32 protein-coding genes and 2 pseudogenes (1 of these 34 running past the window's edge) are annotated in these 57,671 nt (G+C 70.9%); 21 read left to right on the forward strand and 13 right to left on the reverse strand.

What is annotated here, in order from left to right; genetic code table 11:
• Positions 1 to 438: transposase (locus tag ACFV1W_RS24775; RefSeq protein WP_380419423.1), on the forward strand; the 438-nt coding region annotated here is incomplete at its 5' end.
• 242 nt (positions 439 to 680) lie between these two features.
• On the opposite strand, the gene ACFV1W_RS24780 is transcribed toward ACFV1W_RS24775, so the two are convergent.
• The 11 genes and pseudogenes from ACFV1W_RS24780 to ACFV1W_RS24830 form a co-directional block, all read right to left on the reverse strand.
• Positions 681 to 3,362: a condensation domain-containing protein gene (locus ACFV1W_RS24780; protein ID WP_380419424.1), complete on the reverse strand. Its 2,682-nt coding sequence runs from the start codon at positions 3,360 to 3,362 to the stop codon at positions 681 to 683.
• A complete protein-coding gene (locus tag ACFV1W_RS24785) occupies positions 3,359 to 4,570 on the reverse strand; it encodes a hypothetical protein (protein WP_380419425.1) in 1,212 nt (403 codons plus the stop codon). The genes ACFV1W_RS24780 and ACFV1W_RS24785 overlap by 4 nt, the downstream gene beginning before the upstream one ends.
• 82 nt (positions 4,571 to 4,652) lie before the next feature.
• Positions 4,653 to 4,904: an acyl carrier protein gene (locus ACFV1W_RS24790; RefSeq protein ID WP_380419426.1), complete on the reverse strand. Its 252-nt coding sequence runs from the start codon at positions 4,902 to 4,904 to the stop codon at positions 4,653 to 4,655.
• Positions 4,905 to 4,933: 29 nt separating this feature from the next.
• The gene (locus ACFV1W_RS24795) at positions 4,934 to 5,785 is read right to left on the reverse strand and encodes a 3-hydroxyacyl-CoA dehydrogenase family protein (RefSeq protein WP_380419427.1); all 852 of its coding nucleotides are present in this window, start codon (positions 5,783 to 5,785) and stop codon (positions 4,934 to 4,936) included.
• A 39-nt stretch (positions 5,786 to 5,824) separates the two neighbouring features.
• A complete protein-coding gene (locus ACFV1W_RS24800) occupies positions 5,825 to 11,224 on the reverse strand; it encodes an SDR family NAD(P)-dependent oxidoreductase (protein WP_380419428.1) in 5,400 nt (1,799 codons plus the stop codon).
• Entirely contained in the window at positions 11,224 to 15,771 is a 4,548-nt protein-coding gene (locus tag ACFV1W_RS24805) for an SDR family NAD(P)-dependent oxidoreductase (protein ID WP_380419429.1), read from the reverse strand. The genes ACFV1W_RS24800 and ACFV1W_RS24805 overlap by 1 nt, the downstream gene beginning before the upstream one ends.
• Positions 15,771 to 20,399, reverse strand: a complete 4,629-nt coding sequence (locus ACFV1W_RS24810) for an SDR family NAD(P)-dependent oxidoreductase (RefSeq protein ID WP_380419430.1) — start codon at positions 20,397 to 20,399, stop codon at positions 15,771 to 15,773. Before ACFV1W_RS24810 ends, ACFV1W_RS24805 begins: the two co-directional genes overlap by 1 nt.
• A complete protein-coding gene (locus ACFV1W_RS24815) occupies positions 20,392 to 22,932 on the reverse strand; it encodes an amino acid adenylation domain-containing protein (protein ID WP_380419431.1) in 2,541 nt (846 codons plus the stop codon). Before ACFV1W_RS24815 ends, ACFV1W_RS24810 begins: the two co-directional genes overlap by 8 nt.
• Positions 22,933 to 22,996: 64 nt before the next feature.
• Positions 22,997 to 23,398: pseudogene (locus tag ACFV1W_RS24820) on the reverse strand (class I SAM-dependent methyltransferase); the annotation flags it as partial.
• Between the two features lie 295 nt (positions 23,399 to 23,693).
• Complete coding sequence (locus ACFV1W_RS24825; protein ID WP_380419432.1) at positions 23,694 to 25,685, reverse strand: carbamoyltransferase C-terminal domain-containing protein; 1,992 nt, start codon at positions 25,683 to 25,685, stop codon at positions 23,694 to 23,696.
• Between the two features lie 326 nt (positions 25,686 to 26,011).
• Positions 26,012 to 26,251 (reverse strand): acyl carrier protein, encoded by a 240-nt coding sequence (locus ACFV1W_RS24830; protein ID WP_380419433.1) that lies wholly within the window; start codon positions 26,249 to 26,251, stop codon positions 26,012 to 26,014.
• Positions 26,252 to 26,535: 284 nt separating this feature from the next.
• Here ACFV1W_RS24830 and ACFV1W_RS24835 point away from each other — a divergent pair, with 284 nt between their 5' ends.
• From ACFV1W_RS24835 to ACFV1W_RS24920, 18 genes and pseudogenes are all read left to right on the forward strand, one after another.
• A complete protein-coding gene (locus tag ACFV1W_RS24835; protein WP_380419434.1) occupies positions 26,536 to 27,459 on the forward strand; it encodes a TauD/TfdA dioxygenase family protein in 924 nt (307 codons plus the stop codon).
• 240 nt (positions 27,460 to 27,699) lie between these two features.
• A complete protein-coding gene (locus ACFV1W_RS24840; RefSeq protein ID WP_380419435.1) occupies positions 27,700 to 28,773 on the forward strand; it encodes a pyridoxal-phosphate dependent enzyme in 1,074 nt (357 codons plus the stop codon).
• A 76-nt stretch (positions 28,774 to 28,849) separates the two neighbouring features.
• Positions 28,850 to 29,992, forward strand: coding sequence for an acyl-CoA dehydrogenase family protein (locus ACFV1W_RS24845; RefSeq protein ID WP_380419436.1), 1,143 nt, complete (start codon positions 28,850 to 28,852; stop codon positions 29,990 to 29,992).
• 20 nt (positions 29,993 to 30,012) lie between these two features.
• Entirely contained in the window at positions 30,013 to 31,278 is a 1,266-nt protein-coding gene (locus ACFV1W_RS24850; RefSeq protein ID WP_380419437.1) for a condensation domain-containing protein, read from the forward strand.
• Between the two features lie 210 nt (positions 31,279 to 31,488).
• Positions 31,489 to 33,225, forward strand: coding sequence for an ABC transporter transmembrane domain-containing protein (locus ACFV1W_RS24855; protein ID WP_380419438.1), 1,737 nt, complete (start codon positions 31,489 to 31,491; stop codon positions 33,223 to 33,225).
• The gene (locus ACFV1W_RS24860; RefSeq protein WP_380419439.1) at positions 33,222 to 34,979 is read left to right on the forward strand and encodes an ABC transporter ATP-binding protein; all 1,758 of its coding nucleotides are present in this window, start codon (positions 33,222 to 33,224) and stop codon (positions 34,977 to 34,979) included. Before ACFV1W_RS24855 ends, ACFV1W_RS24860 begins: the two co-directional genes overlap by 4 nt.
• A gap of 48 nt (positions 34,980 to 35,027) precedes the next feature.
• Complete coding sequence (locus ACFV1W_RS24865; protein WP_380419440.1) at positions 35,028 to 35,801, forward strand: thioesterase II family protein; 774 nt, start codon at positions 35,028 to 35,030, stop codon at positions 35,799 to 35,801.
• Between the two features lie 32 nt (positions 35,802 to 35,833).
• Positions 35,834 to 37,498, forward strand: coding sequence for a non-ribosomal peptide synthetase (locus ACFV1W_RS24870; protein WP_380419441.1), 1,665 nt, complete (start codon positions 35,834 to 35,836; stop codon positions 37,496 to 37,498).
• Positions 37,495 to 38,190 carry a thioesterase II family protein gene (locus ACFV1W_RS24875; RefSeq protein WP_380419442.1) on the forward strand — a complete coding sequence of 232 codons (696 nt, stop codon included), beginning with the start codon at positions 37,495 to 37,497 and terminating at the stop codon, positions 38,188 to 38,190. The genes ACFV1W_RS24870 and ACFV1W_RS24875 overlap by 4 nt, the downstream gene beginning before the upstream one ends.
• Positions 38,191 to 38,239: 49 nt before the next feature.
• The gene (locus tag ACFV1W_RS24880; protein WP_380419443.1) at positions 38,240 to 39,430 is read left to right on the forward strand and encodes a cytochrome P450; all 1,191 of its coding nucleotides are present in this window, start codon (positions 38,240 to 38,242) and stop codon (positions 39,428 to 39,430) included.
• A 34-nt stretch (positions 39,431 to 39,464) separates the two neighbouring features.
• The gene (locus ACFV1W_RS24885; protein WP_380419444.1) at positions 39,465 to 39,647 is read left to right on the forward strand and encodes a hypothetical protein; all 183 of its coding nucleotides are present in this window, start codon (positions 39,465 to 39,467) and stop codon (positions 39,645 to 39,647) included.
• On the forward strand, positions 39,647 to 41,353 hold the full coding sequence (locus tag ACFV1W_RS24890) for a non-ribosomal peptide synthetase (protein WP_380419445.1): 1,707 nt from the start codon (positions 39,647 to 39,649) through the stop codon (positions 41,351 to 41,353). The genes ACFV1W_RS24885 and ACFV1W_RS24890 overlap by 1 nt, the downstream gene beginning before the upstream one ends.
• A complete protein-coding gene (locus ACFV1W_RS24895; protein ID WP_380419446.1) occupies positions 41,353 to 42,141 on the forward strand; it encodes a hypothetical protein in 789 nt (262 codons plus the stop codon). The genes ACFV1W_RS24890 and ACFV1W_RS24895 overlap by 1 nt, the downstream gene beginning before the upstream one ends.
• A 58-nt stretch (positions 42,142 to 42,199) precedes the next feature.
• On the forward strand, positions 42,200 to 43,588 hold the full coding sequence (locus ACFV1W_RS24900) for a condensation domain-containing protein (protein WP_380419447.1): 1,389 nt from the start codon (positions 42,200 to 42,202) through the stop codon (positions 43,586 to 43,588).
• 36 nt (positions 43,589 to 43,624) lie between these two features.
• On the forward strand, positions 43,625 to 43,840 hold the full coding sequence (locus ACFV1W_RS24905) for an MbtH family NRPS accessory protein (protein ID WP_053690741.1): 216 nt from the start codon (positions 43,625 to 43,627) through the stop codon (positions 43,838 to 43,840).
• On the forward strand, positions 43,837 to 44,589 hold the full coding sequence (locus tag ACFV1W_RS24910) for a thioesterase II family protein (RefSeq protein WP_380419448.1): 753 nt from the start codon (positions 43,837 to 43,839) through the stop codon (positions 44,587 to 44,589). Before ACFV1W_RS24905 ends, ACFV1W_RS24910 begins: the two co-directional genes overlap by 4 nt.
• A 55-nt stretch (positions 44,590 to 44,644) precedes the next feature.
• On the forward strand, positions 44,645 to 48,085 hold the full coding sequence (locus ACFV1W_RS24915) for an amino acid adenylation domain-containing protein (protein WP_380419449.1): 3,441 nt from the start codon (positions 44,645 to 44,647) through the stop codon (positions 48,083 to 48,085).
• Between the two features lie 64 nt (positions 48,086 to 48,149).
• A pseudogene (locus tag ACFV1W_RS24920) lies at positions 48,150 to 50,810 on the forward strand (amino acid adenylation domain-containing protein); the annotation flags it as partial.
• A 214-nt stretch (positions 50,811 to 51,024) separates the two neighbouring features.
• On the opposite strand, the gene ACFV1W_RS24925 reads toward ACFV1W_RS24920, so the two are convergent.
• Positions 51,025 to 52,317 carry a condensation domain-containing protein gene (locus tag ACFV1W_RS24925; RefSeq protein ID WP_380419450.1) on the reverse strand — a complete coding sequence of 431 codons (1,293 nt, stop codon included), beginning with the start codon at positions 52,315 to 52,317 and terminating at the stop codon, positions 51,025 to 51,027.
• Positions 52,314 to 53,519, reverse strand: coding sequence for a MalY/PatB family protein (locus tag ACFV1W_RS24930; RefSeq protein WP_380419451.1), 1,206 nt, complete (start codon positions 53,517 to 53,519; stop codon positions 52,314 to 52,316). Before ACFV1W_RS24930 ends, ACFV1W_RS24925 begins: the two co-directional genes overlap by 4 nt.
• A 387-nt stretch (positions 53,520 to 53,906) precedes the next feature.
• Here ACFV1W_RS24930 and ACFV1W_RS24935 point away from each other — a divergent pair, with 387 nt between their 5' ends.
• Together ACFV1W_RS24935 and ACFV1W_RS24940 are read left to right on the forward strand one after the other, a co-directional pair.
• Positions 53,907 to 56,447 carry an amino acid adenylation domain-containing protein gene (locus tag ACFV1W_RS24935; protein ID WP_380419452.1) on the forward strand — a complete coding sequence of 847 codons (2,541 nt, stop codon included), beginning with the start codon at positions 53,907 to 53,909 and terminating at the stop codon, positions 56,445 to 56,447.
• A gap of 546 nt (positions 56,448 to 56,993) precedes the next feature.
• Positions 56,994 to 57,671, forward strand: partial view of a B12-binding domain-containing radical SAM protein gene (locus tag ACFV1W_RS24940; protein ID WP_380419453.1) — the start only. The gene runs 1,332 nt beyond the window's last position; the window shows 678 of its 2,010 coding nt (coding positions 1–678); it begins with the start codon at positions 56,994 to 56,996; its stop codon lies beyond the right edge, outside the window.

The raw sequence follows: 57,671 nt of genomic DNA on the forward strand, positions 1-57,671 counted from the left end.
TGCATCGACCTGGCCACCCGCGAGGTGGTCGGCTACGCGATGGCCGACCACCACCGCGCCGAACTGCCGGTGGCCGCGCTGCGGATGGCCGCCGGTCGAGGCGGTCTGGAGCGCGGCTGTGTCTTTCATACGGACCGCGGTAGCGAATATGCGTCGAGTGAATTCCGCACCGAGATAGGCAAGTTGGACATGCGGCAGTCGATGGGGAGGGTGGGCTCCTGCAACGATAACGCCGCTGCCGAGAGCTTCTTCGCCGTACTGAAGGAGGAGATCGGCACCCGGCTCTGGCCCGACCGTGCCACCGCCCGGGCGGAGGTCTTCTCTTTCATCGAGACCTTCTACAACCGCAGGCGCCTACGCGAACACCCCGAGTGGGGCTACCTCACGCCACTCGAGACCCGCCAGCGGCACCGGCAAGGTCACACCCTCGCAGCGTAGACGGAGAGTGTCCAACCGCAGGGTGGAACTTCATCGGCGCCGACGACTATTCGGCGGACTACTTAACGAGTACCATGCCGCGCCGATCTCGCCCTCTCTCCCACCGCGAGAAACGTCCAGATCAGCGGAGTGATCGGATTTTTGACACCCTTCAAGGGATCGTGTCGTTGAGGAATGCCTCTCGGACCGTGCACACCACGAGTACTTCTTGAGGGTTGTGGAGTGGGCGCGGCTCATCGGATCTACGCCGACCGAGTCTGCCGGCCCGGGAAGTCCACCTTCAGGCCGAGCTGTTCGAGGGCGTTGAGTACCTCGATGAGGCCCGCCCGGTCGTCCTCGCCACGGCGCATGGTGGCGAGGACGGTCGCGGCGGCGCCGGACTCCTCGACACTCTGCCACAAGGCCGGGGCGAGCACCGGGTGAGCGCTGATCTCGACCAGCACGTCATGGTCCGACAGCAGCTTGGCGGTCGCGTCGGCCAGGAGGACGGGCTGGCGCAGGTTCCGGGCGAAGTACCCCGCGGTGGCCTGCCGCCAGTCGAGCGCTTGCCCCGTCACCGAGGAAATCATCGGGATGCGGCCGGGCTGCGGGGTGAGTTCACCGATGGCCTGTTCGAGGTCCGCCAGGATCGGATCGATCGCCGGGCTGTGGGCCGGCAGGTCCACCCGAACCATCGCACAGAGCACGTCCGCGGCCTGGAGCTCGGCGACGATGGCCTCCAATTCGGACCGGTCACCGGCCAGCACGGTGGTCCGCGGCCCGTTCCGCGCGGCGACGGACACGCTCCCCCCGAGGCCGCGCAGGTGTTCCGAGAGGTCGGCGGCCGAGAGCTCCACCACGGCCATGCCGCAGTTCGGGCCGGCCACCCGACGTTGCTGATCGCTGTAGTGGTGGACGAGCCGGACCGCGTCCGGCAGGTCGAGGATGCCCGCGATGACGGCGGCGGCGATCTCGCCGACGCTGTGGCCCGTGACGGCGCCAGGTCGGACGCCCGCCTCCTCCAGCCAGCGGGCGATGCCCACTTGGATGGCGAAGACGATGGGTTGCATGACGCCGACGTCACCCGTCCTGGCTTCGGGTTCGTCGAGGAAGAGCTCGTGGACGAGGGACCAGCCGGTGTGCCGGGCCAGCTCGCTGTCGCACTCCTCCAGGGCCGAGCGGAAGGCGGGTTCGGTGCGGAACAGCGTCCGCCCCATGCCGACCCACTGCTGGCCGTAGGGGGAGCAGACGAAGGCGATCCGGGGGCCGCCCGCGGCGGCGGGCTCCGGTCCGGCGGAAGGGCTGCTGGTCAGCACGTGGACGGGTGCCCGTCCGAGTTCGCTCAGCCGCAGACCCGGAGCGGCGGCCACGGCGTCGAGCAGCTCGGTGAACTCCCGGACCAGCCGTTCGGCCTCCGCGGGGACGAACAGGTCGAGGGCGTAGGTGAGGCTGCCGTCGATGCCGTCCGGTGCCCGGTGGTCGGTGAAGCCCTCGAACAGCTCGAAGCGGAGGTCGAAGCGGGTGATCCGCTCCGCCACCGGTTCGGACCGGACCTCCAGGCCGGGGAGGCGCAGTTCGGCGCTCGCGTTGTTCTGGAACGCGAGCATCACCTGGATGAGCGGGTGCCACGCGGGGGAGCGCGGCGGGTTGAGGGCCTGGACCACGTGGTCGAACGGCACCTCCTGGTGGGCGAAGGCTGCCAGGTCCGTGCTGCGCACCCGGACCAGCAGCTCCCGGAAGGTCGGGTCGCTGTCGGTCCTGGTGCGCAGCACCAGCGTGTTGACGAAGAATCCGATCAGGTCGTCGAGGTCCTCGTCGGTGCGCCCGGCGGTGGGAATGCCGATGGCGATGTCGGTGCCGGCTCCGCGCCTGGTGAGCAGGGCCGCGAGGGCGGCCTGCACGACCATGAAGACGCTGGTGCCGGTCTCCCGCGCCAGCTGGTGCAGTGCCCGGTGGGTCGCCGGCGTGACGTGGAAGGGGACTCGACCGCCCCGGTGTGAGGGGGTGTCCGGGCGCGGGGCCGCCACGTCGATTCGCAGGCGGTCCGGCATTCCCGCCAACACCCCTCGCCAGAAGGAGAGCTGACGGTTAGATAGGCTGTTCGGATCCTCCGGGTCGCCCAGCAGCTCGTCCTGCCAGAGCGTGTAGTCGACGTACTGGGCCGGGAGTTCGGGCCGGTCCGGTTCCTGCCCGAGGCGGCGTGCGGCGTACGCGAGCGCGAGATCACGGTTCAGGGGGAGCAGTGACCAGCCGTCGCAGGCTATGTGATGGACGGTCAGCAGCAGGACGTGTTCGTCCGCGGCCAGCCGGAACAGCTGGGCCCGCAATGGCGTCTCGGCGGTGAGGTCGAAGGCGTAACCGGCTGCGGCGCTCAGCGCCTCGGGCAGGCCGGCCTCGGTGACGTCGTCGACCGGCAGCTCGACCGGAGCCTCGTCCGGGTCCAGGACGATCTGCTGGGGCCGGCCGTCCCAGTCGGGGTAGGCGGTGCGCAGGCTCTCGTGCCGGGTGACCAGGTCGTGGAGGGCGAGCCGCAGGGCGGGCAGGTCGAGGTCACCGCGCAGCCGGTAGGCCATCGGCATGTTGTAGTGCCCGGCCGTGCCGTGCAGGCGGTTCAGGAACCAGAGGCGACGCTGGGTTTGCGAGAGCGGGATCTCTTCGGGACGGTCCAGGTGGCGCAGTGGTGGGCGTCGACAGTCGGAGCCCTGTTCCAGGTGCTCGGCGAGCTGGGAGACGGTCGGGGCCTCGAAGACCGTCCGGACCGGGACCTCCACGTCCAGGGCGGCCCGGATGCGCCCGGTGAGCCGGGTGGCCAGCAGGGAGTGGCCGCCCAGCTCGAAGAAGGAGTCGTCGATGGTGACCCGGTCGAGCCCGAGCACCTGGGCGAACACCGCGCAGAGGATCTCCTCCTGTTGGCCCCGCGGGGCGCGGCCCTTCTTCGCGCTCATGGTCGGCTCCCGCTGACGGCGGTGCGGACCTGGGTGGGCCACGCTGCGGTGTCGAGGCCGTACTGGCAGAGGAAGGCGTAGACGAGCCGCTCCAGGCCGAAGCCGACGCAGCCGCTCCGGGTCGGGCCGTCCGTGCCGTGGTCGATGCCGAAGACCTTGCCGAAGAGGTCGTCGTGGAAGTTGAAGGAGCCGACGGCGATCGTCCGCCCGGGCGCGACGTGGAGCCGCAGCTCGTACTTGAGCTCCATCAGCCGCTGGGACCAGATCCGCTCGGAGGTGTCCGTGCCGCAGAAGAACGGGTCGTTGCCCACCTCGCAGAAGCCGCTCAGGCCGAGCTCCTCGACGAAGGCGAAGACCTTCCGCATGAAGCGTTCCCGGGAGTCCAGCACGTCCTCCCGGGAGCCCATGAAGACCATCTCCCGGATGGTGAAGTCCCAGAGCCGCTCCAGGCTGGTGGCGTACGCCGCCTCGAAGCGGAACGACTTGCCGCGCGAGGTGACCACGTGGAGCCGGCCCGCCTCCAGCGTGCGATTGCTGTACTGGTTGAAGGTGTGGTAGCACATCGTGGGCGGCAGGCAGTAGTCCACGTTGCCGCAGGAGTCCAGCACCGTGGAGTCGATGCCGGTGACGGCCTGTTGCTTCTGGAAGGTGCGGTAGACGTCCAGGTCGTTGCGCAGCCGGGTGACGAACATCAGGTGCTGCGGGAAGGACTTGAAGTAGCCCGCCGTCTCCAGTGCCTTCGTCCTGATCAGGGTCGGGTACTGGTACTCCCGGACCTCGTGGTCCTCGGCCAGCAGGTCGCAGACGGCCCGGTCGAAGTAGGTGAAGAGGGAGAGCAGTGGCTCGGCGAGGGCGACCTGGCCCTCGCCGACCTCGGTCACCGCGCCGGTCCTGGCGAGGAGTTCGAAGAGGTCCTGGTGCGGGGTGCGCTGATGCGGCGAGGTCCAGACGGCCTTGGCCGGCGTCACCCACTGCTTCCGGACGTCGTTGTCCACCATGGAGTTGACCTTCTCGGTCAGGGCGTCGTGCGGGAGCGGCTGCTCGGAGCGCAGTGTCACGGAGCGCACCTCTCCGCCGTCCGCGGTCACCTCGAAGCCGGTGATCTCGGGCGACACGAAGAAGAGTCGGCGCTCGATCTCGGCGGTCAGTGCCTCGGGGATCGGGCTGTGCAGGTCGATCCGGGTGAGGACCTCGTTGGGGTGCGTCATGGTGGTTCTTTCCTCGCCGATGGGAGAACGGTCGAACGTGCCGGCGCGCGGCGGCGTGGCCGCCGCACGCCCGCAGGTGGGACTAGGCCGCGGTCGCCGTCCGCGACGTGATCAGGCGGACGAGGCCGTCGACCGTGCGGAAGTTGTCGAAGTCCATGTCCGCCGGGCCGAGGGTCAGGGCGAACTCCTTCTCCACGAAGAGCGCGAGCTGCATCGCGAAGAGGGAGTTGACGTAGCCGAGGGCGAAGAAGTCGTCATTGTCGGCAAGCGGCTGGCCCGCCAGCTGCGGGGCGAGGAACTCACGGACCCGGGCGCGCGCGTCGTCGTTCGTCATGTCAGTTTGCTCCTTGGGTGGTTCGGGGGTCAGTAGGTGTAGAAGCCCTGGCCGGTCTTGCGGCCCAGGAGTCGTGCGTCGACCATCTTCTGGAGCAGCGGAGCCGGGCGGTACTTGCTGTCCTTGTAGCTCTCGTACATGACCGTGATCGAGTTCAGGATCGTGTCGAGGCCGATCAGGTCGCCGGTCTCCAGGGGCCCCATCTTGTGGCCGAAGCAGCCGCGGAACATCTTGTCGACGTCCTCGGCCGAGGCGATCTGGTCCTGGACGCAGAAGATGGCCTCGTTGATGGTCACCATGAGGACCCGGTTGGTGATGAAGCCGGGGGCGTCCTGGACGACGATGCCCTCCTTGCCCATCTCCGACAGCAGGCCGAGCGCGGTGTTCAGCGTCTCCTCGCTGGTGAAGTGGCCGCTGACCACCTCGACGGTGTCCATCATCGGGACGGGGTTCATGAAGTGCAGTCCGAGGATCTCGGCCGGGCGCCCGGTGACCGAGCCCACCCGGGTGATCGGCACGGCCGAGGTGTTCACGCCGAAGATCACGCCGGGGCGGCAGATGGCGTCGATCTGCTCGTAGACCGCGCGCTTGACGTCCCAGTTCTCGGTGACGTTCTCGACCACGAAGTCGGCGTCGGCCAGCGCGGTGAGCTCGGTGCCGGTGGTGATCCGGGCGAGGACGGTCTTGGCGTCCTGCTTCAGCGGCTTGCCGAGCAGCATCGGCTGGACCAGCAAGTCGCGGCCGATCTGGGCCACCGCGCTGTCGAGTTGGGCCTGCGAGATGTCCACGAGGATCACCTCGAACCCGGACTCCGCGAAGGACTGGGCGACGCCACGGCCGATCGTGCCAGCGCCGATCACGCCTACGGTTCGGATACTCATGGGGGTTCCACCTTTGTGGGATAGAAGGGGGGTGCCTGGTCAGCCTTGAGCGTCCCTGGTGTCCAGGTGATCGGCGAGATCCGCGATCGTGACGTAGCGGAACAGGTCGACCATGGAGACCCGGATGTCCATGATCTTCTGGATGCTCTGGGCGATCCGGAGTGCGGCCAGCGAGTCCACCCCGAGCGCGAACGAGGTGTCATGCACGTTGAGTTCGGTCAGGCCCAGCTCACGGGCCCAGATCCGGGCGAGCACGCGCTCGGTGGCGCTGAACTCGCCGCTCTCCTTGCCGAAGAGCTTCGGCTCGCCGTCGGACGGCGTGTCATCCGACGTCGCGGCGGATCCGTTGGCGCTGCTGCGGGCGGCGGCGATGGCCTGTTGGATCGGGGCGGCCAGCACCAGCGGTGCGCGGCGCAATAGCTCCGTGAGCCCGCTGGAGGCGCCCAGCCTCGGGTAGTTGATCTCGCCGACGATCACCGGGGTGCAGGCCGAGGCGAGGATCTCCTCGAAGCTGTTGAGACCGTCCTCGACCGACACCGACCGGAAGAAGCCCTGGTCCTGCTGGACTCCGTGGTCGAAGGCCATGCCGGTTTCCAGCCAGTCGCTCCAGTCGACCGACACCGTCCACCGGCCGCGTGCGGAGCGCTGCTCGGCGAAGTGGTCCAGGTAGCTGTTGGCGGCGGTGTAGTCGCCCTGCCCGGCCGCACCGAAGACCGCCACCGTGGAACCGAAGTTGACCATGCACTCCGGCGGATCGTCCTGGGTGACGAGGTCCAGCACGGTGGCGCCGAGCACCTTGGGGTTCAGGGTACGACGGAAGGTCTCCGCGTCCTTACGGAAGAGGAAGCCGTCCCCGGCGACACCGGCCGCGTGGACGATGCAGCCGATCGCGCCCAGCTCGGCGCGGACCTCGGCGACGACGCCCGCCATGGCCGCCGGGTCGGTGACGTCACCGGGGTAGCTGCGCACCTCGGCGCCGTTCCCCGCTAGCTCGCGCAGTGCGTCGATCTGCCGGCGCAGCTTGGCGTCGGTGACCTCGTCCCAGCGCTCGCGCGGCGGCAGCTCGGTGCGGTTGACTAGGGCGAGCCGCGCACCCGGCACCGACCGGCTCAGCTGGCGGGCGACCGCCAGCCCGAGCCCGCCCAGGCCGCCGGTGATGAGGTACACCCCGTCCGGGCGCACCGGCACGGACCTCGGCTGCTCCCGCAGCTGCACCGGCGCGAGCTCCGCGACGTAGCGGAGCCCGTCGCGCAACGCGACGGTGGTGGGTGTCCGGGCTCCGAGCAGTTCGGCGCAGACGGCCTCGGCGCCGGTGTCGCCGGCGATGTCGAGGCAGAACACGTCGGTGTTCTCGTACTCCTGGCCGATCACCTTCGCCAGACCGAAGAGCGTCGCGTGGACCGCGGCCGTCTCGGGCTCGGTGCCGGTCACTCGGGCCACCGAGGGGGCGACCACGCTGAGCCTGGCCGGGCCGACGCCGCGCTCGGAGAGGCTGCGGGCCAGGTGGAACAGGCTGTGGACGCCGTGGTTGAGCCTGGCCTCCAGGACCGCCAGGTCCTGCTGGACGCCGCCGTCGGCAGGGGCTGCGACGTGCACGACCTCGTCCGGGAGCTGCGCACCGAGCGCGTGCAGCAGCCGGCCGAAACCCTCCTGGGTGGGCGGCACTTCGTACCGGTCCGGAGCGCACTGCTGCCATCGGTCCGCGAGGGCCGCCTCGGTGACGCTGATGCCGTGCGCGCGCAGTGCGGCGCTCAACTCGGCCCCGATGCTGCCCTGTTCGCCGATCACCAGGACCCGGGCGGGTGCGGCCTGGGCCTCCTCGGGCGCCGGTGCCGGGACCCAGCGGAGGGTGTGGTGGCGGTTGTGCGGGCGCAGCTGGGCGACCGTGCGCTTGGCGTCGGTGACGCGCTTGACGGTGAAGCCGCGGATCTCGGCAGCGGTGGCACCCGACTCGTCGCAGATCACCACGTCGACCTTGCGGAACTCGGCGTTGTTCACGTAGCCCGGGTGCGGCTGGACGAAGCTCAGGCCCCGAGCGGGCAGTGGGCCGTACAGGAGCAGCGAGTCGTAGCCGACCGGGAGGAAGAAGTCCCGGTCGCCGAGGGCGAGTCGGCGGTCCTCGGCGGTCTCCAGGACGGCGAATCCGCTGAAGCCGGTGGCCTGGTCGAGCAGGACCGGGTGCAGGGGGTGGTCCTGGCACTCGGCCCGGTACTGCTCGGGCAGGTCGAGCACGCCGAGGGCGGTCCGGATGCCGACGTGCACGGTCGGGAGGCTGCTGCGCCAGCGGTCGCCGAACTCCATCACCTTGTGCTCGGCCTGTCGCAGCGCGATGTCTACGCTCTCCAGCGAGCAGAGCGCCCGCAGCGCGGCCGGATCCTGCTGCGGCGCGGGGGCGGTGTGCGGCTTGACGCCGACCGTGCCCTGGACGTGCACCGTCCAGCGGTCGCTTGCCGGGTCGTGGCTGGCGACGGTGAACTCGGCCTGCAGGTCGTCGAGTTCGCGGACGGTCGTGTGCGCGGTGCGCGGGGTTCCCTCCTGCACCAGCAGCGGCACGAGGAAGGTCACGTCGCGGAGCACGGTGACCGGCCGGGCGAAGTGCAGCGAGGCGGCGGCGCGGGCCATCTCCAGATAGGTGGTTCCGGGGACGATCGCCTCTCCGAGCAGCTTGTGCTCGGAGAGCATCCAGTGCCGTTCCAGCGAGAACTCGGTGAGGAAGAGGGACTGGCCCATCGTCCGGATCAGGACCTGGTCCAGCAACGGGTGCGGGCCGGGGGTGTGCCGGACCGCCGCCTGCGGGATCTGGGGCTCCAGCCAGTAGTGCTTGCGCTGGAAGGGGTAGGTGGGGAGGGGGATGCGGCGGCGCTGCTGCTGGGCGTAGTAGGCGGACCAGTCGGGTGTGGTGCCGGTGAGCCAGAGGGCGGCGAGGGTGCGCTGGATGGTTTCGGAGGGGGTGCGGGGGTCGCGCTTGTGGGGGAGCGAGGCGAGAGCCGTGGCCTCGATGCCCGCGCTGGTGAGGATGCGCCGGGCGAGGCTGCTGAACGTCTGGCCGGGGCCGACTTCGAGCAGGGTGACGTGCGGCTCGGCGGCGGCGGTCCGGACGCCGGCGGAGTACTCGACGCAGGCGCGGACGTGGTTGCCCCAGTAACCCGGGTCCACCGCCTGGCTGTCGGTGATCCACGTGCCGGTGAGGTTGGAGACGAACGGCACCTGCGGAGCATGGCGGTCGACGGCGGCGACCGCGGTGGTGAACTCTCCGACCATCGGCTCCATCAGGTGGGAGTGGAAGGCGTGCGAGGTGGCGACCGGCTGGGTGGCCCAGCCACGCTCCTCGGCAAGGGCCGTGAAAGCCTGGACGGTGTCGTGGGGGCCGGAGACGACGCAGTCACGCGGACCGTTGTGAGCGGCGAGCGAGAGGCCGTCGATCAGCGCCGCCTCCACCTCTGCCCGCTCGGCCATCACGTTGAGCATGGCGCCGGGGGCCTGGGCCTGCATGAGGCGGCCGCGCAGTGCGACGAGCGAGAGGGCGTCGGGGAGGGTGAAGACGCCGGCGAGGCAGGCGGCGACCCATTCGCCGAGGCTGTGGCCGAGCATGGCGGTGGGGGTGATGCCCCAGGACTGCCAGAGCTGGGTGAGGGCGTACTCGATGACGAAGAGGGCGGGTTGGGCCCACTGGGTCTGGTGGAGTCGGGGGTCCTGGGTGAAGATCACCTCGCGGATGTCCTGGTCGAGGTGTGGTGTGAGGAGTTCGGCGCATTCGTCGACGCAGGCGCGGAAGGCGGGTTCCCGCTGGTAGAGGTCGTGGGCCATGCCGGTGTGCTGGGAGCCCTGGCCGCTGAAGACGAACACCAGCGGTGTGGCGCCGCCCGCGACGTGACCGGTGACGACGTTGGCCGGGTCCCGTGCCTCCAGAGCGGCCGCGACGGCTTCGGCGGAAGAGCCGGTGACGGTGCGGCGGTGGGGGAAGGCGCGGCGGCCGGTGGCCAGGGTGTGGGCGGCGTCGGCGAGGTTGGGCTGTTCGCGGCGCAGGTGGGCGGCCAGTCGGTCGGTGGCCTGTTCGAGCGCCGCCGGGGTGCGAGCTGAGAGGACCAGTGTCTCGGTCGGGCGCGAGCCGGCGGGGGAGGCGGGGGCGGCCGGAGCCTCTTCGAGGATGAGGTGGGCGTTGGTGCCGCCGAAGCCGAAGGCGCTGATCCCGGCGCGGCGGACGTGACCGTCAGTGCGCGGCCAGGAGCCGAGGGTGGACTGCACGTGGAACGGGCTGTTGGCGAAGTCGATGTCGGGGTTGCCGCGGGTGTAGTTCAGCGAGGCGGGGAGGAGTTCGTGCTTGAGCGCGAGCGTGGTCTTGAGCAGGCCCGCGATGCCGGCGGCGGCGTCGAGGTGGCCGATGTTCCCCTTGAGCGAGCCGAGGGCCCAGGACCCGGTGTCGCCGAAGGCCCGGGTCAGCGCCTGCACCTCGATCGAGTCACCGATCACGGTGCCGCTGCCGTGCGCCTCGACGTAGTCGATGTCCTCGGGGTCGACCTCCGCGACGGCCAGCGCCTCCGTGATCACCTCGGCCTGACCGCCGACGGTCGGTGCCGTGAAACTCGCCTTGACCCCACCATCGTTGTTGACGGCCGATCCCCTGATCACGGCGTGGACGGTGTCGCCGTCGGCCAGCGCGTCCTCCAGCCGCTTCAGGGCCACCACGCCGACACCGTTGCCGAAGACCGTGCCCCGGGCGTCCGCGTCGAACGGGCGGATGTGCCCGTCCGGGGAGAGGAAGGCCTCCTCCTGGTAGGGGTAGCCGGTGTTCTCCTGCACCTTGTAGGAGACCGCACCCGAAAGGGCCATGTCGCACTCGTAGTTGAGCAGGCTCTGGCAGGCGGCGTGCAGCGCCACCAGCGAGCTGGAGCAGGCGGTCTGAACCGGGAAGCTCGGCCCCCGCAGGTCGAGCTTGTACGACACCCGGCTGGTCAGGAAGGCGAGTTCGAAGCCCAGGCCGACGTTCTCGCCCTTGATCGCCTCGCCCTGCTCCAGGTTGCCGAGGATGTTCCCGAGGTAGGCGGTGGTACTGGCGCCGCCGAAGACGCCGATGCTGCCGTCGTACTGGGCGGCGTCGTAGCCGGAGTGCTCCAGTGCCTCCCAGGCCGTCTCCAGGAAGAGCCGGTGCTGCGGGTCCATGATCTTCGCCTCGCGGGCGGTGTACCCGAAGAACTCCGCATCGAACAGGCTGATGCCCTCGAACCTGGGTGCGGCCTTGACGTAGTGGGGCTGGCCGAAGACCTCGGGCGGTACCCCGGCCGCCGTCAGCTCCTCGTCGGTCAGGGCGACGATCGACTCGACGCCGTCGCGCAGGTTCGACCAGAACTCGGTCAGGTCCCCCGCGCCGGGGAAGCGTCCAGCCATCCCGATGATCGCGACGCCGTTCCGTTCCGGGAGATCCGTGAACTCATTGGTCATCATTCGCCCCTTGCTGTCCGACGCCGTTGCTGGTGCTGACGCCGGCGCTGCTGCATCTTCTCTCGGCGTTCCTCAAGTGCCTTGAGGCTGCCGCCCGTTGACTGCTGCGCCGGCTTCTCGACCAGGCCGGCCAGGTGTGCCGTCGTCAACCCCTCGTACAGGTCGCCGAGGGCGAGCTTCGTGCCCAGCCGGGTGTTGACGGTGCTCACCAGCTGGATCGCGATCAGGGAGTTGCCGCCCAGATCGAAGAAACTGTCCTGGATGCCGACCTTCTCGATGCCCAGCAGCTCCTGCCACACCTCGCAGATCGCGCGCTCGGTGTCGCTGCGCGGTGCCACGAACTCGGTGAGGATGTCCGGGCGTTCGTGCGCGGCGCTGAGGGGCTCCGCGGTGGCGGCCTGCTCCAGCGAGAAGGCGTTCTCGAAGAGCGCCGAGAGTTCGGCGGGCGACACGATGACCTGCGACTCCGAGACGCCGGCCAGGATCGTGTCGAGGGCCCACAGCCCCTCGGCGGCCGACATGGCGCGCTCGTCCACCTGCTCGGTGCCAGACGGCGCGACGGTACCGACCGCCATGCCGATCTCCCGCCACGGACCCCAGTCGATCGAGATCACCCGCCGGGTGCGCCCCCGGTCCTGGGCGAAGGCGTCGAGGAAGCAGTTGGCGGCGCAGTAGTCGACCTGGCCGACACTGCCGATGTTCGCACCGTTCGAGCCGAACAGGACCAGGAAGTCCAGTTCCTGGTCCGCCAGTACCTCCTCCAGCACCAGGGTGCCGTGCACCTTCGGGAGCAGGACCTCGGCGGCCGCCTGGAGGTCCTTGAGCTGGATCAGGCCGCCACCGGCGACGCCCGCCGTGTGGAAGGCGCCGTGGATGGCCCCCCACCGCTGGGTGGTCCGCCGGACGGCCTCGCTCATCGCCGCCTGGTCGCTCACGTCGGCCTGGAACACCAGGAGCTCCGCACCTGCGTCCCGCAGGCGGACCAACTCCCGTACGGTGTCAGCGAGTCGGCCATTGCCCGGGTTGCCGGCGAGCCAGGAGTCCCACTCCGCGGCGTCGGGCAGCCGGGTGCGCGCGGTGAGCGCGATCCGTGCCCCCGCTGCCGCGAGGTGCCCGGCCAGGGCCAGGCCCAGGCCGCCGGTGCCGCCGGTGACCAGGTAGACACCGTCCTTGCGCACCACCGGCGACTCGTCGCGTCGGGGCAGCGGCTGCGGCAGGTAGTGCTGGGACCAGCGGTGCCCCCCTCGGTGCGCCACCGTCTCCGTACCGGGCCCCGGTGCTGCTGCCAACTCGGCCATCAGCTTCCCAAGTTGGGCCTGGGTGGGTGCTTCCTGGCAGTCGAGGTCGACGCTGCGGCAGGTGGTGCCCGGCAGCTCGCGGGGCAGCACGCGGCACGGGCCCAGCAGGGTGGCCTTCAGTGGCGAGAGCGGCTCGGCGCCGGTGACGTCGTGCAGGCCGTTGCTGAGCACCCAGATCCTGCGCGGCTCGCTGTCCGGATGCTGGACGAGGGCCTGGGTGAGGCGGATCAGACTCTCGAAACCATGCTGGAGGCTGCCCTCCTCGCCCGGCGCGGTGACGCTCCAGCCGTGGACGATGTGGGTGGGCACACCGGCAGGGCCGTTCCGCAGGATGCTGATCAGCCGCTCGTAGTCGGAGCTGTCGGCCGGGTCGATGGCGTAGCGGCCATCTCCCCGGTCGGACCAGGCGCCGGCCGCCGCCACCACGGTGACGGTGGCACCGGCGGCCCGCAGTTGCTCGGTCACCGCCTCGCCCACACCCAGGCCGTCGGCGAAGACCAGCCAGTGCCGGGTACGGTCCGGCCGCTCCCCGGCCGGGAGAGGCACCCGCTGCCAGGACGGGGCGTAGAACCACTGCGTGATGTCGTCGCGGCGCGCCGCGGCACGACCAGCGGCCTGGGCCGTCGTCGCCTGTCGGTCGAGCCAGTAGCGCTTGCGCTGGAAGGGGTAGGTGGGGAGGGGGATGCGGCGGCGTTGTTGGTGGGCGTAGTAGGCGGGCCAGTCGGGTGTGGTGCCGGTGAGCCAGAGGGCGGCGAGGGTGCGCTGGATGGTTTCGGAGGGGGTGCGGGGGTCGCGCTTGTGGGGGAGGGAGGCGAGGGTGGTGGCTTGGGTGGCGGTGTTGGTGAGGATGCGGCGGGCGAGGCTGCTGAGGGTCTGGCCGGGGCCGACTTCGAGCAGGGTGGTGCCCGGCTCGGTGGTGGTGGTCTGGACGCCGGTGGCGTATTCGACGGTGGCGCGGATGTGGTTGCCCCAGTAGGCCGGGTCCGTGGCCTGCTCGTCGGTGATCCAGGTGCCGGTGGTGTTGGAGACGAACGGCACCTGCGGAGCATGGCGGTCGACGGCGGCGATAAGGGCGACGAACTCCCGGACCATCGGTTCCATCAGGTGGGAGTGGAAGGCGTGGGAGGTGGTGACGGGTTGGGTGGCCCAGCCGTGTTCTTCGGCGAGGGTAGTGAAGGCCTGGATGGCGTCGTGGGGGCCGGAGATGACGCAGTCGCGGGGGCCGTTGTGGGCGGCGAGGGAGAGGGTGTCGGGCAGGGCGGCTTCGATGATGGAGCGGTCGGCCATCACATTGAGCATGGCGCCGGGGGCCTGGGCCTGCATGAGGCGGCCGCGCAGTGCGACGAGCGAGAGGGCGTCGGGGAGGCTGAAGACGCCGGCGAGGCAGGCGGCGACCCATTCGCCGAGGCTGTGGCCGAGCATGGCGGTGGGGGTGATGCCCCAGGACTGCCAGAGCCGGGTGAGGGCGTACTCGATGACGAAGAGGGCGGGTTGGGCCCACTGGGTCTGGTGGAGTCGGGGGTCCTGGGTGAAGATCACCTCGCGGATGTCCTGGTCGAGGTGTGGTGTGAGGAGTTCGGCGCATTCGTCGACGCAGGCGCGGAAGGCGGGTTCCCGCTGGTAGAGGTCGTGGGCCATGCCGGTGTGCTGGGAGCCCTGGCCGCTGAACAGAAAGACCAGTGGCGCGGTCTCGCGTGTCGTGTGGCCGGTGGTGACGTGGGCGGGGTCGCGGGTCTCCAGGGCGGTGGCGATGGCGTCGGGGGTGGTGCCGGTGACGGTGCGGCGGTGCGGGAAGGCACGGCGGCCGGTGGCCAGGGTGTGGGCGGCGTCGGCGAGGTTGGGCTGTTCGCGGCGCAGGTGGGCGGCCAGTCGGTCGGTGGCCTGTTCGAGCGCCGCCGGGGTGCGAGCTGAGAGGACCAGTGTCTCGGTCGGGCGCGAGCCGGCGGGGGAGGCGGGGGCGGCCGGAGCCTCTTCGAGGATGAGGTGGGCGTTGGTGCCGCCGAAGCCGAAGGCGCTGATCCCGGCGCGGCGGACGTGACCGTCAGTGCGCGGCCAGGGAGTCGATTCCGCTTGCACGTGGAACGGGCTGTTGGCGAAGTCGATGTCGGGGTTGCCGCGGGTGTAGTTCAGCGAGGCGGGGAGGAGTTCGTGCTTGAGCGCGAGCGTGGTCTTGAGCAGGCCCGAGATGCCGGCGGCGGCGTCGAGGTGGCCGATGTTCCCCTTGACCGAGCCGAGGGCCCAGGACCCGGTGTCGCCGAAGGCCCGGGACAGCGCCTGCACCTCGATCGGGTCGCCCAGCGAGGTGCCCGTGCCGTGCGCCTCGATGTAGTCGATGTCCGTGGGTGCGAGGCCTGCGTCGGCGAGCGCGGCGGAGATGACCGCGGCCTGGCCGGTGACGCTCGGGGCGGTGAAACCGACCTTCACCGCGCCGTCGTTGTTGATCGCCGAGCCCCTGATCACGGCGTGCACGGTGTCGCCGTCGGCCAGCGCGTCCTCCAGCCGCTTTAGCGCGACCAGACCGACACCCGTCCCGAAGACCGTGCCCCGGGCGTCCGCGTCGAACGGGCGGACGTGCCCGTCGGGGGACACGAAGGACCCGTCCTGGTGCAGGTAGCCGGTGCCCGGGTTCGGGTCGACGTGGACGCCGCCCGCCAGGGCGAGGTCGCACTCCCCGGCGAGCAGGCTCCGGCAGGCGGTGTGGGCGGCGACCAGCGCGGTCGAGCAGGCGGCGCGCAGCGAGACCGCGGGGCCCTTCAGGTCCAGCTTGTACGACACCCGGGAGGCCAGGAAGGCGAGTTCGTTGGCCACCAGGATCTGGGTCTGGCCCAGGGTGTCCACGATCTGCTGGTGCGAGTAGACGTGCTGGACGTAGCGGTTGGCCCCCGCGCCGCCGAAGACGCCGATGCTGCCCTCGTACCGGGCGGCGTCGTAGCCGGCGTGTTCCAGTGCCTCCCAGGCCGTCTCCAGGAAGAGCCGGTGCTGCGGGTCCATCACCTCGGCCTCGCGGGCGGTGTACCCGAAGAACTCCGCGTCGAACAGGTCGCTGCCGGCGAAGGCGGGCGCGGCCTTGACGTAGTTCGGCTGCCCGAAGACCTCGGGCGGCACCCCGGCCGCCGTCAGCTCCTCGTCGGTCAGGGCGACGATCGACTCGACGCCGTCGCGCAGGTTCGACCAGAACTCGGTCAGGTCCCCCGCGCCGGGGAAGCGCCCCGCCATCCCGATGATCGCGACACCGCCGCGCGCCGCCATCACTGCGCCGCCCGGAGGTCGTCGATGAGCGCGCCGAGGGTGCGCACGGTGGGGCCCTCGTAGACGATGGTCAGCGGTACGGCCACCGCCAGCTCCTGACGCAGTCGGTGGACGACCTGGAGCCCGAGCAGTGAACTGCCGCCCAGTTCGAAGAAGTTGTCCTGGACGCCGACACTCTCCAGGCCGAGCAGCTCCTGCCAGATCTCCGCCACCCGGTGTTCGGTCTCGCCGTTCGGGGCGACGAACGGGTTGCGCAGGTTGGGGCGCTCGTGCCGGGCGGCCGGGGCCGACGCCTCGGCCACCGGGTCGGCCCACAGCTCGTGACGAAACGTCAGATCACCGGTGGAAGTGATGATCTGCGCCTGGGGCGCCGCGTCGAGCAGGGCGTCGAACACCTGCCGGCCCTCGGCCGGGGTGAGTGCCAACTCGCGTACTGCCGCGCCGAGTTCGGATTCCGCCCGGTCCTGCTGGGAGAAGTGCCAGGCCTCCCAGTTGACGCTGGTCCAGGGCAGGGAGGTGCTGTGGTGCCGCTGGGCGAAGGCGTCGAGCGCGGCGTTCGCGGCGGCGTACGCCCCGAAGCCGAGCCCGCCGAGCAGCGAGGCGATCGAGGAGCAGATGACGGCGAAGTCCAACTGCTGGTCGGCCAGCATCTCGTGCAGCACCTGCGTGCCGTAGAGCTTGGGGCCGAAGTGCCAGGAGGCCTCCTCCGCGCGTAGGACCGCGAGCTCCCGGTGGGCCGCCGTGCCGGTGGTGCCGGCACAGTGCAGCACGCCGTCGATTGGGCCGAACTCCCGCAGGACGCGCTCCTTCAGGGCGAGCATGGCCGTGCGGTCGGAGACGTCCGTGGCGGTCACCAGCACCTCGGAGCCGAGCGCCTCGATCTCCTGGACGGCACGGATCGCGGATCGGACCGCTTCCGGGTGCTGCGGATCGGCCCAGCTCTCCCGGGGCGGCAGACCCGTCCGTCCGAGCAGCACCAGGCGCACCTTGGCCCGGTCGGCGAGGGCACGGGCCATCAGCAGGCCGATCTTCCCGAGGCCGCCGGTGACCAGGTACACCCCGCCGGGGCGGACCGGGGACCCACCCCGCGGGCGCGGTGCGCCGGTCACGTACGTCGGTGCCCAGCGGTGCCGTCCGCGCAGCGCGATGGTGCGCTCGGCGGGCGGGGCGGCGAGGTCGGCCAGCAGCTGGTCGACCAGCCCGGGTACGGCCTGCGGGCCTTCGGGGCGGAGGTCGAAGTGGACGCAGCTGAGCGAGGGGTACTCCTGCGGCAGCACCCGGCACAGGCCCTGGACGGTGGCCTTCGGCGGGCAGAGCGGCTCGTCCCCGAGGACGGCGTGCACCTCGGAGGACATCACGTCCCAGCGCTGCTGCCGCGTCATCAGCTCGGCCTCGGTGGCCTGGGCCCAGTGGACCAGGCTGTCGAAGGAGCGGTGCAGCAGGGCCCGGACGTCCTCGGGCGCCGTGGCCCGGTCGGCGTCGTCGCCGACGCTCCAGCAGTGCACCACCCGACCGGGCAGCGGCCCCTCGGCGCGCAGCGCCTCGGCGAGCCGGTCGAAGTGCTCCGGCCGGGCGGGGTCGAGGACGTACTCGCGCTCGCTCCGGCGGTGCCACTCGGCTCCCCGTGAGACCGTGCGCACGGTGGTGCCGAGGCCTTCGAGGCGGTCGGCGAGGTGGTGGCCGACACCGGTCTCGTCCGCGAAGACGAGCCAGCGCTCGTCGGCCAAGCCGACCTCGGCGGGCTGCGGGGCGGTGGCCAGCCGTTGCCAGGACGGTGTGTAGAACCACTGGGGCAGGTCGCCGCGCCGCTGCTGGGCCGAGCCGCTGCCGGGCTGGGCGGTGCCGGGTTCGAGCCAGTAGGTGGTCCGCTCGAAGGGGTAGGTGGGGAGGGGGACCCGCCGGGCACCGGCCGTGGCCGGGAAGGGGCGCTCCCGGCCGGCGAGCCAGAGGCGTCCGGCGGCCCGCAGGAGTGCGGTGCGGTCGCTTTGCCCGAGGAAGGCGCCGGGGAGGGACGGGAGGACGACCCGGTCGGTGCCGGCGGCGGCGGGGTGCTGGATGGCCCCGGGGGTCAGGGTCGGCGCGGGGCCGATCTCGACGATCGCGATGTCCGGGACGGACCACAGGGTGGCCAGGCCGTCCGCGAACCGCACGCTCTCCCGCACGTGCCGGGCCCAGTACTCGGGGCTGGTGGCCTCGTCGTCGGTGATCCAGGTGCCGGTCAGGTTGGAGACGAAAGGCACGGCCGGGGCGTTCAGCCGGACCGAGCGGACCAGTTCGGCGTAGCGCTCGACGACCGGGTCCATCATCGGGGAGTGGAAGGCGAAGCGGGTGGTCAGCCGGCGGGTGGCGATGTCGGCGGCCAGCAGTTCGCCGGCCACCCGCTCGACGGCCTCGACGGTGCCGGAGAGCACACAGGTCTGCGGGCCGTTGATCGCGGCGAGGCAGACCTCAGCGTCGGTGTACCGTGCGACGGCCTCCTCGGAGAGCGGCACGGCGAGCATCGCGCCCTCGCCCTGCTCCTCGATCAGCCGGGCGCGCTCCGCGACCAGGCGCAGGGCGTCGGGTAGCGAGAAGACCCCGGCCACACAGGCCGCGACGTACTCGCCCAGGCTGTGACCGATCATCACCTCGGGCTCGACCCCCCAGGCGGCCCAGAGCTTGACCAGGGCGTACTCGAGGGCGAACACCGCGGGGTAGCCGAGGCGAGGCTGGTCCAGCGGGTGCTCGCTGCGCTCCGGCTGGAGCAGCAGCCTGCTGAAGTCGAAGGGCTGTCCGGGGGCGGCGGCCGCGGACTCGTCGACGGTGAACACGAGTTCGCGGATGTCCGTGCCGAGCAGCGGCTCCAGCAGTCCGGCGCACTCGTCCAGCGCTGCCATGAACTCCGGCTCTTGGGTGTAGAGTTCGCGCGCCATGCCGGGGAACTGGGAGCCGAAACCGGTGAACATGAAGGCCACCGGCCGGTGTGCGGCCTCGGGTGCGGTCGCGGTGAGCAGTCGACCGTCGTCGCGGGCGTCGAGCGCCGCCAGCGCCTCCTCGGTGTCGCCGGCCACCAGCATCCGTCGGTACGAGAACGCCCGGCGGCCCTGCTGGAGGGTGAACGCGACATCGGCGAGAGGGAGTTCGGGGTGCGCCCGGAGGTGGTGGTGCAGTTGGTCGGTGGCCGCCTCCAGGGCCTCCGGGCTCTTCGCGGAGAGCACCAGCAGCTGCTCGGCGCCGTCGGCCTGTCGGGGTTCGCGCGGCAGCTCCGGGGCCTGTTCGAGGATGACGTGGGCGTTGGTGCCGCCGAGGCCGAAGGAGCTGACCCCGGCGCGGCGCGGGCCGTCCCCCTCGGGCCAGGGCAGCAGCTCGGTGTTGATGTAGAACGGGCTGCCGGCCAGGTCGATCCGGGGATTGGGCTGCTCGAAGTGCAGGGTGGGCGGCAGCTGCCCGTGCTCCACCGCCAGCACGGTCTTGATCAGGCCGGCGACCCCGGCGGCCGAGTCGAGGTGGCCGATGTTGGTCTTGGCGGAGCCGAGGGCGCAACTGCGCTCCCCGACCCCGGAGTAGGCCGAGGCGAGTGCGGAGAACTCGATCGGGTCGCCCAGGATGGTGGCCGTCCCGTGCAGCTCGATGTAGCCGATGCTCTCGGCCGGCACGTCCGCGTTCGCCAGCGCGGTGGAGATGACGGCGGACTGGGTGGCGGCGCTGGGCGCGCTGAAGCCGGCCCGGCGGGAGCCGTCGTTGTTCAGCGCGGAGCCCTTGATGACCGCGTGGATGTGGTCGTTGTCGGTGATCGCGTCCTTGAGGCGCTTGAGCACCACCATCCCGACGCCGTCGCCGCCCACCGTCCCCTGGGCGCGGGCGTCGAAGGTGCGGCAGTAGCCGTCCGGCGAGAAGATGCCGTCCGGGCGGTAGACGTAGCCCTTGCTCCTGGTCCCGTCGATGGCGACGCCGCCGGCCAGTGCGGTGTCGCACTGGTAGGCCAGCAGCGCCTGGCACGCCTCGACCACGGCGACCAGTGACGTGGAGCAGGCGGACTGGATGTTGAGGGCGGGGCCCTCCAGACCGAGCTTGTAGGAGACCCGGCTGGCGAGGAAGTCCGGCCGGTTGCCGATTACCGTCTGCTTGTCGCCGAGGATCTGCGCGGCGCCGGGCTGGGAGGCGATGTTGAAGAGCAGGTAGGTGTTGTTGCCCGCGCCCGCGTAGACGCCGACCAGGCCGTCGTGGCGATCGGTGTCGTATCCGGAGCTCTCCAGGGCGGCCCAGGCGCATTCGAGCAGGACCCGGTGCTGCGGGTCCATGAGTTCGGCCTCGCGCGGGGAGTAGCCGAAGAAGGCGGCGTCGAACTTCTCGCTGTCCGCCAGCTGGTAGCCCGCGCCGACGAAGTTCGGGTCGGCCAGGGTGGCGGCGTCCACGCCCCGGGCGGCGAGCTCCTCCTCCTCGAAGCGGGTGACGGAGCAGACGCCCGCCTTGAGGTTGCTCCAGTACTCCTCGACCGTCCGGGCGCCCGGGAAGCGGCCGGCCATGCCGACGATGGCGATGTCCAGACTGTCGTCGAACTCGGAGAAGCCGTCGGCCTGTTCGGAGTCCAGCTCGGAGTCCAGCTCGGCATCCACGGCGGGATCGAGCTCGGGGGAGTACTCACTCATGGTGACCTCGCTTCGCTTGCAGCTGCTGCTGGCGGCGCTTCAGCAGGGCGTTCTGCTGAGCGCTCCTGCCGCGGGTGACGGCCGGTGCCACCCCCTGCCTCTGCTGCGAGAGCAGCTCGGCCTGGGCCCGGACGGTGGTGTGTTGGAACAGGTCGAGCAGGTCGACCTCCCGGCCAGTCGTCGCCCGGAGCCGGTGGTGCAGCCCGACCATGAGCAGGGAGTGCCCGCCGAGGTCGAAGAAGTTCTGGTCGGTGCCGACCGCCTCGGTGTGGAGGACCTCCTGCCACACCTGCGCCACCAGCCGCTCCAGCTCGTTCCGCGGTGGCAGCGGCGCGGTCACGGGCTCGGTGGGCCGCGGCAGCTTGCTGCGGTCGACCTTGCCGTGCCCGGAGAGCGGCAGCCGGTCCAGCGTCACCATCGCCTGCGGCACCATGTGCGGGGAGAGCCGGTCCCGCAGGTGGCGCTCCAGCCCGGCGGTGCTGAACCCGGGGCCGTGCGGCTCGATGTAGGCGACCACCCGCCGGTCGCCGGGGACGTCCTCGCGAACGATGGCGATGGCGTGGCGCACCTCGGGGTGGCTCTTCAGCGCGGCCTCGATCTCGCCCAGGGCGACCCGGAAACCGCGGACCTTGATCTGGTCGTCGCGCCGGCCGAGGAAGGCGATCGTCCCGTCGGCCAGGCGGCGGACGATGTCGCCGGTGCGGTAGAGACGGGAGCCCGGCCCGCCGCCGAGGGTGTCCGGGACGAAGGCCGCAGCGGTGAGGTCGTCTCGGCGGTGGTAGCCGCGGGCGAGGTTGTCGCCGCCGATCAGCAGCTCTCCGGCGACGCCGACGGGCGTGGGACGGCCCGTGGGGTCCACCACGTGGGCCTGGGTGCCCGGGAGCGGAACGCCGATCGGCGCGGTCTCCCACTCCGCCTCCGGGTGGTCGGCCACGGCGAGGGTCAGCACGCCGACGGTGGTCTCGGTCGGGCCGTAGTGGTTGAAGACCCGGCAGTGCGGCACGAGGCGTTGGAGGGCGCGCAGCCAGCGCCAGTCGGAGGCCTCGCCGCCGATGACCAGCAGGCGGCGTGGCAGGAGTTCGGCGAAGCGCGGCGAGGTCTGGAGGGCCCGGAGGTGGGAGGGGGCGATCTTCAGGCAGTCGACCCCCCGGGTCTGCACCCAGTCGGCCAGCTTCTCCGCGTCCAGCGCGACGTCACGGGAGATCAGCTGTACCTCGCCGCCCGTGCACAGCGGCGGGGCGAAGGCCGTGACGCTGGAGTCCACCGTCAGCGGCTGCACCATCGCGTAGCTGAGCGGTCCGTCGATGCCGAGCCGCCGGATGACGGCGCGGGTGTAGCCGACGAGCTGGCGGTGCTCGATCACCACGCCCTTGGGCTTGCCGGTGGAGCCGGAGGTGTAGAGCAGGTACGCGGCATCGCCGCAGGTCGAGCGCTCCGGTGGGCGGTTCTCCGTCGGGCGGCCCGCCAACACGGCTAGCTCGGCGTCGAGTTCGATCACCTGGTGGGCGGTGCCGAGCGGAGCCGTCGCCACCACGATCGGCACGGCCGCGTCCGCGAGGATGCCGTCCCGCCGCTCGACCGGGTCGTTCGGATCCACCGGTACGTACGCGCCGCCGGCCTTGAGGATGCCGAGCACGGCCACCATCAGCCGCACGTCGCGATCGGCGCAGAGGCCCACCGTCACCTCGGGGCCGACTCCGGCCTCGCGCAGCAGGTGGGCCAACTGGTTGGCCCGGTCGTTCAGTTCGCGGTAGCTGAGGGCGGCGTCCGCGGCCCGGACCGCGATCGCTTCGGGGGTGCGGGCGGCCTGCTCCTCGAAGAGCCGGTGGAAGCCCACGTCCGTCGGCTCACCCGGGACGCCGTTCAGCCGGGCGACGGTCTGCTCCTCCTCGGCGGTGAGCAGGGGCAGCTCGGCCACCGACCGGTCCGGATCGGCCGTCGCGCCGTCGAGCAGCCGGAGCAGGTGGTCCACCGCGCGGCGGGCGGTGGCGGGGTCCATGACGTCGGTGGCGAACACCAGCTGACCGGTCAGTTCGCCGTCTACGTAGCAGAGTTGGAGATCCAGGTCGCAGGAGGTGGTTTCGGGGACGACGCGCGGTGCCGGTCGGCAGGAGAAGCCCGGCCAGAGGTGCACGACCTTGGCGGTACGGGCCTGCTCGGCCTCCGCCAGCCCGGCGCCCGCCAGCCGGACCAGGTCCCGGAAGCTCCCGTCGGTCCGCGCGCGGACCGGCGTGGTCACCCCGGCACCGTTGGTCACCCCGACCGCGAGCTCGGACTGTCCGCCGTACCGGTGCAGCAGCGCCAGGTAGAGGGCGAAGGCCGCTGCCGGGAGTCCCGCCCCGCAGGCTTTACCCAGCTGCCGCAGCGCGGCGGTCGCCCCGGCGGGGACGACGAGGGGGACCGAGCCAGCCCGGAGGTCGCGCCGGGCCGGAGGCGTCCGGTCCAACGGGAGCTCCGGGGCGACGGGCAGCTCGGCGAGGTGCCCGCCGACTTCGGGTCCGGGCACGGGCGTTGCGGGGTGCGGGAGTGTCATGAAGGTCGCCTTGAGGGGTTCGGGGCGAGGACGTGAGTCACCCGTCCTGCGGAGCGGGCCACGGCTACGCGGATCGCTTGGTGCAGAAGTAGATCCGGTTCCGATCGTTGTCCGCGGTGACGTCCACGGTCTCGACGGACTCCGAGAGCGAGTGCAGAAGCCCCTCGAACGGGCCGGGGGCGTAGCGGTTGAGCCAGATGTAGCCGTTGGCCGTCTCCCGCCGCAGCAGCAGCTCGGGATCCCGCGGCACCTGGAACATGCAGATCACCACGGTGCGGCGGGCGACCCGGAACAGTTCGCGGACGGCGGTCTCGTAGTACGGCAGATGCTCCAGCACGTGCCGGCAGTTCACCACGTCGAACGAGCCTTCGGGGAAGGCGAGGTCGGTGACGCTCATCCGCTCCCGCCGCGCCTCCGGGTGGAGCTTGCGGCAGTCGTCGACGGCGGCCTCGTTGATGTCGATGCCGCAGTTCGAACGGTGCCTCGTCGTGCAGGGCCGCGATCCGCTCGGTCACGACCGCGTGCGACGGACGCTCGGCCCGGCCGTCCTCGTCCATGTAGGCGACTGCCGAGGTCTGCGTCCAGAGTGATTCGGTGTTCACTGCTCTGACTCTCCAGACTGCTGAAGCGAAGCCGGACATGGCGGCACGGTCACCGATCGGACTGTTCCGTGCTGGAGGCCGGGCGACGACCTGCTTCGGAGCACCCCGTCGCGGCGGTCCCCGGGGCGGCCCGGCTGCCGTCAGCGCACCGGCTGACGGTCAGAAAGCCGCCCCTTCGGCGGATTCGGGGTCGTAGACGGCGTCCGGGCCGAACATCCGGGCGTGCTTCGCCGCGGCGAGGGCCAGCGTGCCGCTCGCGTCCCGGGCGCTCGCGACCTCGGCCAGCTTGTTGACCATGGCGGGCGTCGCCAGCCCCTGATCGCGCAGCTCGGGCGAGCGGGACATCAGGACCATGGCCGCGGTGGAGTAGCCCGCGTCGACCCAGGACTGCCAGATCGCGTCGCGGTCCTGCTCCTGGCCCGCGAAGAGCTCCTCGCGACGGTCGTGCCGACGGGTGGGGACCGGGCCCCGGCCGCGGGCCTGCGTGCGCAGGCGGACCCGGCGGCCCGCGATGTAGGCGACGGTGGCGCCCTTGCGGATGGCGAAGTTCAGGGCCTGTGCCGCGGTGTCCACCACCGGCTCACCCTTGTCGTTCAGGGAGGTGTTGCACACCATCGGCACTCCCGTGGCCTGCCGGAACGCCTCGATCGCCCGGTAGAGCAGGGGGTTGGTCGCGGCGGACAAGGTCTGCCGCCGGGCCGAGTCGTCGAGGTGGAGGATGGCCGGGACCAGGTGGCGCTTGGACTCAGTGACGTACGCGGTTTCGAGCATGTAGGGCGAGGGCCACGGGTCCTCGAACCACTCGCCGCTGTACTCCTCCAGGACGATCGGGGCGACCGGACGCCACCACTGCCGGCTCTTCCAGTCGTTCAGCAGGTCCTTCGACCGGGGCGAGCGGGGGTCGGCGAGGATGCTCCGGTGGCCCAGCGCGCGCGGGCCGATCTCGGCCGCCCCGTCCGCCCACACCAGCGGTCCGTCGGAGAGGTCCTCGACGAACTGGGCCTCGGTGAAGTCCTGGACGTCCTCGATGAAGTCGTCGAAGTGCCGCAGGGCATCCTCGACGTCGGTCAGTTCGGAGCCGTGGTAGGCGGATTCGAGCTTGAAACCACCCCCCGGGAGCAGGCCCTCGCCGAGGAGGCCGAGGAGGCCGAGCCCGAAGGACTGGCCGGAGTCGTTGGCGCTCGGCGGGGTGAGCAGGCCCTTGAAGCCGTAGCGGCGCAGGAGGAAGGAGTTGGTCGGGCAGTTGAGGGCGAAGCCCCCGCTCAGGGAGAGGTACGCCTGGCTCGGGTCCACCCCTGCCGACTCGAGCAGCCGGTCGACGTTGCGCACCATGACGAGCTCGCAGGCCGTCTGGACGATCTTCATGACGGCGGACTGCAGGTGCTCCTGGTGGGTGAAGCGGCTGTCCAACTCCATGGACGGCAACTGGGACTCGGCCGCACGGATCACGGCCTGGACGAAGGGAAGCGTGTCGACCAGCGGTACTCGTCGGCCTCCGAACAGCTCCAGCTCCCGCACCGCGGCCTCGGTGGCGTAGGCGATTTCGGTGGGGCAGGCCGACGCCAGGGCCATCAGGGTGCCCGGCTCCCTGCCGAACTCCGATGACGCGGCGTCGTAAATCGGGGCCGGGGATTCGACCGGAGCGAAGTCGACGTCGCCCTTGGCCGACACGCAGCCGGTGTACCAGTATTTCTTGCCCGTCCGGTCGAGGCCGAAGTCGGGCCGGCCGTCCAGGGCCATTCCGATGATGGTCTCGCTGCGGAACACTTCGGAGTCGAGGAGCAGTCCGCTGTACAGGTGGGCGAGGCTGTGGATCGGGAAGTCCTCGGTGCCCGCCGGCAGCTTGATGTCGGCATGGTGCGGCAGGCCGGGCGTGCCCCAGGACAGGCTCACGTCCTCCGGGGAGAGCCCCTCGGCCGCGAGGAGTTCGGTCAGCACCTTGTGGTAGCGGTCGACGGTGAAGAGCGGCCAGAAGTGGTGCTTCTGTCCGCTGACGCGCTCGAGCTCCCAGACCCTGACGAGTTCGACCCGCGAGTCGTGACTGCGCCAGAGTGCGATGTTCTGGTCATGGCGCGGTGCGATGACGGATAAGTCGCCGGGCGGGGAGATGTAGCTCGACAGGAAGTACTTCGCGGCTGGGTACGCGGTCACGATGTCCCTTTCGGCGGTTGGACAGTGGCTGCTGGCTCTTCGGGCCGGACGGTCCTGGTAAACGGCCCGTGTGGGCGGTCGCGGGGCTGCCAGGGCCGGCTCGGCCGGGCGTCGGTGTCCACCGGCGACGTCAGGTGCGACAGACTGTCCCGGTCGGGTGCGATCGGGCCTCGAGCCGGAACACCGGCGGCGGCCTGCACGGGGACTTCGACCTTCTACGAGGCCTCTGGACGGGGACGGCGGGGACGTACTCCGACCCGCATCCTCCTGTGTACGCGTCGGCTCCGGGGCGAGCGACGGGATCGCTCGGGCTGTCCGCGGCGGGACTACTTCGAAGCGGGGGCCCGCTCCTCGACGAGCTGGACCAGTTCACCGACGTTGGCCACGGTGAACATGTCGACGACGTCCAGATCGACGTCGAATGTGCTCTGGATCGAGACCATCAGGCGGAGCAGCGACACGGAGGTGGCTCCGAGGTCATCGAAAGTGCTGTCCAGCGAGACTTCAAGGGGGGCGAATACTTCGGAAATCACCGACATCAAGGCGTCGGACTGTGCGTTCGACATTTTGTGTTCCAGATCTCTTGCATTCAAGGCCTATCCATGTAATTGACCCTATGATGTTGCTGAGACGCCGTCAAGTCCCTTTTTTCGGCTGGGAGATGATCGGTGTCCAGATTGTGTCGCATTGGGTCAGGTGGGTGAGATTGGTGCGAAACGGGCGTAGGTAAGCAACGGCTTGTCAAGTCGGCGCGCTTTCCCTGGTCGAAGGCTCGACAGGACGTGGGTACCCTGGGGTAGGGTGGCCGACGTTTCATCGCAGACACACTACTGGGGGTTCTGTGTTAGAAATGACTTTTCGGCCTCTCACGCCAATCACTGGCGCGGAGGTGGAAGGCGTCGATCTCGCGGCGGAGCTGTCGCCGGCCGTAGTGGACCGACTGCGTGAGGCCCTGGTGCGTCACAAGGTTCTCGTTTTCCGGAATCAGTCGATGAATGACGCGCAACAGGTCGAACTCACCAATGCTCTCGGTGGTGCCACCGCGGCACATCCCATCGTGAACGGTCTGAGCGAAGCCCCCGCCGTGTTGCGGACCGCGCTGTCGGAGGAGCGACGGGTGCTGGTCGAGGCCGAGGCCGCCCTCAGTCATCCGTTGAAGGGTTCGACACCGCGGCGCCTGCGAACCGAGTGGCATGTCGACAGCACCTTCGTGGTCAATCCGAACGCCATCACCATTCTGCGTGGTGTCGAGATTCCACCGGCCGGTGGCGACACTCTCTTCGCCAATCTGGAAGCGCTCTACGAAGGTTTGTCGCCTTCCCTCCGGGGGTACGTCGACACCTTGCAGGCGATACACTCCCGACACGTCCCGACGGCGGCGCCCCGCTTCGACGGCACGTCGGCCGGCCCCTTCGCGGCCGTGCACCCGCTGGTGCGGGTGCACCCCGAGACGGGTGCGCGCAGCCTGCTCGTCAGCGCCGTCTTCCTCCAGGCCATCCGCGGTCTCAAGCCCCGCGAGAGCGCGGCCCTGCTGGACTTCCTTCTCGACGAGCTCGCCGGGCGGGACGAGATCCACGCCCGGGTCCGCTGGGAGCAGGACACCCTCGTCATGTGGGACAACCGCTCCGTGGCCCATGCCGGTCCGGTGGACGGCCTGATGTTCCAGGAGGAGCGGATCGTGCACCGCACCACCGTCGTCGGCGACGTGCCCTGCGGGCCCGACGGCTTCGTGTCGCGTGCCCTCATGGGCGGCCGGTTCGAAGCGCTGGCCTGAGAGGCCGCGCCGTGACGCCGCGGCGATCAGGCGGGCTCTGGACCCGGTGTCGAGTACGGGTCGGATTTCCGTGAACGAGGTTCGGAAGAGTGGGGGAAGAGCAGAATGCCGGTCGTCGACCACTGTACAAAGGCCGAAGCGCCACCCAAGTACCGCCTGTTATGCGTCGACTGCGGCTGGGAATCCGACCCGGAGTTCCGGCTTCGATGTCCCCGGTGTTCGGGTGCGCTCGATCCCAGGATGAACCTGGAGAACGTCACCGAGCGCGACGGTGACCGGCCTGAGCTGACCTACCTGGACTTCCTGCCGGTCGAATCCGAGCACTTGCTCGACGCCGGCATCAGTGTGCGGACCCCGTGCCGTCCGGCCCCGCGCCTCGGAGCGGCCATCGGTCTGCCCCGCCTCTGGGTCAAGGACGAGTCCCAGCAGCCGACCGGGACCACCAAGGACCGGCTGGCCTCCGTGGTCCTGGCCGTGTTCCGGCAGTTCGGGATCAAGGAGTTCGTCGCCTCCAGCACCGGGAACAGCTCCACCGCCCTGGCCCGCGCTGTCCAGAGGGACCACTCGATGCGGGCACACTTCTTCTGCGGCCGTGACTTCACCGGCGACCACGACATCGAGACCGGCGACCGGGTGTCCCTCACCGTGGTGGACGGCAACTACGCACAAGCCACCCAGGCGGCCCAGGAGTTCGCAGCCCGCGAGGGGCTGGTCTGGGAGGGCGGGTTCTTCAACTGGGCCCGTCGCGAGGGCCTGAAGCTCACCTACCTGGAAGCCTTCGACGCCATGGACGACAAGCCCGACGTCGTCGTCCAGGCGATCAGCAGCGGCATGGGGATGATGGCCCTACGCAAGGGCGTGGCGGAGTACCTCGCCTGTGGCCGGCTCACCTCCTCGCCTCGCTTCGTGATGGTCCAGCAGGACACCTGCGCGCCGATGGCCGCGGCCTGGCGGGAGGGACGGGCGGAGCTCACCGAGGACGACGTCATCGAGCACCCGACAGGCCTGGCCCGGGCCATCCTGCTCGGCGACGGCCGGGCCACCTATCCCTACATGCGGGACATCGCCACCGAGAGCGGTGGCTCCATCGTCTCGGTGAGCCAGGACGAACTGGTCCGAGCCCGGACGATGCTCCGCGAGCTGGAGGGGCTGGACGTCTGCCACTCCTCGGCCGCGACCATCGCCGCGCTGCGCAACGAGGCCGCGGCCCGGCGGATCACCCCGGACCAGGTCGTGCTGGTCAACCTGACCGGCCGTGAGCGGTCCACCGCCGCCGACGCCAGACCGGCCCTCGCCGCCGCCACCGCCGGCTGAGCCTCCCCCTCTCCGAGCCGGATGCCATCGCTCCCACCGGAGTGATGTGCCCGCCCTCACGTTCGCAAGGAATTCGTTGATACTCAGTCATCTCACCCCGCAGCAGGCCGAGCGCCACGCCGAGTTCCGTGCCTTCGCCGACCGGGTTCTGGTCCCGCAGGCGGACCGCTGCGACCGCGAGCAAGTGCTCTCCCGAGAGGTCGTCGCCGACCTGTCCGGGCAGGGCTACCTCGGCGCGCTTGTCCCGAAGGAGTTCGGCGGCCTCGGCATGGACTGGGTCGAATACGGACTGCTCACCGAGGAGCTGGGCCGGGGCTGCCAGTCGGTCCGCAACTTCGTGGCCGTGGACGACATGGTCGCCCACTCGATCCACAAGTGGGGAAGGGAGGAGCAGAAGCAGCGGTGGCTCCCCCGGATCACCTCGGGCCGAACGCTGGCGGCCTTCGCCCTGACCGAGCCGGACGTCGGCAGTGACGCCGCCGCCGTCGAGACGACGGCGACGGCCGACGGCGCCGACGTCGTCCTGCGCGGCACCAAGAAGTGGATCAGCTTCGCGCAGATCGCGGACCTCTTCCTGGTCTTCGCCACGTTCGACGGGCAGCACACCGCCTTCCTGGTGGAGCGGGACACTCCCGGCTTCTTGGTGGAGCCGATCGAGGGCCTGCTCGGCCTGCGCGGTTCGATGCTCGGCCGGATCACCTTCGACGACTGCCGGATCCCGGCCGCCAACCTGGTCGGGCGCCCCGGCCTCGGCCTCACCTTCGTCGCCTCCAGCGCCCTCGACCTCGGCCGCTACAGCACCGCCTGGGGCTCGGTCGGTCTGGCCCAGGCCTGCCTGGAGGCCTCGACGGAGTACGCCAGCCGCCGCACCCAGTACGGCACCGAGATCCGCAGCCACCAGCTGGTCCAGCGGCTGCTGGCCGACATGCTCACCGATACCGTCACGGCCCGGCTGCTCTGTCACCACGCCGGGGTGAGCAAGGAGCGGGGGGAGACGGAGTCCGTCAACCACACCCTGCTGGCGAAGTACCGGACCTCGACGATCGCCGTCAAGGCGGCCGCCGACGCGGTGCAGATCCACGGCGCCCAGGGCATCGGGGCGGAGGCGTCCGTGCAGCGTCATTACCGGGACGCCAAGGTGATGGAGATCATCGAGGGCACCACGCAGATCCAGCAAAGCATGCTCGGTCAGTTCGCCGGCCGGGCGGCCCGGCTGTGAGCGAGCTTCGGACGGGGGCGGTGACCTACGGACAGCTGTCGGTTCTGCGTTCGCTGGAGACGCACGGACCCGACCACCGGGCGGTCGCCAACCTGGTCAGTGTCTGGGAGGTGCCGTTCGGTCTCGGTGCGGCCCAGGTGATGGACGCCTGGCTCCAGTTGGTGGAGAGGCACGAGTCGCTGCGGACCACCTACGACCTGAGCGGCCCGACGCCGGCCCAGACGGTCCACCCGTACAGCCCGTCCCGGGTGGCCGCGCTGGAGCTGGCCGAGGACAGCTTCGCGGCGGCCCTCCGGCTGGGTGCCGAGGCGGCCGTCGAGCCGATCGACATCGAGACCGAACTGCCGTGGCGCGCGTTCGTCACCACTCACCAGGGGGACGCGCTCCACCTGGTCACCGTGATCCACCACGTGGCGGCCGACAACGGTGCGCTGCGGGTGCTGGAGGAGCAGTTCGGCGTCCTCCTGGAGGGCGGAGCGCTCGGGCCGGTGGTGCAGCCGCTGGAGATGGCGCGGGAGCAGCAGGAGGAACCGGACACCCGGAGCGTCCGGCACTGGACCGCGGCCTGGGGCCGGCTCGTCCCGGCGGACCGGGATCCGGAGGACGCCAGTGAGCGACGCCGGGCGTCGCTCTACAGCCTGGAGGGACTGGCCGCCGCGCAGGAGCTCTCCGACCGGCTGAAGATCTCGGTCCAGTCGGTGGTGCTCGGCGTCGGCGCGCTCGCGCTGTCCCGGCTCACGCGCACCGAGCGGATGACCTTCGCGCTGATGGCCGCCAACCGGCTCGCCACCCGGTGGATGCCGCTGGTCGGCTCGCTCAACCAGTTCGCCCCGGTGACCGTCACGGTCGACGAGGAGGCCCACCCGCTGGAGTACCTGCGGGCCTGCTACCTCCAGTCCATGACGGCGTACATGAACGGCTGCTACGACGTTGACGCGCTGAAGGAGAGTCTCCTGGAGGCCGGCCTGCCGGAGCCGGACCCCACCGCCTTCGCCAAGCACTACAACTTCCTCGGCGACGTGGACGCCGAGCCGACCGCCGGATCCCCCCTGCGCACCGGGATCGAGTGGCGTCCGTCCACCCAGCGGTCAGGGCCGAACTTCCACCTGGCAGTGGCCACGGGGAAGGGAATCCTCATCGGCGTGGGCGCGAGCCGCGACTATCTCGACGGAAATCTCCCAGCCGTTCTCGCGGCGTCGATCGAGGCTGGTCTGATCAATATGTCCAAGGGGGTCGAGAACTCCCTGGCGGAAGTCTCGCTGGATAATCCTTGGCGAATTTTCTGAAGGACAGCAGAATGCGAGGGGAAACGCTTCTCCCCCCGCATTCCGGCATCCCGCGGCTTGGACGAGCCGCTTCTAGAAGCCTGCGCAGATTCCGCGAAGCTGCTTCTTCATGATGAACACCTCCTGTCCGTGGTGACTATAGCCACCGGCGGTCGGGCGGTGGAAGGAAATTCTGGATAAGGACCAGGAAAGACGGTTAGGGTCTCACTCATGACGGATTCGAACGCCGACCCGGGAACCCCGGATCACCGAAGTGCCGCGCGTTACCTGTGGTGGCTGACCATGAGTCAGCGCCGACAGGTGACGGGTGGTGCGGTGATCGGCACCCTCTGGATGGTCTGCCTCCTGCTGCCGCCGTACCTCATGCAGCGTGCGATCGACGACGGGCTCCAGCGGGGGAGGACCGGCGTCCTGGTCGGCTGGGTGGCCGCACTGGTCGGCACCGCGCTGCTCAACGCCTGGCTCGGCATCATGCGCCACCGCATCATGACGCGGGTCCGGATGGACGCCACCTTCCGGACCATCAAGGTCGTGGTCGCGCACTCCACCCGGCTGGGTGCCGAACTGCCCCGAAAGGTGACGGCCGGCGAGGTTGCCAGCATCGGTGTGGGCGACGTCGCGCAGATGAGCCAGACACTGACGATCACCGGCCCAGGCGTCGGCGCCGTCGTGGCGTACCTGGTGGCGGCCGCGCTGCTGCTGTCGGTCTCCGTCCCGCTCGCCCTCGTGGTCCTGCTGGGGGTGCCGTTGCTCGCGGTCGTGGTCGGGCCGCTGCTGGAACGCCTCCAGGGCGCGGAGTCCAAGTACCGCGCACAGCAGGGGGCGTTGACCGCCCGGCTCGGCGACATCGTCAGCGGCATGCGCGTACTCAACGGCATCGGCGGTAAGGAGATGATGGCCGGCCGCTACCTGCGCGGATCGCGGGACCTGCAGGCCGAGGGCTACCGGGTCGGCGCCGTGACCAGCTGGATCCAGGCGCTCTCGGTCGGCCTGCCCGCCCTCTTCCTCGCGTTGGTGACCTGGCTGGCCGCCCGGATGGCCGCCGAGGGCACCATCACGATCGGCACGCTGGTCGCCGTCTACGGCTACGTCGCCGTCCTGGTGGTACCGGTCTCCAACTTCATCGAGGGCGGATACGACCTCACCAGGGGCCTGGTCGCCGCTCGACGGGTGGTCCGGATGCTCGACCTGAACCCCGCCGTCGAAGACGCCGCGACACTCCGGCCCGCCCATGCCGAACCGTCGGTCCTGCACGACGCCGACACCGGTGTGGAACTGGTCCCGGGCCGGCTGACCGCGATCGTGAGCGCTCGCCCGGCCGATTCCGCGGCCGTGGTCGACCGGCTCGGCCGGTACAGCGCATCCGCCGCGACCTGGGGCGGCGTGCCGCTCGCCGAGGTCGCCCTGGCCGAGATCCGCAGCCGGATCGTGGTGGCGGACAACGACGCCGACTTCTTCTCCGGCACGCTGCGCACCGTGGTCGAGGGCCGGTCCGAGCACTCCGACCCGTCCATCGCCCAGGCCATCACAGACGCCGCGGCGCAGGACATCGTGCAGGCACTGCCCGACGGACTGGACACCAGGATCCAGGCCCAGGGCAGCAACCTCTCCGGTGGTCAGCGCCAGCGGCTTCGGCTGGTCCGTGCCCTGCTGGCGGACCCGGAGGTGCTCCTGCTGGTCGAGCCCACCTCCGCCGTGGACGCCCACACCGAGGCCGCCATGGCCGCCGGGCTGCGCCGGGCGCGGACCGGGCGCACCACCGCCATCACCTCGACCTCCCCCGCCCTCCTGGAGCAGGCCGACACCGTCTGCTACCTCGTCGACGGCCGTCTGGCGGCGGCCGGCCCGCACCAGGAACTGCTCGCAACCGAGCCCGGCTACCGCGCGCTGGTGGCTCGCGGCGAAGCCGCCACCGAGTCCACGCCCGCCGAGGAGGCCGTCCGATGACCGCTCAGACCGAGACCGACCCCGGACGGCTCCCGATCGCGGGGCCCGCCGAGGTCCGCCGGGCCGCCGTGCGCCTGATGGGACAGGACCGCCGTGCGGTCGCCGCGATGCTGATCCTCAACGGACTGGCCGCGGCCGCCGGCCTGGGCGGCCCCTGGCTGCTGGGCCGGATCATCGACGACGTCCGGGGCGGCGCCGGGACCGGACACGTCGACCGACTCGCCCTCGGCATCCTCTGCTTCGCGCTCGCGCAGCTGCTCCTCGGCCGCTTCGCCCGCTACGCCGCCCACCGCTTCGGCGAGCGGACTCTGGCGCGGATCCGGGAGCGGTTCGTCGACCGCTCCCTCGCCCTGCCCGCTTCGGTGATCGAACGCGCCGGCACCGGTGACCTGCTGACGCGCGGCACCGCCGACGTCGCCACCGTCGGCGCCACCCTGCGCGACGCCGGGCCGGAGGTCTCCGTGGCGCTCGTCCAGATCCTCCTGATCCTGGTCGCCATGCTCGCGGTCAACCCGCTGCTCGGGATATGCGGTTTGCTCTGCCTCTCCGGGATCTGGTTCGCCACCCGCTGGTACCTGCGCCGCGCACACGCGGGATACCTCGCCGAAGGCGCCGCCAACTCCGCGCTGATCGAGATCCTCACCTCCACCGCGGCAGGGGCCCGCACCGTCGAGGCCCTGGGCCTACAGGACCGCCGGATCGCCGCCGCGGCCGAGGCGGTGGAGCACTGCCGGGTCACCCGTACCCGCACCCTCAACCTGCGCACCGTGCTCTTTCCCGTGGTCGAGTTCTCGTACATCGCCCCGGTCGCCGGCATCCTGCTGCTCGGCGCCGCCCTGCGCGACACCGGCGCGGTCACCACCGGCGCGGTGGTCTCCTGTGCCCTCTACTTCTGGAAGCTCTCCGAGCCGATGGACAAGATCCTGCTCTGGCTCGACCAACTCCAGCGCAGCAACGCCTCCTTCGCCCGGGTCGAGGGCATCGGCCAGGTGGACGCCCTGGCCGTGACCGGCGGCGGCCGCCCCGAGGACGACCGGATCGACGTGGTCGACGTCCGGTACGCCTACCAGGGTGAGCGGGACGTCCTGCACGGCGTCGACCTCACCGTCCGTCCGGGCGAGCGGCTGGCCATCGTCGGCCCGTCCGGAGCCGGCAAGTCCACTCTGGGCCGGCTGCTGGCCGGGGCGGAGCGGCCCCGCACCGGACGGGTGACGGTGGGGCAGGTGCCCGTCGCCGAGCTCGACCCGGCCCAGCTGCGCCGGCACGTCGTCCTAGTCTCCCAGGAGCACCACGTCTTCCTCGGCACCGTCCGGGACAACCTCCTGATCGCCGCGCCCGCCGCGACCGACCACGAGCTGCACGCGGTGCTGGCCGCCGTCGACATCGACTGGGTGGACGAGCTGCCGGACGGGCTGGACACCGAACTCGGCGCCGGTGGGCTCCGTCTGGACGCCCAGCAGGCCCAGCAACTCGCCCTGGCCCGGGTGGTCCTGGCCGATCCACACACGCTGATCCTGGACGAGGCCACCTCCCTGCTCGACCCGACCACGGCCCGGCACACCGAGCGCTCGCTGGCGGCCGTGCTCAAGGAACGCACCGTGATCGCCATCGCCCACCGCCTGCACACCGCCCACGACGCGGACCGGGTCGCGGTCATGGACGGCGGCCGGGTGACCGAACTGGGCAGTCACGACGAGCTGTTGGCGGCCGGCGGCGGATACGCCGCGCTGTGGAAGTCCTGGCACGGCGCCTGAGCGCCGCCCAGCCCTCCCGACCCCTCTCGACCAGTAGGAGCGGAACCCATGCACTCGGCACCACCGCAGACGGCCCAGAGCTGGGTCCGGCCGATTCCCGGCCGGACAGAGCCCGGCGCCCTCCGGCTCTTCTGCTTCCCGTACGCCGGGGCAGGCGCCTCGGTCTTCCGGGGGTGGGGCGCCGGACTCCCGGAAGGAGTGGAGGCATTCGCCGTACAGCTGCCGGGTCGGGAGGACCGGTTCTTCGACCAGCCGATCGCGGACCTGGACGAGCTGCTGGACGTCCTTCTCCCCGCCCTGCTCCCCTACCTGGACCGGCCGTTCGCCTTCTTCGGGCACAGCATGGGCGCCATCGTCAGCTGGGAGCTCGCCCGCAGGCTGCAGCGTGAGCAGGGGCTGGAGCCGGTCCGGATCACGGTGTCCGGCTGCCGGGCCCTACCGGCCCACGAGTCCAGAAAGCCGAGTGAACTCGACCTCTCCGACGAGGAGCTGATCAACGAGCTCCGCCGTCTCAACGGCACGCCGGAGACGTTGCTGCAGAACCCGGACTTCGTCACCTTCATCCTGCCGACCTTCCGGGCCGACCTCTCGCTGTTCGCCGGCTACGTCTACCGGCCGGGCGAGTTGCTCACCTGCCCCGTCTCGGCCTTCGGCGGTGACGCGGACCCCAGGGTCGCCGAGGAGCACCTCGAGGGCTGGGCCGAGCTGACCACCGGCCGGACCGAGGTGGAGGTCTTCCCCGGCGGCCACCTCTTCCTCAACGACGAGCGGGAGGCCGTGCTCCGGAGCGTGTCCCGGGCACTCCCGGCCGTCGGCCACTGACCAGTACTTCTTTTCGAACCCAGGGGGCTCGCGTGGAGACAGTGTGGAATGTCGTCCAGGCTCAGGTGGAGCGGACGCCCGAGGCCGTGGCCGCGCGGACGGCACGCACCTACACCTACCGTGACGTCGCCGCGCTGGCCGGAGACCTCGGCGAGCGGATAGCGGCGAAGGTCCGGCCGGGCTCCGTCGTGGCGCTCGACGCGTCCAGCCGGTTCAGCGGGGCCGTCGGCATCCTCGCCGTGAACGCCGCGGGCTGCGCCGTGCTGCCGCTCGACCGGCAGAGCCCGCCGGCCAGGCGGGCCCGGGTCCTCGACGACGCCCGCCCCGCCCTGCTGCTGCGCGAGCTGGCCGAGGGCGAGTTCGCCCTGGAGGGGAACGGACTTCCGTCGCCGCCGAGGGAACCGGACCTGGGTGGGATCGCCTACATCCTGTACACCTCCGGCTCGACCGGGCAGCCCAAGGGCGTGATGGTGGGCCACGAGGCCCTGATCGACCGCCTCGCCGCCCTGGCCGAGCGGCCGGGGCTGGCGGCCGGCGAGAGCGTGCTGGCGATGGCCGCGCTGTCCTTCGACATCTCGCTGGTGGAGCTGATCCTTCCGCTGACCGTGGGGGCCTCCTTCACCGTCGTCCCGGAGGAGACCCGGGCGGATCCGCTCACCTTCGCGGAGCTGGTGGCGGGGGCCGCGCCGGACGTCGTCCAGGCCACCCCCAGCTTCTGGCGGATGCTGACGGCCTCCGGCTGGACGGGTGCGCCCGGAAGCCGACTGTGGACCGGCGGAGAGACGCTCACCCCGAGCCTCGCCCGGGAGCTGCTGCCCCGGTGCGGTGAACTCTGGAACGTGTACGGCCCGACCGAGGGAGTCCTCTGGTCCACGGCGGCGCGGGTGGAGTCCGCCGAGCGGATCTCGCTCGGCGAGCCGGTGGCCGGGGTGGGCCTCCTCGCCGAGGAGAGCGGTGAACTCCTGCTCTACGGGGAGGGGCTGGCGCACGGCTACCTCAACCTGGAGGAGCTGACGGCCGAGCGTTTCGCGCACGGCGACACCCCCGACGGCCGCCGCCGCGTCTACCGCACCGGGGACCGGGTCAGGAGGGGGCCGGACGGCGCGCTGGAGTTCCTCGGCCGCCTGGACAGCCAGGTCAAGCTGCGCGGACACCGGATCGAGCTGGGCGAGGTCGAGGCCGTCCTGGAGGAGCACCCGGAGGTCTCGCAGGCCGTCGTGCTGGTCCGGGACGCCGACCGGCCCGACACCGCGGCGCTGGTGGCCTTCGTGGTACAGCACGCCGAGGCGGACCTCCAGGGCTGGTTGAAGGACCGTCTGCCGCCGAGCCACCACCCCGCCAGGATCACCGCCCTGCCCGTGCTGCCCCGCACCACCACGGGAAAGGTGGACCGGGTCGGGTTGGCGGCCGGCCTGGCCGCCGGGGACCAGGCGGAGCAGGCTGCCGAAGCGCCCGCCGCAGCGCCCCCGGGGGACATCCGGGCACTCGTGGCCGAGGCGTGGCGGCAGACGCTCGCCGCGGACGTCGACGAGGACACCAACTTCTTCGACGCCGGCGGGAATTCAGTCCTCCTGACGGTGCTCCAGAAGCGGCTCACCGACGGCCTCGGCACCCGGGTGCCGATCAAGGAGATCTTCCGGTATCCGACCGTCGCCTCGCTGACCGACCACCTCGTCCGTACGGAGACGCCCAAGTGAACCTCTACTGCATTCCTTACGCCGGGTGCTCGGCACGCGTCTACGACCCGTGGCAGCGGCACCTGCCGGACGGCGTCACCGTCGTGCCGCTGGAGCTCCCCGGCCGGGGCTCACGCTGCGTGGAGGAGCCGATCGACGAGCTGGCAGCCCTGCTCGAGGACCTGTATCAGCAGCTCGACCCGGCCTCGCCGTACGTGCTGTTCGGCCACAGCTACGGTGCGGTGATCGCCTTCGAGCTGACCAAGCTGCTCCGCTCCAAGGGCGCTCCGGAGCCGTCCGCGCTGCTGGTCTCGGCCAGCCGCGCGCCCCGGCTGCCGGCCGCCGACGCGGACAGCCACCTACTCTCCGACGCCGAACTCATCAAGAGACTGGCCGCGTTGGGCGGGACTCCGAAGGAGCTGCTGGAGAACGAGGAGCTGATGGAGATCTACCTCCCCGTCCTCCGCGCCGACTACCGGATCCTCGGCGAGTACGGCACCGGCACCCCGGGTACGGTCGGCTGCCCGGTGGTGGCGTTCTACGGGGACGCGGACGACGAGGCGGACCTGGCTTCGGTCGAGGCGTGGGCGGACTACACGGATGGTCCCTTCCGCGTGGAGGAGATCCGCGGCGACCACTTCTTCCTGCACTCCGCCGAGCACGAGCTCGTGGCCGCCGTCGCGGCGGTCTGTACGAAGGGGGAGCCGTGGTGAGCCTGGCCGGCGCACCGGTCACCCCTGACCAGAACCCGGAGGGTACCAAGTGACCCAGGCCGCACGCTGCCCCTACCGTGACGACGACCGTCCGGCGGCCGACCCCTGCGCGGACTACCTCCCGCTGCGGGAGGAGGAGCCGGTCCGCTGGGACGAGGACCTGGGGGTGTGGATCGTCTCCGGCTTCCGCGAGACGACGGCCCTGCTGCGGCACCCCGCTCTGTCGGCCGCCTGGCCGCAGCGGGGCACCACCACCCTGCACCGGGAGGGAGAGGGCGAGGGGCGGGCCGCAGAGGTCGTGCGCAGGTGGTTCATGTTCAACGACGATCCCGAGCACGCGGCGGCCCGCCGGGTCGTCGCGCCGCTCTTCGCGGCCGACCGGCTCGCCGCGATGCGGCTCGTCGTCGAAGAGCTGGTCGACGAGCTCCTGGCGGGGCGGACGGACGGGCTGGAGGTGATGGCGGAACTCGCCGTCCCGCTCTCCAGCCGGGTCATCTGCCGGATCCTGGGTCTGCCCGGGGAGGTCGCGCCCCGGCTGCACGACTGGTCTCCCGACATCGCGGCGCTGCTGACGGCGGACTACCTGCCGGAGGTCAGGACCAGGGGAAACCGCGCCCTGCGGGAGATCGCGGACGTGGTGGACGAGGCCCTGCGCTCGGAGGTCCGCGAGGGCACCGGGCTCTGGTTGCTGCGCAACGCCCGCCGGGAGGGTGTCATCGAGGCCGCCGACATCTCGGCCACCGCGAGCCTGCTGATCTACGCCGGGTTCGAGACCACCTCGACCTTCATCGGCAAGGCCGTCCGGGCCGCGCTGCACGCCGATGCCTGGGCCGACCTGCGGAGCGGTGAATCGGGCTCGGCGGTCGACGAGCTGCTCCGATTCGACACCTCCGTCCAGCAGGTGGCCCGGGTGGCCACCGCGCCGGTGGAGGCGGCCGGTCACCTGATCGCGGAGGGGGATCTCGTCCTGCTGATGCTCGGCGTGGCCAACCGCGATCCGGCCGTCTTCGCCGACCCGGACCTTCTGGACCACGACCGCGAGATCAGGCGACACCTCGCCTTCGGCTTTGGCGCGCACTACTGCCTGGGGGCGGGGCTGGCGCGGATGGAGTCCGAGATCGTACTGGAGCGCCTCGCCGGCAGGTGGGCGGACCTCACCCTCGACGGGCCGCCGGTGACGAGGCAGCACTTCGGCTTCACCGTCCTGGAACGCCTGGCCGTGCGCGGCAAGGCCTCGTGACGGCCGACCGCACATCCCTGAAAGGAGAGTTGGGATGACACGAGAGACGAGCGGCTCCTCGGAGCCGGCGGACCGCCTCATCGGTGGGGAGCGGGTGTCGCGGCACCACGTCCGCCGGTCCCTCACCCGCCAGGACCACCGGGGCGACGGGGACGTCGTGGAGCGCGTCGCCCGGGCGGACCGGGAACCGCTTGCCGGGGACAGGAGTGGTCTGTGATGCAGGGCATCGTGAACGAACGGACGGTGGTCGGGATGCTCGGCGCGATCGTGGACGCGCATCCGGACGTGGTCGCGGTCGAGTGTGGCGACCAGACGCTGACCTACCGTCAGTTCTGGGATGCGGCCGCCGCGGTGGCCGGACGCATCCGGCAGGCCGAGGGCCACCGGAGCGGTTGCCTCGTCGGTCTGCTCTTCGAGCGCGGCATCGAGGGCATCGTGGCGCAGCTCGGAAGCTGGCTCGCGGGTGCCGCGTACCTGCCGCTCGACCCGGCACTGCCGGACGGCCGGGTGGAGGCGATCCTGCACGACGCCCGGCCGGTGGCCGTGCTCGCGCAGGAGGGGCTCGCCGGACGGGTGCCCGCGGGTGTTCCGGTACTCGACGGCACCGGGGCGGCCCCGGCGTCGGTGTCGCCGGCCCCGCTGGCCTATGTCATCTACACCTCCGGTTCGACCGGTACGCCCAAGGGCGTCGAGGTCGGCCACGCGGGCCTGGCGAACCTGGTGGCCTGGCACCGGGAGACCTACGGCACCCGGCCCGGGGTGCGGGTCGGAGCCTTCGCCGGGCTGGGGTTCGACGCCACGGTCTGGGAGGTCTGGGCGGCTCTCGCGAGCGGGGCGACGCTGGTGCTGCCGACCGAGCGGCTGATCGTCGACAGCGCGATGATCGCCGGGTTCATCGAGCGGAGCGCCATCACGCACTGCTTCCTGAGCACCCCGCTCGCCGAGCGACTGTTCGCCCTCCCGGCCCCGCCCGTCGGCCTGGCCGTCCTGCTGACCGGCGGGGACCGTCTCCGGGTGGGCCCGCCGGCCGGCTTCCCCGCCGCGGTCTTCAACCACTACGGGCCGACCGAGGCCACCGTGGTGACCACCGCTAGCGCGGACCTGCGCCGCCGCCCCACCGAGGGCGCGCCGGTGATCGGACGCCCCATCGCCGGCGCGAAGGTCCGGCTGGTGGATGCCAACGGGGCCGAGGTCGCCGAGCCCGGTGTGCCCGGGGAACTGCTGATCGGAGGCGATGTCCTGGCCTTCGGCTACCGGGGCGACCCGGAGCTCACCGGCCGCAGGTTCGTCGCCGACCAGGACGGGAACCGCTGGTACTCCTCCGGCGACCTCTGCCGCTGGACGGCCGACGGCGAGTTGGAGTTCGTCGAGCGGCGGGACGCCCAGGTCAGCATCCGCGGTCACCGGGTGGAGCCGGCCGAGGTCGAGCAGCAGATCCTGGCCGTTCCCGGAGTGGACCAGGCGGCCGTCGTCCACGTGCCGGACCAGGACGGCGGATCGTTGCACGCCTTCTTCTGCGGCGAGGCCGAGCCGGGCGACATCCGCGCCGCACTGACCGGCCAGCTGCCCGCGTACATGCTCCCCGCCGGGCTGCACCGGCTCGTCGCGATGCCGCTGACACCCAACGGCAAGATCGACCGGAAGGCCCTGCCGGACGCTCCGGTCGCAGCCGTGGCGGAGCCCGCCCCCCTCGGCGCCACCGAGGCGCGGATCGCCGCGATCTGGTCCGATCTGACCGGGAGCCTCCCCCGCTCTGGGGACAGCTTTTTCGAGATCGGGGGGCACTCGCTGATCGCCGCCCGGGCGGTGTCCCGGACGCGTCAGCAGTTCGGCATCAAGATCGGGTTGCAGGTCATCTTCGACCATCCGGTCCTCGCGGACTTCTCCGCCGCGGTCGACGAAGCCGTCAGGAGTGCGGAGTGATGCAGGACCAACGGCCCATCGTGATACTGGAGTTCGGAAACGAGGTGCCCCGGAGGACCTTCCGCGGCATCATGCCCGACGGTTGGCGGGAGCGGACCCTCAGGATCGACCCGTTGCACTACCCCGGCCTCGCCGACGGAGTCGTCGGGACGGCTGAGCAGGCCGCCCACTGGGCCGAGCGGATCACCGCCGCCGGGCCGCTCCCGGTCGCGGTGCTGGCCTACTGTTCGGCCGTCGGCCTGGCCTCGGCGCTGGTGGAGGCGCTGCCCGGGCCGAACGTCCCGCTCATCGTGCTCGACCCGGCTCCGGCCGATCCCAAGGCTCCTCAGGCACTGCTGGACGACCTCGCCCTGGCCATGGACGAGTCCGCCGAGGTGCCCACGATCACCGGCCTGCCGCCCGGTGACGCGCTCACCCTGGCCGGCTCCTTCCTGCTCTCGGTGATCGACGGCTGCTCGCCCGGGCTCGACGAGGAGATCCTGGTCGAACTGACCGAGGGGCAGCGGGCCTGGCTCAGCTTCACCCTGACCGCGGCGGTGCCCCCGGAGGCCCCGACGGCTCCCACCCACGTCCTGCTGAGCGAGGCGCTCGACTGGCCGGGCTCCGGGGCGGTGCACCGGGTCGACGTGGCGGCGGAGGAGCTGTTCCACGCGCCTGCTGTGAAGGTCCTGCTCACCGACCTGCTGGCCACCGGGGAGAAGGAGGAGCCGTCGCGGCCCGCCCTCGTGGAGCGTGACGTCGGACGGGCTGGTCCGGGCGGCGTCGGAAGCAGGGGAAGGTCTCTCTGAATCGGCCGCACCGGTCCGGGCGTTCTGTCAACCGTTGATGTGAAGATTGGCTGGCCAAGTGGAAGACCCCAACGATGTCGAGGATGACGGGGCCTGGTTCGAACTGTGGAACGGTCAAAGGGGGTTGTGGCTCCAGCACCAGCTCGACGAGGGCCGGGCGGACTCCAACCTCCCGTACTGGCAGCACCTGTACGAGGCGGTGGACATCGTCGCCGTGCGCCGTGCCGCGGCCTTCCTGATGGACCGGCACCAAGCGCTGCGGCTGTCCTTCCGGGACACTCCGGAGGGTCCGCGCCAGCGTGTCCTGCCTGAATTCGACCTGGACGTGCCGCTCGTCGACCTGACCGGCGCGGCTGATCCGACGACCGAACTGAACCGGTGCGTCCGGGCCGAGAACGCGACCCCCTTCGACGAACTCGCCACCCCGCCGGTGCGGCTCAAGGTGTTCAAGCTGGCCGCCGACCACCACTGCCTCTACGTGAACGTGCACCACATCCTCACGGACGGCACCAGCATGGGCATCTTCATCCGCGAATTGCTGCTCTGCTACCGAGCCTTCGCCGCGGACGGAGAGCCGGAGCTGCCCCTGCTCCCGACGACCTACGACGCCTTCGTGCGGGGTCGGCGGGAGTGGCTGGCGAGCGACCAGAGCAAGGCCATGGAGGCGTACTGGCTCGACCAGCTGGCCGCCCCGCTGCCGCGGCTGCGCATCGGGGACTACGACGCGCCCGCCGACGAGGTGGTGAACGAGACGCTGGAGTTCGACGTCGAGGCCGACACGGCCGCAGGGCTGGCGGCACTGGTCAGGAAGCTGCGCGTCACGCCGCACATCCTGTTGCTCAGCGCTTACGCGGTCGCATTGCGGGACATCAGCGGCGACGACGACATCGTGGTCTGCGTCCCGTTCTCCGGCCGGGACACCAAGGAGCTGGACGGGATGTTCGGCAGTTTCGTCAACCCGCTCTCGGTCCGGGTGCGGATGTCGGGTGCGGACCCCTTCGAAGAGGTCGTGCGCCGGACCAGGGCCGTAAGCATTGGCGCCTATGCGCACAGCCGTTATCCGTACACCCTGCTGCTCGAGAAGCTCGAGGTGGAGTCCCGACCCGGCCGGAACCCGGTCTTCTCGACTTCCTTCCAGTTCGCGGACTTCCTGCCCCCGGCCCGGCAGACCTCGCAGCTCGACCTCTGCCTGTTCGGCAAGCCGGACGGCGACCGGCTCAGGATGCGGCTCAACTACAACTCCCGACGGCTGGCGAAGTCCGAGGCCGAGGAGGTCCGGTCGGCCTTCCTGGCCGTCCTGCGGGCGGTCGTCGAGGACGTGACGGTCTCGCTGGCCGCCCTGACGGCGCCGCTGGCGCGGGCCCGGCGGGCGGCGCGGACCGTGCCCGCCGGCCGGCGTCGGCTGGGGGCCCTGCGAGCCTCCCGGCCCGGGACGCCGAACGCCTGAGCCGGTATTCCGCCATCTCACCGAAAGGAAGGGCCCATGGACGGACAGCGTGACGACGACGGCTATGTCGTGGTGATCAACTCCGAGGAGCAGTACTCCATCTGGCCGCAGGGCCGCGAGCTGCCCGCCGGCTGGCGGGAGACGGGCGAGCGGGGCTCGAAGGAGGCCTGTCTCGCGCACGTCGACGAGGTGTGGACGGACATGCGTCCGCTGACCCTGCGCCGGGAGATGGCGGGCGGGACCGGCCGATGAGGGTGACGGTCAGGCCGCTCGCCGAGCGGCCACAGGCGGCCACGCGGCTGTTCTGCTTCCCGTACGCCGGCGGCGGTGCCTCGGTGTTCCGCGACTGGGCCGCCTGCCTGCCCGCCGACATCGAGCCGTGGTCGGTCCAACTTCCGGGCAGAGAAGACCAGTTGAACGCTCCGCCGTTGGACCGGATGGGCGCGGTGCTCAACGACCTGGTGCCCTCGGTCATCCAGCACCTGGACCGTCCGTTCGCGTTCTTCGGGCACAGCATGGGCGCCCTGGTGGCCTGGAGCCTCACCCGCACCCTGCAGCGGATGGAGATCGGCTCACCCACCCGGCTGTTCGTCTCGGGGTGCGTACCGCCCCAGGCTCGGAAGGAGACCGCGTACCACGCCGGTCCGGAGGAGGAGCTGATCGGGAGACTGCGCTCCTGGTCCGCGACACCGGAAGCGGTTCTGGCGGACCCGGAACTGATGCGCCTGATGCTCCCGGTGATCCGGGCCGACCTCGCGGTGGTCGAGACCTACCGGTTCACCGGCGGGCCGCTGCTGACCTGCCCGGTCACGGCGTTCGGCGGGACCGAGGACGATCCCGCGGGCCTCGCGGCGATGCCGCGCTGGGGCGAGCTCACAGCCGGCGGCTTCGACCTGCGGATGTTTCCCGGCGGCCACTTCTTCCTGCACTCCGCCCGTCCGGCCGTGCTCGCCGAGATCGCCGGGCGACTCGCCGCCGTGCCCCGGCAGAACGGTCACTGACCCGAAGCCCTTCGGAACAACCATCCTCTCGATCGACGGATTTAGGTGGAACGACATGTCGCAGCGGTCCGTGATGGACGTGGTCTCGGATGTGTGGACGGCTGTCCTGCACGCCGAGATATCCGGTCCTGACGCCAACTTCTTCGCGCTGGGCGGAAATTCACTGAAAGGTGCTCGAGCGATCAGCCAACTGCGCGAGGAGCTGGGCATCCGGATCCCGCTCAGCGTGCTCTTCGATGCACAGACCCTCGTCGAGCTGACCGCGGCCATCGAGGCGATGCGGGAGACGGAGCCCGGGGCGGAACAGACCGTCGAGCCGTTCGAGGGGCGCTCGGGCGAGGTCTTCCACGCGCCCACCTCGTTCACCCAGCAGCGGCTGTGGGTCGACGAGCACATCCAGGGTCCGAGTTCCCGCTACAACATCCCGATGGCGAACGAGCTCGTTGGCCCGCTCGACATCACGGCCCTGGGGCAGGCCGTCCAGGCGCTGGTCGACCGGCACGAGGTCTTCCGCACGACCATCAAGGCGGTCGACGGCATCCCCGAGCAGGTGATTCAGGCCAAGGCCGAATTTCCGCTGACCGTGGTCGACCTCCGGGACGAGCCGGAGGAGAAGCAGGAGCAGGTCCTGGCCGGTCTGCTCCTCGACTCCGCCCAGCGGCCGTTCGACGTGGAGCGGGGGCCGCTGCTCCGGGTCGAGCTGTACCGGCTGGACGAGGACTGGCACGTCCTGCTCATCAACCTGCACCACATCATCACCGACGTGTACTCCTTCGAACTCGCCATGGCCGAGCTGCTGGAGCTCTACGCCGCCGCCGCCGACGGCGGGATCCCGGCGGCCGTGAAGCCGCCGGTGCAGTACGCCGACTACGCCGCCTGGCAGCGGCGCACGGTCACCGGGACCACGCTTGAACGCCAACTGGACTACTGGAAGGACCGACTGCGCGGCCCGCTCCCCGTGCTGGACCTTCCGACCGACCTGCCGCCCCGGGAGACCGGCACGAGCCGGGGGGCGTCGGTGGACATCGAGCTGCCCCGAGCGGTGTCGCGCAGGATCCGCGAGCTGTCCAAGGAGCACAACGCCACCCCGTTCATGACCGTGTTCACGCTGCTCAACGTGCTGCTCAGCCGGTACAGCGGCCAGACGGACATCGTGGTCGGCATCCCCAGCGCCAACCGTGACCTGCCGGAGCTCGAGTCCATGCTCGGGTGCTTCCTCAACACCCTCGCTGTGCGCAGCGACCTGTCCGGCGACCCGACGCTGGCCGAGCTGCTCGGCCGGGTCCGGGGCAGGATCCTGGAGGCCTTCGCCCACCAGGACGTCCCCTATGAGCGGGTGGCCAACGCGGTCTCGACCGACCGTTCCTCCCGGCAGGGGCCGTTCCGGGTCATGCTGGCCTACCAGCACGCGGTCCCGGCGCCGGAGCTGGCCGGGATCACCGTCAACGACGTCGAGTTGGGCCTGAACCTGAAGGCGGTCAAGTTCGACCTGGTGTTCCGGGTCGTCGAGACCGAGTTCACGTACCGCCTCGCGATCGACTACAACACCGACCTGTTCCTGGAGGACAAGGCCTGGCGCATCCTCGACCACCTGGCCGTGCTCGCGGCCGACGCGGTGGCCGCTCCCGCCAAGCGCCTCTCCGAGCTCACCATCCTTCCCGAGGAGGAGCGCCGTCAGCTCGAGGAGTGGTCCACCGCCAGCTGCGGTCCTTACCCCACGGACCTCTTCCTGCACCGGCTGTTCGAGGCGCAGGCGCTCAGGACCCCGGACGCGGACGCGGTGGAGAGCGGCGACGAGCGGGTCAGCTACCGCGAACTCGACGGCAGGGCGTCCCGGTTGGCCGACGAGTTGACGGCGCGCGGCATCGGCACCGACGACCTGGTCGGCCTGTGCGCGGACCCGTCGGTGGACCTCATCGTCGGCATCCTCGGCATCCTGAAGTCCGGTGCCGCCTACGTGCCGATCGATCCGCTCGCCCCCGTCGACCGGATGTCGTACGTCGTCGCGGACAGCGGGATGAAGATCCTGGTTACCACCCCGGAACTGCGGGACCAGCTGCCGACGGCCGTCCTGGAGAGCGTGGACGTGGTGAGCACCGCGCAGGACGGCGCGCGCGGCGGCGTCCCGGGGTCCGCGCTGCATCCCTCGCAGCTGGTGTACCTGATGTACACGTCCGGGACCACCGGCCGGCCCAAGGGCGTCGGCCTGCCGCACACCGCGATCACCCCGTGGATCCAGTGGGCCCAGGACATCCGTCCGATCGGCCCCGGCACCCGGGTGGTGCACAACCTCTCCTACCACTTCGACTGGTCCGTCGAGCAGATGTTCCACGCACTGACCGCAGGCGCCTGCCTGGTCATGCTGCCCCGTGAGGTCAAGGCCGACGGCCGGGCCACTGCCCGGTTCATCAACGAGCGGTCGATCCACATGTTGTACCTGACGCCGACTCAGATGCGCGGCATCACCGACGCCGGCTTCGACATGCCGACGCTGCGGCACGTGTCCATGGGCGGCGAGAACCTGGACGCCGACCTGGTGGCGCGGACCCGTGCGGTCGTCTCCGCCGGGTGCGAGATCTGGAACGAGTACGGGCCGACGGAGACCGCGGGCGCGGCCCTGGTCGGCCGGATGGGCGACGAGCCGCTGGAGCGCAGCTCCATGCCGCTGGGCGAGTTGATCGCCAACGCCTCCTGCGCGGTGGTCGACCGCTGGGGGAACCTGCAGCCCATCGGCGTGCCCGGCGAGCTCTGGATCGGTGGTGACGGCGTTGCCCGCGGCTACCGCAACCAGCCCGCCCTGACCGCCGACCGGTTCGCCCCGGACCCGGCCCGGCCCGACCGACGCCTCTACCGCACGGGCGACCTGGTGCGCCGCCTGCCCAACGGGGAGATGGAGTTCCTGGGCCGGGTCGACAGTCAGGTCAAGATCCGCGGCGTGCGGGTCGAGCTGGAGGAGATCGAATCGGTGCTGCGCGGTCACCCGGAGGTGGCGAACGCCGTGGTGGTCCTGGAGCCCGACCAGCGGCTGGTCGCCCACGTGGTCAGGACACCGGGCAGCGAGCTCGACGAGGCCGCGCTCCGTGCCCACCTCGCCCCGAAGCTGCCCATCGTCATGCAGCCAGCCGTGGTCATGTGGCTCGAGGCCATGCCGCTCTCCCCGACCGGCAAGGTGGACCGCCAGCGGCTGCCCCGACCCGAGCCGATTCCCGTGCTTCCGACGGCCGTGACGCCGCCGAGCACGGAGACGGAGCGCACCGTCGCGGCGGCCTGGGCGGAGGTGCTCGGGTTCGCCGAGGTGGACGTGCGGGCCAACTTCTTCGAGGCCGGCGGGGACTCGTTCTCCCTGCTGGCGGTCGTCAGCCGACTGCGGGCCGAGCTCGAGCTGGACATCCCGGTGCGCGCCCTGGTCGACGCGCCGACCGTCGAGACGCTGGCCGCGCACATCGAGGCACTGCGCCGGGCGGCCCTCCATCCGTCCGCAACGCCCCTTCCGTAGCCGACCTCAAGGTCCGGCGGTCAGTTCGACAACGATGGGAAGTGACGTCATGAGCGACACCGCGGCTCACGACATGGCGGCAGAGACTCTGCCCGAGCTGTTCGCGGCCCAGGTAGCCCGGACCCCTGACGCCGTCGCGCTCGTCGGCGCCGACGTGTCCCTCACGTACGCCGAGCTGGACGCCAGGGTCGGCCGACTGGCGCGGTCGCTCATGGCCAAGGGGGCGGGGCCCGAGACGATCGTGGCGGTCGCGGTGCCGCGATCCGTGGAACTGGTGGTCGCCCTCCACGCGGTGCACAGGGCCGGGGCCGCGTACCTTCCGGTCGATCCGCTGCTGCCCGCCGAGCGGGTACGGGAGATGACCGAGGACGCCCGGCCCGTGCTGACGCTCGACAGCGAGGACGTCCGGCGGATGTCGGAGGAGGGTGCGCCCGAGGCGGACGGGACCGGGTGGCCCTCGCCGCACCCGTCGAGCACCGCCTACGTCATCTTCACCTCGGGATCCACCGGTCGGCCCAAGGGGGTGGCCGTGTCCCACGAGGCCATCGTCAACCGCCTGCGCTGGATGCAGGCGGAGTATCCGCTGGGCCACGACGACCACGTCCTGCAGAAGACCCCCGCCGGATTCGACGTCTCCGTGTGGGAGTTCTTCTGGCCGCTGTGCGTCGGTGCGCGCCTCGTCCTGGCCGGGCCGGACGAGCACCGGGATCCCACCCGGATCGCCGAGCTGATCCGGGCGGAGCGGATCACGACCGTGCATTTCGTCCCGTCCATGCTGCGTCACTTCCTCGAAGAGCCGACGACGGCCCAATGTGATTCGCTGCGCCGGGTGTTCGCGAGCGGCGAGGCGCTCTCGGCCGATCTGCGGTCACGGTTCTTCCGCCTCCTGGACGCCGAACTGCACAACCTCTACGGGCCCACCGAGGCCGCGGTGGACGTGTCCTACTGGCGCTGCGGCCCCGGCGACCCACCCGGCCCGGTGCCGATCGGTGCCCCGGTGTGGAACACCCGGCTGTACGTGCTGGACGAGCGGCTGAACCAGGCCGCGCCCGGTGTGGCCGGCGAGCTCTACATCTCGGGTGTCCAGCTGGCCCGGGGGTACGTGAACCGGCCGGGGCTGACAGCGGAGCGCTTCGTCCCCGATCCCTACGGCCCTGAGGGCAGCCGGATGTACCGGACCGGGGACCTCGCCCGGCGGGACCCCGACGGCGTCCTGCACTACCTGGGCCGTGCCGACCACCAGGTCAAGGTGGGAGGCGTGCGCGTCGAACTCGGCGAGATTGAGGCGACGTTGGCCCGGCACGCCGCGGTCGCCGACGCGGTGGTGGTCGCGAGGCCAGACGAGGCCGGCGAGACGCGGCTGACCGCCTACCTCGTACCCGACCCCGTCGAGGCCGCCGCACTGCGGAACCTCTGCCACCTCGAAGAGGCCGGGCTCGTCGACCGGAAGGACCTGCAGACCCTGCCGAACGGCATGGCCGTCGTCGCGTCCAACCGGTCGGAGGCGGACTTCCTGTACCGCGAGATCTTCGAGGAGGACGAGTACCTGCGGCACGGGATCACGCTGCCCGACACCGGGGCCTGCGTCTTCGACGTGGGCGCGCACATCGGGTTCTTCTCGCTCGCGGTGGCCCGCTCCCGTCCCGGCAGCGTGGTCCATGCGTTCGAGCCGATTCCGCAGCTGTTCCGCATGCTCGAACTCAACACCCGGCTGCACGGAGTCGACGCCAGGCTGTTTCCGTGTGGCCTCGCCGAAGCGGCGGGTACGGCGTCGTTCACCTACTATCCGCAACTTTCGATCATGTCGGGGCGATTCGGTGACCTCGCCGAGGAGCGCGGCGTCCTGGAGGCCTTCGTCCGCAACGAGCAGCCGGTGCGGGAAGCCCTTCCGCAGAGTGGTGCGGCGGACCTCGACAGTCTGCTCACGGAGCGGCTGCAACACACCGACGTGACCTGCGAGCTGCGCACGCTGTCGGACGTCATCGACGAGACCGGTGTGGAGCGGATCGACCTGCTCAAGATCGATGCGGAGAAGAGCGAGCGCGAGGTGCTGTTGGGGCTCCGTGAGGAGCACTGGAACCTGGTCCGCCAGCTGGTGATCGAAGCGCACGACGCCCCGGGCCGGATCGACTGGATCCGGGGCCACCTGGAGGAGCGGGGGTACCGGGTCACCGTCGACGGGCTGGCGATGCTCTCGGAGACCGGTCTGGTCACCCTCTACGCGGTCCGCGGCGGGCAGCCGGCCTCCGGTGGCGGGGAGGGTGCCGCACCGGCGCACCGGGGGTCGGGTTGGTCGTCTCCGGACCTGTACGTCGAGGACGTGCGGCGAGAGGCGGAGCTCCGGCTCCCGCCACAGATGGTTCCGGACTACTTCGTGGTCGTCGACGCGCTTCCCCTGACGGCCAACGGCAAGCTCGACCGGGCGGCACTCCCCGCGCCCCGGCGCCGACCGACCGGGAGACCGGCCGCTCCGCGCGATACGACCGAGGTGCTGCTCCGCTCCTTGTTCGCCGACGTGCTCGCCGCACCCGACATGGGGATCCACGACGACTTCTTCCACCTGGGCGGCAACTCGTTCGACGCGATCCGCCTGGTGGCCCGGATCCGTGTGGAGCTGGGTGTCGGAGTGACCGTCCCGAGCCTGTTCAAGGCCCCGACCGTGGCCGCCCTCGCCGAGCTGCTGGCCCACGGATCCGACGGAGCCCCGTTCCCGCCCCACGCGTGACCCTTTCGCGCGTCGGTGCCCGCTTCCGCGGTGTCGCACCTCTTCCGGACCCGCGGCGAGCCCGGCGACGCCCGGCCCGGCGGGCAGTCCTGCCCCTATTGAACAGCCCCTCCCGTCCGGGCACCCGGACGGGAGGGGCTCGCAGCACTGCGGCCCCCTGGAAGCTGCCAGGGGGCCGCCAGCATCAGCGTACGGCAGGCACGTCAACGGGTGGTCATGCGGGAGCTTCCGAGGAGAAGGAGTGAGGCGTGGCCGACGGGGCGAGTTCGGCGAGCCGGCTGTCGAAAGCGCGCAGCAGATCGGGGAGCCGTTGCTGCCAGGAACCGGTCAGCGGAGCCTGGACGACGCATTTCAGCGTCCCGTCGGGCAGTTCGCACACCTGGAGCTGAACCTCGGCGACCGCGCCGACCGGCGGCACCGGAACGGCGTGCATCCGTACCGGACCGGCCGAATGCTCGACGCGCCGCCAGTTCTCGAAGGCGAACAGCACCTGGTAGACGGGCATCCGACCACCGGCGACCGTGTCCACGGTCCGGACGATGTCGTAACGAGGCAGCGCGGAGCCCACGATGCTCTGCCGCACGGCAGCCCAGACCCGCTCGACTACCCCGGGTGCGGACAGCTCGGGCATCCGCACCGGCAGGATGTCGATCAGGCAGCCGAGTTCGTCCTGCTGCCCGGCCGAGCGGGTGGCCACCGGTGTGCCGACGCAGAAGTCGGTGCCGCCGGTGATCTCGGCCAGAGCCCGGCCGTACGCGGCCAGCAGCACCGCGAACGGTGAGCAGGCGCTGCGCCTGGCCTGGTCGCGCACCGCCTGCCAGGTGCTGGGCGGACAGGTGGTTCGGAGCTCGGCCGACTCACCTGCAGCGAGCTCGTGCTGGTTCGGCGCCGGGCCGCCGTCCGGGGTGGGCAGGTCGGCCGCCCCCGTCAGCACGGCGCGCCAGTGTGTGGTGAGTTCGGCGTGTCGCGCCGGCGTCAGTTCCGTGGGCTCCGCTCGTTCCAGCACGGGCAGACCGGTCGCGACGCCGTCGACGGCCCGTGCGTAGGCGCGCGCCAGATCGGCGGCGAACACCTCCTGGGAGAGCCCGTCGAAAGCGATGTGATGCACCGCCAGGAAGACGGTGGCGCCCTGTGCGTCCGGGGCGACCGCGGCCCGGTAGACGCGGCCCGCGGCGAGATCGAAGGTGTCAGCGTTCAGCAGGGTGGTGGCCGCCTCCTCGAAGCCGGTGCCGGACCCGAGGCGCAGCAGCGGCTCGGCGACCGGCTCCGCGAGGACCTTGCGGACCACCTGCTCGTCCTCGAAGTCGAAGGCGGTGCGCAGCGCCTCCTGGCGGCGCGCCACCGCCGACAGCGCTGCGTCGAGGGTGGGGAGATCGAGCGGGCCGTCGACGCGGACCTGGGCGAGGACCCAGCCGGCGCGGCTCGTCGGGGCGATCTGCTCGGCGAGCCAGAGCTGCATCTCCAGAGCGGAGGCCGGCTGGACCCGCACCGTCGCGTGGTCGGTCACAGGGAAGCTCCTTGCCCGCGCCGTCGCAACGCGGCGCTCATGCGTTCCAGGGTCTCTTCCAGGACCCGCGGGGACGTCCCGAAGTTGAGCCGGACGAATCCATCGCCGCCGGCTCCGAAGGCCGGACCGGAGAAGAGGAGCACCTTGGCCTCGTCGCGGAAGAAGGGCATGGGGTCCGGACCGATCCCCAGCTGCCGGCAGTCGAGCCAGGCGAGGAACGTGGCCTCCGGAGTCCGACATCGGATCCCCTCCGGGAGCCGCTCGGCCAGCAGCCGCCGGTTCCGGTCCAAGATGGCCAGAACCTCGTCCAGCCAGGCGTCGCCCGAGGTCCAAGCGGCCTTCAGTGCCTCGACCGCGAGCACTCCCACCTGGCCGAAAAGCAGCCCGCGCCGCGCGTCGACGGCATCCCGTACGGCCTGCGGTCCTATGTGTGCCAGCGCGCAGCGGATCCCGGCGAGGTTGAACGCCTTGCTCCCCGAGGTGAGGGTGACGGTGCGGGCGGCGATTTCCGGGCTGAGCGAGGCGAAGGGAATGTGCTGGTGCGGGGCATGGGTCAGATCCGCGTGCACCTCGTCGGAGATCACCAACAGGTCGAACATGAGCACGAGTTCCGCGAGCGACTCCAGCTCGTCACGGCGGAACACCCGGCCGGTGGGGTTGTGGGGGTTGACGAGGAAGAGCACCCGGCAGCGCCCCGAGCCCTCGTCCGCCGCGGTCCGCTCCATGAGCGCGGGATCGAACTCCCACCCGCCCGCGCTCTCCTGGATCGGAACGGTCAATGCCCGGCGGCCGATCCTCTCGATGACCTCGACGAACGGCGGGCAGGCGGGGGTGTGCAGAAGGACCGCGTCGCCGGGGGCGGTGGCGATCCGGAGCGTCGCGAGCATCGCCTGGTTGATGTCCGTGAACAGCCGGACGTGCGTGGGATCAGGCCTGTGGCCGTACCGGTGCCGCGTCCTCTCGGCGAACACCTCGCCGAGCGGGCCGCCACGGCTCTCGTCGAACCACGGGGGGTAGCCGAGATCGCCGTCGGCGCGGCGCAGCAGGGCCTGGCGTATCGCGGGTGCGGTCGGAAAGTCCATGTCCGCGACCCAGGAGGCCAGCATGCCATCGCCCGCGGTGGCCCACTTCTCCCCGTCCCGCTGTGACAGGCGGCTCAGTTCCAGGAAGTCGAGAGCGGTTGACGAAGTGTCGGCGTTCATAGTCCTGTTCCGTGTCGGTTGGATGGCGAAGCGCTGTGCGGACCAATGTCGGTGGAGTGCCGCACGACGGAGCGGAGGCTGGCACGGAAAGCCTGCGGCATAACCTGCGGCAGTAAACCGATCGCTCGGCGGAATTCCTGCGGTTCCCCAGCTCTCCAGTCGCATCCCCACAGTCCTATTGGGTTACACGGGAGTTCCCCGAGTACCTCAAGGGGAGCACACAAGGCTATGCGGAAGCCTTTGGCCGCGATGTGTGATGTCGGTCACATTGCGGCGTTCGCAACCCGCCGGTACTGTCGCCAACAGCGCCTTCCTCAGCCCGGATTAGACGCTGAGGCTGGTCGCTCGCAAAGCTTGGAGCCTCCTGGCCCGGCAGTCGGTGCGCACATGCGCCCATCCGATATTCACAGTCGAATTACATCTGCGATGTCGAGAATCTGTGACAGGAGTCAGGAATTGTCCTCCCGTGCTGCCCAAATCCCTGCGGACCGGCCGCGTGGCGTCGACGCACCCCGTTGCACGGGGGTGTTACGCCGAGACATTCCCGGTCTTTACGCCGGCGCCGTCAGGGATGTGGCGGTTTCCTGTGCGACCGCCCCGGAGAGCGTGCTGCTCGCCGGCTTCGCCGCGCTGCTGTACCGGTATTCCGGCCAGAACCAGGTCGAGTTCCACGTGCACCGCGAAGGCGGTGAGGACTCGCTGCTCCGCTTCTCCGTCACCGGGGAGAGCACGCTCCGCGGACTGGCCGGTGCGGCCGGTACCGTGGCGGCCCCCGGGAAGGAGCCCGCGCGCATCGGCGTACGGTTCGGTGCGGATCGGGCCGGCGAGGGCGATCAGCCGTACGAGGTCGAGCTCGTGCTGCCAGTGGCCGAGGCGGCGTCCCGGTCGGTCGCTCTCCACTTCGACGAGCGACTCTTCGAAACGGCGACCGGTGACCAGCTGCTCGCCCACTTCCAGAACCTGCTGGAGGACGGCGCGAACCGGCCGGACCAGGCGCTGGCGGATCTCGTGCTTCTCACCGGGCCCGAGGTGCACCGGATCCTCGTGGATTGGAACGACACCGCCGTCCAACTGCCCCACGAGGAAAGCTGTCTGCACGAGGCGTTCGAGGAGCGGGCCGCGCGGTCCCCCGAGGCCGTCGCCGTGATCCAGGGAGCGACCCGGCTGACGTTCCAGGAGATCAACGTCGCGGCGAACCGGCTGGCACATCATCTGAGGGACTTGGGCGTCGGACCCGACGACCGCGTCGGCCTCTACCTCGAGCACTCGCCCGATCTGCTGATCTCGATGCTCGGGGTGCTCAAGGCCGGCGGGGCCTATGTGCCGCTCGACCCCGGCTATCCGCAGGCCCGGGTGTCCACCATGATCACCGGCGCTTCCTGCGTGGCTCTGATCAGCCGGAGCGAGCTCGCTGTCGCACTGACCGGGGCGGACTCCGTACGGCCGGAACTCCTGGTGCTGTTGGACCGCGAGACCGCCGCCCTGTCCGCGCGGCCCGATCACGATCCGAAGGCCCAGGCCGGGCCGGACAACCTCTGCTACGTCATGCACACCTCCGGTTCCACCGGAAAGCCGAAGCCGATCGCGCTGCGCCACCGGGGCGTGATGAACAACATCGAGGATCTCAACTCCCGCTTCGCGGTGGGCATCGGCGACAGTGTCCTCGGCCTGTCGTCCCCGAGTTTCGACATGTCGGTCTACGAGTTCCTCGGGATGACGGCAGCAGGCGGCACTCTCGTCCTTCCTGCGCCCGGCCGGGCCAAGGATCCGGCGCACTGGGCCGAACTGGCGGCGGACCACGGGGTCACGGTGTGGAACACCGCACCGGCGCTGCTGGAACTGGTACTCGATCATGTCGAGCACGGCGGGGCTGGCGGGCCCTCGCCGGTGAACGCACTGCGGCTGATCATGGTCGCCGGAGACTGGATCCCGCTGAAGCTGCCCGGACGCGCCCGCGCGGCCGCGCCCGATGCCAGGTTCATCTCCCTCGGTGGGGCCACCGAGGCCTCGATCTATTCGACGATATTCGAGGTCGAGGCCACCGACCCCACCTGGAGGAGCATTCCGTACGGGCGCCCGATGGCCAATCAGCGCACCTACATCCTGGACGAGTCGCTTCAACCCGTCCCGCCGGGTGTGACAGGCGAGTTGTACCTCGCCGGCGTCGGCCTCGCGCTCGGCTACCTGGACCAGCCCGCCCTCACCGCCGAGCGATTCAGCGAGTGGACCTGTGGCCCCGTGGCCGACGAGCGGCTGTACCGCACCGGCGACCTGGCGAGGTTCGGTGCCGACGGACTGATCGAACTGATCGGCCGGACCGACCTTCAGGTGAAGATCCACGGACTGCGGGTGGAGCTGACCGAGATCGAGTCCGTACTCCGCGACCATCCTCAGGTCAAGGAAGCGGCGGTGACCGCACGGACCGATGCCGTCGGCGTCCCGGTCCTGGTCGGATACGTCGTGCCGCGCGACGGCGAAGTCCTGGACCCGGAGGACATCCGCAGGACCCTCGCCGCCAGCCTCCCGGCTCACATGGTTCCCGGCACTGTGCTCGTGCTGCCGGCCATGCCGCTGAGCCCCAATGGGAAGCTGGACCGCAAGTCGCTTCCCACGGCCCCCTCACCGCACGATGAGCGCCGTGGCGGCACCGTGCCCGCGGGTGCCGAGCCCAGCGGTCCGTGGGAGAAGCGGATCGCCGCGGCCTGGCGGGACGTTCTGGGGATCGAGGCGATCCGGCGTGACGACGACTTCTTCGCCCTGGGCGGCGACTCGATGACGGCCATGCGCGGTATGGCGCAGGTGCCCGAGATGACGTTGGTGGCTCTGCACAGCCATCCGACGCTGCAGAGCCTGGCCGCGCACCTTGAGGCCACGGCGGCTCTGCCCGGGGCGGGGGACTCCGACCCCGGGCAGAGCGGCGCGGCGTAACAGGACGGGCCTGTCGGCAGGCGTCGTCGCCGAGGCGCTCGCGGAAGACGGCCGGGCACGCGGACGGTGGCCGGCCGGGCGGGCCGGATTCCCGGGCGTCCGTCGCGCGGAGTCCTTGTCGCACCACAGCCCGTCCCGCCGGTGTCGACAACCGCATCGGTCTTCGCGACAGCCGCGAACATGCCCGCTGATCACGCCGGCGCACCGGGAAAGAAACCCCGAGGCTTGGTCGGCCGGTTCGTGTGCGTTCGTGGAAACCCCGGTCGGAGCCCTCGGGCCGGCGCGCGCACGTGAATGAATGAGGAATGATGCGGACGTGTCATTTCTGAAGACACGGCCTGGTGAGGTCGAGTAAGATCACGGGTGAGTTCGAGGTCGCGCCGGGGGAGCCCTCGATCGAAGAGCTCCTGGACCGCCACGAGAAGAATGCGGCCAGGCTCTGGGAATGTCCCAGCCGGTGACGGACTGGGATGTGTGTTTGTCGGGAAGCGGAAGGACGAGAATGTCCATCGATGGCCCGCCGGAGTCATTTCGTCATCGATGTCCGTGTTCGAGGACAAGATCCTGGAAGAACCAGAATCCGGAGGACTGATGGCCACGCACGCTATTCAGAAGGTGCATTCGGGGGGTGGCGACATTCAGCTGCATCGCCCGGGGGGAGTGTCCGATCTGGACGCGTTTCGGGAACGGCGTCTGACGCGAAGGCGCCGGCTGTCGGACGACCTGGCGAGTGCGCGAACGGACACCCGCTATTTCCCTGTGCTGTCGGTACTGGCGCCCGTCATGACCCAGTCCGAGGGTGAGATCACCTATCCGGGCGACCCGATGTGTCTCTACACGGCGCTGAGCGTCGCCGTGCACCGTGCGGTGGCGGACGCCGGCCCGCTGGAGGACGCCGTGCACTACAGCGACCTCGCGCCCGAGTGGACCCGGTTCCCGTCCAAGGAGTACCGGCTCTCCGTGAGTGACGACGGATACCGGGCCTACGGCACGTCACCCAACACCGACCAGACGGTGTTCGACCCCCGGGTCTGGGACGACGCGGCGCGCACGAGATGGCTGCGGCTGCTGCGCGAGGTCCAGCCCAGGGTCGTGCTCATCAGCGCCGTGTCACCCGCGCACCGCTACGCGCTCGAGATCGCGAGGCTGGTCAAGCGCGAGGTCCCGGACGCCTTCGTCATACTCGGAGGCCGTCACGTGGACGAGACCGTCACCTGCACCCCC

The organism is Kitasatospora sp. NPDC059648 (assembly GCF_042734825.1).
Taxonomy (GTDB): Bacteria; Actinomycetota; Actinomycetes; order Streptomycetales; family Streptomycetaceae; genus Kitasatospora.

What these genes read in the sequence shown, in the direction of transcription:
- ACFV1W_RS24780 (WP_380419424.1), bottom strand. Translation starts at nt 3,362, where the DNA reads ATGAGCGCGAAGAAGGGCCGCGCCCCGCGGGGCCAACAGGAGGAGATC.
- ACFV1W_RS24785 (WP_380419425.1), bottom strand. Translation starts at nt 4,570, where the DNA reads ATGACGCACCCCAACGAGGTCCTCACCCGGATCGACCTGCACAGCCCG.
- ACFV1W_RS24790 (WP_380419426.1), bottom strand. Translation starts at nt 4,904, where the DNA reads ATGACGAACGACGACGCGCGCGCCCGGGTCCGTGAGTTCCTCGCCCCG.
- ACFV1W_RS24795 (WP_380419427.1), bottom strand. Translation starts at nt 5,785, where the DNA reads ATGAGTATCCGAACCGTAGGCGTGATCGGCGCTGGCACGATCGGCCGT.
- ACFV1W_RS24800 (WP_380419428.1), bottom strand. Translation starts at nt 11,224, where the DNA reads ATGACCAATGAGTTCACGGATCTCCCGGAACGGAACGGCGTCGCGATC.
- ACFV1W_RS24805 (WP_380419429.1), bottom strand. Translation starts at nt 15,771, where the DNA reads ATGGCGGCGCGCGGCGGTGTCGCGATCATCGGGATGGCGGGGCGCTTC.
- ACFV1W_RS24810 (WP_380419430.1), bottom strand. Translation starts at nt 20,399, where the DNA reads ATGAGTGAGTACTCCCCCGAGCTCGATCCCGCCGTGGATGCCGAGCTG.
- ACFV1W_RS24815 (WP_380419431.1), bottom strand. Translation starts at nt 22,932, where the DNA reads ATGACACTCCCGCACCCCGCAACGCCCGTGCCCGGACCCGAAGTCGGC.
- ACFV1W_RS24830 (WP_380419433.1), bottom strand. Translation starts at nt 26,251, where the DNA reads ATGTCGAACGCACAGTCCGACGCCTTGATGTCGGTGATTTCCGAAGTA.
- ACFV1W_RS24835 (WP_380419434.1), top strand. Translation starts at nt 26,536, where the DNA reads ATGACTTTTCGGCCTCTCACGCCAATCACTGGCGCGGAGGTGGAAGGC.
- ACFV1W_RS24840 (WP_380419435.1), top strand. Translation starts at nt 27,700, where the DNA reads ATGAACCTGGAGAACGTCACCGAGCGCGACGGTGACCGGCCTGAGCTG.
- ACFV1W_RS24855 (WP_380419438.1), top strand. Translation starts at nt 31,489, where the DNA reads ATGACGGATTCGAACGCCGACCCGGGAACCCCGGATCACCGAAGTGCC.
- ACFV1W_RS24860 (WP_380419439.1), top strand. Translation starts at nt 33,222, where the DNA reads ATGACCGCTCAGACCGAGACCGACCCCGGACGGCTCCCGATCGCGGGG.
- ACFV1W_RS24865 (WP_380419440.1), top strand. Translation starts at nt 35,028, where the DNA reads ATGCACTCGGCACCACCGCAGACGGCCCAGAGCTGGGTCCGGCCGATT.
- ACFV1W_RS24885 (WP_380419444.1), top strand. Translation starts at nt 39,465, where the DNA reads ATGACACGAGAGACGAGCGGCTCCTCGGAGCCGGCGGACCGCCTCATC.
- ACFV1W_RS24890 (WP_380419445.1), top strand. Translation starts at nt 39,647, where the DNA reads ATGCAGGGCATCGTGAACGAACGGACGGTGGTCGGGATGCTCGGCGCG.
- ACFV1W_RS24895 (WP_380419446.1), top strand. Translation starts at nt 41,353, where the DNA reads ATGCAGGACCAACGGCCCATCGTGATACTGGAGTTCGGAAACGAGGTG.
- ACFV1W_RS24905 (WP_053690741.1), top strand. Translation starts at nt 43,625, where the DNA reads ATGGACGGACAGCGTGACGACGACGGCTATGTCGTGGTGATCAACTCC.
- ACFV1W_RS24910 (WP_380419448.1), top strand. Translation starts at nt 43,837, where the DNA reads ATGAGGGTGACGGTCAGGCCGCTCGCCGAGCGGCCACAGGCGGCCACG.
- ACFV1W_RS24915 (WP_380419449.1), top strand. Translation starts at nt 44,645, where the DNA reads ATGTCGCAGCGGTCCGTGATGGACGTGGTCTCGGATGTGTGGACGGCT.
- ACFV1W_RS24930 (WP_380419451.1), bottom strand. Translation starts at nt 53,519, where the DNA reads ATGAACGCCGACACTTCGTCAACCGCTCTCGACTTCCTGGAACTGAGC.
- ACFV1W_RS24935 (WP_380419452.1), top strand. Translation starts at nt 53,907, where the DNA reads ATGCGCCCATCCGATATTCACAGTCGAATTACATCTGCGATGTCGAGA.